This is a genomic window from Nocardia takedensis NBRC 100417 (genome assembly GCF_000308695.1).
GTDB lineage: Bacteria > Actinomycetota > Actinomycetes > Mycobacteriales > Mycobacteriaceae > Nocardia > Nocardia takedensis.
Window position 1 is genome coordinate 1 of record NZ_BAGG01000060.1, and the last position, 57671, is coordinate 57671.

The following is a 57671-nucleotide window of genomic DNA, read 5'->3' on the forward strand; positions in this document are numbered from 1 at the left end:
GCGGCCAGCGAGCGGGCGGCGGGCAGACCGAGTGCGGCGGTGTTCAGGTAGACGGTCTCGGGAGCGAATTCGCGCGGGGCCAGTGAGGTGCGAGGGGGCATGGTCCCAGCATCGTCGCGCGACCGCGACGGGTCCAGATCCGGTCGGCCGGAACTGGACCGCTCGGTCAGCTGGTGTAGGCGCCCAGGCCGGTGCCGGTCCCGGTGGCGATCGGCGCACCCGCGGGGCTGAAATCGGCGGCGGAGAACGGGATCAGCGTGCCCGGACGCGGTTCGGCGCGCAGGAAGGCGGGCAGGACCGCCTCGAAGCCGTTGGCGACCGTGGGCGTCAACGGACGCGGCTGCGGACCGAGGCTGCCCACGTACATCTTCGCGTCGTCGCCGGTGAACCCGATCGAGACCGGCGAATCCACCGCGACGGTGCGCACGACTTTGTCGGACGCGATGTCGATGACCTGCACGGCGTTCGCGCCCAGTGTGGCCACGAGCAGGTTCTCGCCGTCGGGACTGATCGCGCCCGCCACCGGCGCGCTGCCCGCCGGGAAGGAGATCGCCCCGGTGCGCCGCCAGGTCGCGGTGTCGATGAGCGAGACGTTGTCGCCGAGCACGTTCACCGAGTACAGGGTGCGCCCGTCGGGGGAGACGGCCGCCGCGTACGGGAGTGAACCGTCGATCTGGATGCGTTCGCCCAGTTGGAATCCGGACTCCGGATCGAAGGCGGCGGCGGTGGAGTCGGCGAAGACGGTGTAGAGGCGGCTGCCGTCGGGGGCGATGGCGGCGGCGAAGGGGACCGACGGCAGCGGCATCGACCGCAGCAGCGTGTCGGTGGTGGTGTCGATGACATCGATCGACGGGCGCGCGGTGAGGATGTAGACCCGGTCGCGCACGGGATCGGAGATCGGCTGGGCCAGACCGTCGGCGCCGGTGATCGGCACCCGCGTGGTGACCGCGTGGCTGGCGGTGTCGATGACCGCGATGTCGTTGCGGCCCAGCAGCGGCGGGTTGAACGACTGCACGTAGACCTTCGCGCCGTCGCGGGAGGCCGTCACGGCCGAGGCGTAGGGCCCCGCGCCGTCGACGCGCTGCACGACACGGTCGGCGGCGGTGTCGACCACCAGCACGGTGCCTTCGCCCACCACCGGCACGAAAGCGTGCGGGCCTGTCGGGTCGGCCGCCGCGTGCGGCGCGAACATCGTGAGCCCGACCGCGGTCAACGTGACCGCGATAGACCTGAGTGCCATCCCTCGACCCTTCCGTGCCTTCCGAATCCGGCGCAAGAGGTCACTATTGCCTGGAATCGTCACGGCCGCAACAGGTCGGCATATTCATGAGATATGTCGCACTGTGCCCGCGCGGGTTTCACCGCGCCGCCGCCGGGGCATCCGTGCGCGGTTCACGACGTCGGGGTCGCCCACATATTGCTCAGCAATCGATAACTGGGTGTATCGGAAAGTGCCTGTGACGATTCATATATGCGCCGGTAGCCGGTCTCGGCGATGCGCCAGGCGCCGTCGGCCTCGCGCCGGTAGCGGTCGGAGTAGTAGCCCGCGCCGCGGATGAGCACGCCGTACTCGGTGGCGATCACGGTGTCCTCGAAGGCCCACGACCCGGTCGCGGAATCCCCCTCGACGGCGATCTCGGGGTGGTGGGCGATGTGCACGGTGACGATCGCGGGGCCGAGATTGCCGCGCATGAAGTCGGTGATGGCCGCGCGCCCGTCGAATACCAGCGGTTCGCCCATCGCGTGGGTGCCGTATCGCCCGAGTGCGTCCTCGGTGAGGGTGTCGGCGAATTCGTCCCACCGCTTGAGGTCCAGTGTTTTGAAATAGCGGTATTTCAATTGACGGATGGCTTCGAGGTCGGCGAGCTCCATTCCGACAGCGTCGCACGCGCGCGCGACGCGCACAAGAACGTGTTCTAGTTTTCTCGCGGTGTGCGGGAGTGGTGAAGCCCGGGCGGGAGTGGGTACCCGGTCTGCGAGCGCGGGTCAGCCCCGCGCTCGACAGGTACGCACACACCCCGTCCGGTATGTCGAGGAGACATCGTGACCGAGAGCCCGGTCGAACCCGACCGCACCCACGCCGACCTGACCCTGGACCAGCGGGTCGCCCTCGAGGCGGCCGTCGATCGCCTCACGCGGGAATTCGCGGGCGTGGCCCGCGAGGACGTCATCAAGGACCTGCTCGAGGCCGCCTACGACCACATCGCCGATCACGCGAACTTCGACAACTTCGTGCCGTTGCTCGCCGAGCGCTACACCCGCGACTTGCTCGCGGCGGCCGCCGCCGAACCGGCGACCGACACCGAGGACAAGACCCACGCGCCGAACTGAGGCGCGGGACCGATCAGTGCGGAATCGCGTCGATGAGGGCCCGTGCCCCTTGGCGCAGCAGATCCGCTCCGACGAAGAAGCCCAGGGCCTGCGGGTCCTCGGGCACGCCCCAGTGCTGGGCGTCGAGCCACCGGGTGCCCGCGAGATCGAACACCTTGCCGTGCAGGGTGAGGCGCCCGGTGGCGTCGGTGCTCGCGTAACCGGCGATGGGGGAGTTGCAGTGGCCCTGCAACGCGTGCAGCATCGCGCGCTCGGCGTCGGCGGTGCGGTGGGTGGCCGGATCGTCCATGCGCGCGCCCAGTTCCAGCAGTTCGTCGTCGTCGCGGCGGCACTCCAACACGATCACGCCCGCGCCGATCGGCGGCAGCATCGTGTCCAGGTCCAGCGTCTCGGTGATCCGGTGCTGCTGCCCGACCCGGTGCAGACCCGACACCGCCGCGATCAGCACGTCGACGTAGCCCTCCTCGAGGCGGGCCAGACGGGTGTTGACGTTGCCGCGCAACGGTTTCACCGCCAGATGCGGGTAGTGCAACCGCAGCTGGGCGGTGCGGCGCACCGAACTGGTGCCGACCACGGTGCCCTCGGGCAGGTCCCGCAGCGGCGCGCCGGTGCGGGTGATCACCGCGTCGTGCACGTCGTCGCGGGCGAGGTAGCCGCTGAAGGCCAACCCCTCCGGCACCGGGATGTCACCGGGAATGTCCTTGAGGCAGTGCACCGCCAGGTCGGCCTCGTCGGCGAGTAGCGCGCGGTCGAGTTCCTTGACGAACGCGCCCTTGCCTCCGAGCTCGGCCAGATCGCCCATCCAGCGGTCGCCCGCGGTGGTCACCTTGACGAGCTCGCTCTCGACGCCGTGGCCGGCCAGTATCCCGGCGACCTGTTCGGCCTGGGCCACCGCCATGGGGCTGGACCGGGTGGCGATGCGAATGATCCGCGTACGCGACATGGTTCGGATGCTACCCGGCCCACGGCCTCGCGCGGCAGGGGGTCCGGTACCGACTGGGACAGCTCACACCGTACCGATCGGTTTGCCGGAAGGATGCCCGTCGCGCGCTGAATACCGTCCGCGCGCAACGGGTTTCCCGACTCCCGCGACCTACCCGGCCGCGCCCCGCGCGAGCCTGCTCGCCAGCGCCCGGCCCGCCGCGCGACCGGAGAAGATGCAGCCGCCGAGAAAGGTGCCCTCGAGCGCGTTGTAGCCGTGCACGCCGCCGCCGCCGAAACCCGCGACCTCCCCGGCCGCGTAGAGCCCGGGGAAGCGGGAACCGTCGGGGCGCACGACCTGCGAGTCCAGATCGGTCTGCAGACCGCCGAGGGTCTTGCGGGTCAAGATGTTGAGCCGCACCGCGATCAGCGGGCCGTGCGCCGGATCGAGCAGGCGGTGCGGTTTGGCCACCCGCCCCGCCTTGTCGCCGAAGTACTGGCGCGCGTTGGTGATCGCCATCATCTGGGCGTCCTTGCTGAACTTGTTGCCCACTTCGCGGTCCCTGGCGATGATCTGCCGTTCGACCTTCTCGTAGTCCAGTCGCGGACCGCGCGCGATCTCGTTCATCCCGTCGACGAGTTCGCGCAGGGTCTCGGCCACCACGAAATCCACGCCGTGGCGTTTGAAGTTCTCGACCGGTCCCGGCGCGCCCTTGGCCACCCGACTCTTGAGCGTGAGCTTGAGATCCTTGCCGGTGATGTCGGGATTCTGTTCCGACCCCGAGAGCGCGAACTCCTTCTCGATGATCGACTGGGTCAGCACGAACCAGGAGTAGTCGTGGCCGGTCGCCAGGATCGCCTTCATGGTCGTGTTCGTGTCGAAGCCGGGGAAGCACGGCGCGGGCAGCCGTCTGCCGTTCGCGTCCAGCCACAGCGAGGACGGTCCGGGAATGATGCGGATGGCGTGGTCGGGCCAGATCGGATCCCAGTTGTGGATGCCCTCGGTGTAGTGCCACATCCGGTCGCGGTTGACGAGCGCGCCGCCCGCGGCCTCGGTGATGCCCAGCATCCGGCCGTCCACGTGCGCGGGCACACCGGAGATCAGCGTGCTCGGGCAGGGGCCGAGGCGTTCGGTGGGCCAGTTGCGCCGGATCATCTCGTGGTTGTGGCCGATGCCGCCGGAGGTGACGACCACCGCTTTCGCGCGGAACTCGAAGCTCTCGCGCACCTCTCGCGAGGAGGCGACGCCGCGTTCGGCGTCGGAGTCGACCAGCACGCTGCCCGTGACGCCGACCACCGCGTCGTCCTCGACCACCAAATCGTCGACCCGGTGCCGGAAGGAGAACCGCACCAGGCCGCGCCGCTCGGCCGCCAGCACCGGTTCGGCGAACACCCGCACCACCTCCGGCCCGGTGCCCCAGGTGAGATGGAAGCGCGGCACCGAGTTGCCGTGCCCGTCGGCCAACGCGCCGCCGCGCTCGGCCCAGCCGACCAGCGGCGTGACCCGCAGGCCGAGTTCGTGCAGGTAGTCGCGTTTCTCGGTGGCCGCGAAATGGACGTAGGCGGCGGCCCACTGCCGCGCCCAGTGGTCCTCGTCGTCGCGGTCGAAGCCCGCCGAGCCCAGCCAGTCCTGCAACGCCAGTTCGTAGGAATCCTTGATCCCGAGGCGGCGCTGTTCGGGGCTGTCGACGAAGAACAGCCCGCCCAGCGACCAGAACGCCTGCCCACCGAGGTTGGCGCGGTTCTCCTGGTCCAGCACGTGCACCGTGCGGCCCGCCTTCGCCAGTTCGTGGGCCGCGACCAGGCCGGCCAGGCCCGCGCCGACGATGAGGACATCGGCCTCGGGGTGGGAGCTGCGATCGGTCATGTCCGTCCTTCGGGGGAGTGGGTGGCGCGTTCGGTGCTGTAGGCCAGCACGAGGTGGGTGAACAGATCCGTGCGTTCCCGCCGGATCGCGGGGTTCCCGGGTTCCATCAGGACCTGCGCGGTGGTGCCGTCGTGGACGGCGACCACGGCCCGGCCCAGCGCGGCGGGGTCGGCGACCTCGCGCCCGATCCGTTCCAGCGCGGCGACGACGGTCGGCATGAGCGCGGCCACGATCGCCTCCTCGCGGGCGGCCACCGCGCGGCGCAGGCCGGGGGTGCGCAGCGCGTGCGCGGTGAACTCGGCGCTGATCCGGAACCACGCCTCCTCGAGCGGGACGGCCCGCTCCAAGCGGTGCACGGCGTCGTGCACGTCGCGCACGCCGTCGGCGGCGATGTCCTCGAGCGCGGCGCGGACGTCGTCGAGCATGGCCGCCGAGCGCTGCTCCCAGAGCGCGAGGAACAGTTCGTCCAGCGAGCGGAAGTTGGAGTAGAACGCCCCGCGCGTGTAGCCGGCCCGGTCGCAGATCCGCTCGACCGAAGCGTGCCCGAACCCTTCGGCGGCGAAGACCTCGTAGGCCGCGCCCAGCAGGCGGGTGCGGGTCTCGGCGCGCCTGCGGGTGACACGGCGCGGTGCGGAGGGAACCGTGGGCGACGTCATCGCACCTCCTCGCACCGTGACCTTTCGATACAGAACTGTATCGGATACGAAAATGTATCATATCAGGGCCGGTCGTCGCCGCCGTTCGCGGAAATCTCCCCGGAAACGGCTTCGAGGCCACCCGTGGTACGGGGGCCTCGATGTCGGTGCCTCGTTTCCGGGGTTGCCGGGTCGGCGGAGGCGCGCCGGGAAGTGCCGCTGACTCAGAGAATGATCAAGCCGACCAGCGCCCACAACAAATTGACGGCGACCGCGGCCGCCGTGGAGCCGAGTCCGATGATGGCACTCATGGTGTCCCACTCCTTTCTCGCTCGAAGAAAATACCGACCTGTTTCAACTTGTACGGAAACGCGAAAGAGCGACGCGGCGTCAGCATACGACCGACAGAATCCTCGTCCGGTAGGCGGCGTCCTTGTCCTGGCGCGTCCTACCGTTTCACGGTAACACTTTCGAACGCCCTGGTCAGGACCCATTATCGCGGTCCCGCACCGCGAAAGATCTGATCACACCGATGCGATTCGGGATTACTCGGGTCCCTCGAACGACGCTACGGTATCGAGCGGAGTTATCCGGTGCGCGTCGAAATCGGAGATTCCGAACATATTTCCGTCGCGCGAATCGGGCGATTCACCGCGCTCGGCCGCGACCATTCTTCGCACGGCGCGGCCGCACCGAAAAGGGACATCGCGATGATCGGGCCGTATGCCGGTGCGGCGCAACGCGACTCGGCGCATCCCTTGCCGCACAACGATTGTGCGATGACCCGGCCTCGCTTCGGTCGCTTTCCTTGACCGGCCCCCGCGTCGTTCTTACCTTCGCGGATATGGCCGTACACGTTCCGGGCCACCGGGACCGACGGCTTCTCACAACGGCGTGAGTGGGTGATCACGATGACTGTTCGATCGATGCGTGTGTCCGAGAAGTGGCGTCCGCTGCGAGCTTTCGCGGTGGCGGTGCTGATCGCGGGAACCGCGACCCTGGGTGCGGCGGCCGCCGCGGCCGACTGCGCGACGACCGAGGTCGTCGTCGCCCGCGGCACCGGGGAACCCGGCGTGCTGGGCGCGGTGATCGGCGATCCGCTCTACGAGACGCTCACCGCCCGACTGCCGGGCGCGCTCACCGCGCACGCCGTGCGCTATCCGGCGAATCTGTTGGTGCCCACCTCGATCAGCGACGGCACCGCCGAGATGGCGCGGCACGTGATATCCGCCGCCGCGCACTGCCCGGATCAGCGGTTCGTCCTCGTCGGCTATTCCCAGGGCGCGATCGTCGTGCACGGCGTCCTCGGCACGCCCACGGTGACCGCGCTGCCCGGAACGCACACGCTGCCCGGGTCTTTCGAGTCCTCGATCGCGGCAATCCTGCTGTTCGGCGACCCGCTGGAAACCGTAGGGCCCGGCGTGCCCGCGCCTTACGCGCAACGCACCGGGCACTATTGCGCGGGCGGTGACCCGATCTGCGGCGCGGGCGTCGTCTCGGCGGCGCACACCGAGTACGGGTGGGCGATGGATTCGGCGGCCGACTTCGTCGCCGCTCGACTCTGAGCGCCCGAGACCCCCGCGTGGGAGGCCGCCTGCCGATGCCGGCGCAGGCCGGTCCGGCGATGCTGCGGGATCGGTAGGTGACCCCCGCGTGGGCAGTCGCCGGCCGCTACCGGCGCAGGCCGGGAACGATTCGGGCCATGCGGCCCGCCGGTCCCGGCATCGCCAGCAGCGGGCGCAGCATCGGCGCGAGCGCGGTGAGCGCGGAACTCTCCGGCACCACATCGGAGACCACGCCGTCACGCGGGGGCCGGAAGTCCTCGCCGTCGCGCACGAGGGTGAGCCTGCGGGTGCGCGAATGCGCGGCGGCGGGGCCGACGCCGGAGGAGGTTCCGCTGACCAAGGCCGTGCGACCGCGCGCGCCCTCGGTGCCGCGGCGGGCGCGGCGCGGGTCCAGGTGGTCGCGCCAGTAACGCCACAGCGTGGCCGCGTAGGAGTCGAAGGCGGGCGGTTCGATGCCGGTGCCGCGCAACTGGGCGCGGGTGGAATCGGAGATGAACCGCGCCGACGAACCGAGGTGCGGCGCGGCCGCGGCGGGCAGGCCGAGTCGCTCGAACACCAGGTCGCGCAGTGTGGTGACGCCCGGCAACTGGGTCAACGCGCCGAGGGTGGCGGCGCGGACCGGTAGGACGCCCGCCCCCGTGGGCGCGCCCGCCGCCGTGGCCAGCGCGCGGTAGATCGCCACGAAAGGCTGCGGTTCGGGATTGACCAGGTGGAAGGTGCGGCGCAGGAGACCGGGGCGGTGGACCAGAGCCACCACCGCTTCGGCGACGTAGTCGACCGGCACCACGTTGGTCGCGCCGAGATCGGGCAGCGGGATGGGCAGTTCGGCGGGCAGTCCGGCCAGCGCGCCGACCGCCGAGAAGAAGTGGTACGGACCGTCGATGCGATCCATCTCCCCGGTGCGTGAATCCCCGACCACGACGCCCGGTCGGTAGATCCGCCAGCGCGGCGCCCCGGATTCGCGCACCGCCCGTTCGGCGGCGAAGGTGGCGCGGTGCTGCCGGGAGGTCAGCTTCTGACCGAGGTCGAAATCCTCCTCGAAGAAGGTGCCCGCGTATTCGCCCGCGACCGCGATGGAGGACACGTGGTGCAGGAACGCGCCCGTGTTCCGGGCCAGGTCGAGCGCCGCCGCGGTGGCGCTCGCGTCGTCGGACGGGTCGTGCAGGGGGCCGAGATGGATGAGGTGGTCGACGCGCGGGGCATGGGCGCCGGTCAAGGCGAAGGCCCGCTCGCCGCCGCGCCATCCGGCGGCGAGGGCGTCGAAGTCGGATCTCTCGCGGGGATGCGTGCCGACGTGCACGATGGCGGCGGGATCGCGATCGAGCAGGCGCTGCACCACGCGCCGCCCCAGGAAGCTCGTTCCGCCCGTCACGATGTAGGAGACCATCGTCCCTCCTGCTGTTTCACTCGAACCGTGTGTCGGCGTGGGTGATCCGGCATGCGGCGGTGAATGCGGCCATCCGAGATTTCGGCACCGCGCGACGTGACAGCGGTCGGGGCCGAAAGTAGGAACACCTTCGTCCTGACTTATAGACAACTGTAATGGGCGCGCACGCGCCCGGGCAAATCCACAGGGCCTCGCTACGCTGTGGGAATGGTCACCGAGGCCCTGCGGAGAACGGTGTGTGTGACAACCGATTTCAGATAAATCGGCGGTGATCGGTCATTTCTTCTCCACCCGCGCCTTCGGCGCCCGCACCGTGGGACGGGTGGCCAGGAAGGACTCGAAGGCGTCCAGATCGGTGGGGCCGACCGTCTTGTCGGTGCCCTCGGTGAACACCGTGAACCCGTCGCCGCCCGCGGCCAGGAAGCTGTTGGTGCTCACCCGGTAGGTGGCCACCGGATTCAACGGTTGCCCGGCCACCCGCACACTGTCGGCGACCACCTTGTGTTCGGCGGGCGCGGAATCGACATAGGTGTAGCTCAGTCCGGCCGGGGACAGCACCGTCGGTTTGTTCGGGTCCTTCCACTGCTGTTCGAGCAGGCGCAGCAATTGCGCGCCGGTCAGCGTCACGGTGACCACCTGGTTGCCGAAGGGCTGCACGGTGAAGATGTCGCCGTAGGTGATCGCCCCCGGTTTCAGATCCGCGCGCACGCCACCGGGATTCATCAGCGCCGCGCCCGCGGCGGCGGGTTGGGCGGTGACGGTCAGCATCGCCTCCGCGATGACGCTGCCCAGCGGCGACTCACCCGCCGGATTAGGTTGGCGGGGCAGCGTGTCCGCGGCCGTGCCGACCACCCGCTTCGCGCGCGGGTTCGCCTGCTCGGCGTAGAAATCGATGAGCGCCTCGGTGGCGCTGTCGGGCGTGACCTCGCGGGTGACCACCCGGTTGACCGCCGACGCCCGCGCGGGACCGTCGCCGAAGCGCAGCGTGAGATCGGTGATCAGCCTGCCGTAGGAGGCCGCCTGACTGACCACTTTGCCCTCGATCGTGCAGACGTAGGACTGGTGGGAGTGCGCGGTGAAGATCGCCCGCACGGCGGGGTCGGCGCCGGTCGCCAACGTCGTGACTTCGGGACTCATGTCCGCGCAGCCGTTGTAGTCGGGGTCGGCCGCGCGCTGCGCGCCGCCGTCGTGGACCAGCGCCACGATCGCCTCGGCACCCGCCGCGCGCATCGCGGGCACGGCGGCGTTGATCGCCGCGACCTGATCGCCGAAGGAATAGCCGCGGATGCCCTCGGGCATCACGATCTGCGCGGTCTCCCTGGTGACGGTGCCGACGACGCCGATCTTGCGTCCGCCGACCCCGAGCATGGTCCACGCCCGCAGGCCGGGCGGCAGGTGTCCGGTCGTGTCGGTGACGTTGGCCGCGAGATAGGGGAACTTCGCCCCGGTGAACGGCGCGCCGGGCGAGCACCCCTCGGGTGCGCATCCGCCGCCCTGGATTCGGCTCAATTCGAGCACGCCGTCGTCGAATTCGTGATTGCCGACCGCCGAGGCCGCCACCCCGACCGAATTCAGGAACGAGATGGTCGGCTCGTCGTGGAACAGCGCCGACACCAGCGGGCTCGCGCCGATGTTGTCACCGCCCGCCACCACCGCGGAGGCGGGGTAGGCGGCCTTCAACCGGGCCAGATGGGTGGCCAGGTAGGCCGCGCCGCCCGCGTCGTGGCCCGCGATCCGGCCTGCCGAACCCTGTGGCGGTTCGAGATTGCCGTGCAGGTCGTTGAAGCCGAACAGGTGGATCTCGTCGGGGCGGGACTCGAGCAGGTCGTCGGTGGACACGAGGGGAACGTCGGCCGAACTCGCGGTCGGCGCGGCGGGATCGCTGCCTGCGGAGCAACCCGCGAGCAGTGTGAGAGTGAGGAATCCGAGGAAGATGCGGGCGATGGGGCGACTCGCGCTCATGGCACCGACTTTCCCATGTCCGGCGGCCGCGCGCAGCACCGATCGGCGCGCCGCCCGCCCACTCGGTTCCGCTGCGGTGGAACCGGGTGGGCGGGCGGCGACTCAGATCGACCAGGTCCGCCCGTAGGTGATGACGGTGTCGCCGTTGGCGCTGACGATCCGGACGAACGGACGGATGTTGGTCGGTCCGAACACGCCGGTCACCGTGCCGTGGAAACCCGCCATCCGGATGAATCCCGAGGTGCCGGAGATATCGCCCGCGGCGCACTCGAAACTCTGGATGCCGGGGCCGAAGCCCACCTCGAGTTCCACGCCCGCCTTGGGGATCAGCGAGTCGATCTCGAGCAGGCCGCCGTCGGCGCCGCCGAGGTCGACCCCGAGTCCCGGTGTGGAGTACTGGAAACGCAGTCGCCCGGTGACCGTGGCCGGGTAGCCGACCTGGTAGCCCAGGGTGATGCGGCCGTGCCAGTTCTCGGCGTCGGGGCCGGTGACCTGGAAGGCCGCCGCGCCGTCGTGGAACCATTCGCGGGTCAGCGGATTACCGTCCAGGGGCGGCACGAAGTCGATCCGGGTGTCGGCCTGCACGGCCTCGACGGTGCGTCCCGCGCTGTCGAGGATGACGGTGCTGGAGTCGACGCCCGCCGCGGCGGGTCCGGCGCTCAGGACCGGGCCGCAGACCAGGACGGCGGTCGCGGCGACGATCCGTACGCTCCGCGCGCCACGCGCGCGGAGCCGATGGGTAGCCCTCATCAGGTGTTCTCTCTGTATGTCGGCACGCGCGCCCGCAAGTGGACGTGGTGCGCGCAGGTGTGGCGGTGGTGATGTGTCCCGCAGTCCTACCAGTCGCGGCGTGCGCGGCGGGTTACCGAGGTGTTGCGGGGCGGCGAATTCGAGTGCGCGGAAGGGGACGAGGTGTCCGATTCGCGGTGGTCCGCGGGACCGGAACCGGCCCGTGGCGGGGGTGGGTTTCTCGTGGCAGGATGTCGCGGTGCGTATCGAGCAGACCGAGCTCGCCGATGTTCTCGAGCTGATTCCTCGGCCTTTCCACGACGACCGCGGCCTGTTCACCCGGACCTTCGACGCGGAGATCTTCGACGAGCACGTCGGCGTGCCCGGGGCGAGCGCGGCCTTCGTGCAGGATTCGCAGTCCCGCTCGGCGCGCGGGGTGATCCGCGGGATGCACGGGCGCTCGGGGCGCGGCGAGGCCAAACTCGTGCGCTGCGCCCACGGTGCGATCCACGACGTGCTGGTCGACATCCGTCCCGGCTCCCCGACGTTCGGCCGCACCCAGGCGTTCCGACTCGACGACGTCGACTTCCGCCACCTGTTCGTGCCGCCGGGATTCCTGCACGGGTTCCAGGCGCTCACCGCGACCGCCGACGTGTGCTACCGGATCGATCGGCCGCACGATCCCGCCGAGGATGTGGCCGTGGCCCACGACGATCCCGATCTCGCCCTGGAATGGCCGCTGCCGGTGAGTGCGATCTCCGCGCGCGACGCCGCCGCCGGGAGCTGGGAGCAACTGCTGCGCACCGTCTGGCAGGGACGCTGAAGTCTCGCGCCATCCGTGCCGCTCCCCCTCCGGAGTCTCCGCTGGGCGGTGGCCGCCCGTCTCGACGTCGTCGCCGAGAAGGCCGACGTTACACCGGTCGCGCACCGGGGGAGGACCCGACAGCCACCCCCGGGCAAATCCGTGTAATACTCTGTGGCCCTTGTCATCAGATGTGTGGATCGTGATGTTCTCTGTAACAATCGTCTCGTGGATGCCGAATGACCGAGCACCCAGGGTGATCATTTCGTGCCGGGGGGACCGATCGACGGGGATCGGGGGCGACATTTCTCTCCCAGGGGGAGGTACGTATTCATGAGCCACGAGCTCACCGACGGCGACGAGAGCGCGCCGTTCGCGGTCCCGCCCGCGCTCGCGCCGCGCACCACCCGTGAACGGTGGCAGGCCGAATTCGGCAAGCGCTTGGAGGCAACGGATTTCGTCGTCGTCACCGTCGCGGTCGGATTGGCCCAGGTGATCCGCTTCGGCGGCCCCGCCGCGCCGCCGCTGGCCTGGTCACTGCCCTACGAGGTCGGCTACACCGTGGTCTCGGCGCTGCTGGTGGTGGCCTGGATGACCTTGCTGCTGGTCGGCAGCACGCGCTCGCCGCAGGTGATCGGCGTCGGCACCGAGGAGTACCGCCGCCTGGTCTCGGCGACGCTGCGCCTGTTCGGCGCGCTGGCCATCATCGCGTTGATCTTCCAGATCGAGTTCGCCAGAGGGTATCTGGCGATCGCCCTGCCGCTGGGTCTGCTGGGCCTGATGGTCAGCCGGTTCGGGTGGCGGATGCACGCCAGGTCGCGGCGACGCATCCGCGACGACTACCTGACCGATGTCCTGGTGGTCGGCCCGCCCGAAGCCGCCCAGGCGATGGCCACCGCGTTCTCCGACGACCCGAACTCCGGCTACCGCGTCGTGGGCGTGTGCATGCCGGAGGGCATCGCGGGCACCGTGCGCCGGGGCGTGCACGCTTCGGGACGGGCCGTATCCCTGTTCGGTGACGACCGCTCGGTGCTGGAGGCGGTGCGCCGCAGCGGCGCCGACACCGTCGCGGTGAGCGCCACCGACTACCTCGGTCCCGTCGAACTGCGCCGCATGGCCTGGGAACTGGACCCGCTCGGCGTCGACCTGATCGTCGCGCCGGGTGTCGTCGACATCTCCGGAACCCGCCTGACCAACCGCCTGGTGGCGGGCATGCCGATGTTGCACATCGCCAAACCGCGGTACGACCGCGCCACCTCCACCGGCAAGGCGGTCTTCGACGTGTGCTTCGCGCTGGCCGTCCTGCTGGCCATCGCCCCGGTGCTGGTCCTGATCGCGATCGCGGTCAAGCTGACCAGTCCCGGCCCCGTCTTCTACCTGTCCGAACGCATCGGCATCGACGGCAAGCCGTTCCGGATGATCAAGTTCCGCAGCATGTACCGCGACGCCGACCGGCAGGCGGCCGCGCTCATCGAGCGCAGCGGCGTCACCCCGGTCTTCTTCAAGATGAAGGACGATCCGCGGGTCACCCCGGTCGGCCGGGTCATCCGCAAGTTCAGCCTCGACGAACTCCCGCAGTTCCTCAACGTGCTGCGCGGGGACATGTCGGTGGTCGGCCCGCGCCCGCAGGTGCAGCGCGAAGTCGACTCCTACGACGGCGACATGCGCCGCCGCCTGCTGGTCAAGCCCGGTGTGACGGGCCTGTGGCAGGTCAGCGGACGCTCGGACCTGTCGGTGGAGGATTCGGTGCGGTTGGACCTGTCCTACGTCGAGAACTGGTCGATGGTGCTGGATCTGCTGTTGATCGCCAAGACCATCGGCGCGGTGGCCCGCGGGGAAGGGGCCTACTGACCACCGCGCCCGAGGTCTCGGATGCGGCGGATCAGCGCCGGTCGTAGACGCTCGCGTCGTCGAGCAGCGCGGCCCGCAGCATCGATTCCGGCACGCCCAACGCCTCGACCAGCGTCAGGGCCTGCGGGCGCAGTCGGTCCACCAGTTCGTTGACCCCGCGCCGCACGGCCTTGGCCCGCTCCACCGACATGAACCGGTGCATGATGAACCAGGCCGAGTTCTCCTCGAGCATCGAGTAGACGAACAGGTCGCACACATCGCTGGCCAGCGCGCGCGCCTCGGGGTCCTCGATATCGCCGATGCCGTCGATGAACGCCTCGAGCACCAGACGGTCGATATGCGCGGAACCGGCGGCCAGGATGTGGTCCTGGGCGTTGTTGAACGCCTCGAACGGGCCGGTCTCCTGGGCGCGGGCGCGCAGGCGGTGCGCTGCGGTGCGGGTCAGGTAGTCCTCGCGGTCGGCGAACAACTGCAACTGCACCGACCGGCGCGACAGGTCGCCCTCGTCCACCGATTCGTCGCCCCGGTCGCGCATGGTCTGGATCATCTGGCGCACGCCCGAGCGTTTGCGGACCACGTCACCGGCCATGGTGGCGGCGAAGCGGACCCAGCCCAGCGCGTCGAGGTCGCGGACCTCGTCGGCGTAGGCGGTCAGCAACTCCTTGGCGACCAACTGGGTCAGCACCACGTTGTCACCTTCGAAGGTGGTGAACACGTCGGTGTCGGCCTTGAGGGTGACCAGGCGGTTCTCGGTCAGATAGCCCGCGCCGCCGCACGCCTCGCGGCACTCCTGGATGGCCCGGGTGGCGAAACGTGTCTGAGCCACCTTGAGACCGGCCGCCCGCTTCTCCAACGCGCGCTGGGCCTCGGGATCGAGATTCTGGCCGGTCTGGATCAGGTGCATCCGGCGGACCAGGTCGTTCTGCGCGAAGGCCAGGGCGAAGGACCGCGCGACCAACGGCAGCAGCCTGCGCTGATGGCTGCGGTAGTCCAGCAGCACGGTCTCCTCGCCGGTGTCCGGGTCCGAGAACTGCCTGCGCTTCAGCGCGTAGCGCACCGCGATGCTCAGCCCGACCCGCGCGCCCGCCGCCGCCGCGCCGCCGACGCTGACGCGCCCGCGCACCAGGGTGCCGAGGGTGACGAAGAACCGCCTGCTCGGATTCTCGATCTCGGAGGTGTAGGCGCCGTCGGGTTCGACGTCGGCGTAGCGGTTGAGCAGGTTCTCGCGCGGGATGCGGACCTGGTCGAAACTGATGCGCCCGTTGTCGACGCCGAGCAGTCCGCCTTTGAGGCCGTCGTCGGAGGTGGTGACGCCGGGCAGGTCCGAGCCCTGTTCGTCGCGGATCGGGACCAGCAGGCAGTGCACGCCCCGGTTCTCCCCGCCGGTGATCAACTGGGCGAAGACCGCCGCCATCCGGGCGTGCTCGGCCGCGCCGCCGATGTAGTCCTTGCGCGCCGAGGGCGTCGGGGAGTGGATGACGAATTCCTCGGTGGCCGGATCGTAGGTCGCGGTCGTCTCGACGTTGGCGACGTCGCTGCCGTGCCCGGATTCGGTCATCGCGAAACAGCCGAGTAGGTCCAGGCTGATCAGTTGTCTGATGTAGTCGCGGTGGCGTTCGGTGCCGAGATTCTCCACGGCTCCGCCGAACAGCCCCCACTGCACACCGGCCTTCACCCACAGCGACAGGTCGGCGTAGGCGAGCATCTCGAGTCCGGTGACGGCGGCGCCCGGTTCGCCGGTGCCCCCGTTCTCCCGGCGGAAACCGCGTTCGGGATAGCCCATCGCCGCGATCTCGCGCATCTGGTTCAGCACCCGGGCGCGGGCGGCCTTGTAGTCCAGGGCGGGATCGCCGGTGAACTGCTCACCCGCGAGTTGGGTGCGGGCCTGCTCGCGCACGTCGCGCCAGGGGCCGTCGAGTGCCGCACGAAGGTGTTCTGCCGTCGATGAGCTGCCGGTATCCATACCCCGACGATAGCCCCGTGCGCGCGGGGCAAACCGTGAGCGCGGCAACTGTGACGTAAGGCCGGCTCCCGCGCCACGGGCCTCTTGCCCCGATGCTGAACACGTGTTTAACATATTGAACATGCGTTCAAACCCCCTTCCGCCGGGCGGCTGAGATGGCCGCCCCCGATCCCGCCGACCTCAGCACCGCCGCCCGCATCCGCGACGCGGCGATCGATGTCTTCGGCGAACACGGCTTCCGGATCGGGGTGCGCGCCATCGCCGCCGCGGCGGGCGTATCGCCGGGCTTGGTCAACCACCACTTCGGCTCCAAGGACGGCCTGCGGGCGGCCTGCGACGAACGCGTGCTCGAGATCATCAGGATCGAGAAGAGCAAGGCGATCAGCACGCCCGGCCCCGCGGGCATGCTCGACGCGCTCGCCGAGATCGAGGTCTACGCGCCGGTCGTGGCCTATGTACTGCGCAGCTTCCAGGCCGGCGGCACGCTGGCCGCCGCACTGCTCGAGCACATGATCGATGACGCCGAGAATTACATGCAGGACGCGGTGGCCGCGGGCACGCTCAAACCGAGCCGCGACCCCGCCGCGCGCGCCCGCTACATCGTGTTGTGCCACGTCGGGGCCATGAACCTGTTCATCCAACTACGCGCACCGGGGGCCGGGAAGCTCGATCACCGCGCGGTGATCCGCGAATTGGCCGAGGTGACCACCTTCCCGGCGCTCGAACTCTATACCCAGGGCATGTTGACGGACTCGTCACTGCTCGACGCCTTCCTCGAGGAGAAGAAATGGCCGAAGCAACCACCGACCCCGTGATCGAGATCGCCGGTCTGGGTAAACGATTCGGGCACGTCGCGGCGCTGGACGGTCTGGACCTGACCGTCGCCGAGGGCGAGATCCACGGCTTCCTCGGCCCCAACGGGGCGGGCAAGTCCACCACCATCCGGGTCCTGCTGGGCATCCTGCGCGCCACCGAGGGGCGGGCGCGACTGTTCGGCCGCGACCCGTGGACCGACGCGGTGCGATTGCACCGCGAACTCGCCTACGTCCCGGGCGATGTCACGCTGTGGCCGTCGCTGTCGGGCGGGGAGACCATCGACCTGCTGGCCCGCATGCGCGGCGGCATCGACACCGCCCGCCGCGACGAACTGATCGAACGGTTCGACCTGGACCCGCGCAAGAAGGCGCGCACCTACTCCAAGGGCAACCGCCAGAAGGTCGCGCTGGTCTCGGCCTTCGCCTCCGACGTGCGGTTGCTGCTGCTCGACGAACCCACCTCGGGCCTGGATCCGTTGATGGAGAAGGTGTTCCGCGAGTGCACGGTGGAGGCCCAGCGGCGGGGGACCACCGTGCTGCTGTCGAGTCACATCCTGTCCGAGGTCGAGGCGCTGTGCGATCGGGTGACCATCATCCGGGCGGGCCGCACGGTGGAGAGCGGTTCGCTCGCGGACATGCGGCACCTCTCGCGCACTTCCATCACCGCCGAATTGCTCGGCGACCCCGGCGATCTGGGCCGCGTGGCCGGTGTCGAGGACATCCAGCGCGACGGCGCGACGCTGCGCTGCCAGGTCGACGGCGAACACCTGGGCGAGTTGATCCGGATCCTGGGCGACACCGGCGTGCGCAGCCTGACCAGCGCGCCGCCCACCCTCGAGGAGCTGTTCCTGCGGCACTACCACGTGGACCAGGACGCGCCCGCCGACGCCGAGAAGGTGCGGGCATGACCACCGCCACCGCCGAGAGGTTCGACAGCGCACCGGGTTTCGTTCTCGGCGCCGATTTCGCCGGCACCGGGCGGATGCTGCGGCTGTTCCTGCGCCGCGACCGCGTGGTGGGGCCGCTGTGGGTGCTGGCCTTCGGGCTGCTGCCCACCTTCTATGTGGCCAGTACCACCGGGGTGTACGACACCGACGCCGCGCGCGCCGACTACGCGGCCTCGATCATGGACAGCCCGGCACTGGTCGCCATGTACGGTCCGGTGTTCGGCACCGACATCGGCTCGATCGGCCTGTGGAAGGCCGGGCCGTTCTACGCGCTGATCGGCATCGCCACCATCCTCACCGTCATCCGGCACACCCGGGTCGAGGAGGAGACCGGTCGCGCCGAACTGCTCGGGGCGACCAGCGTCGGGCGCTACGCCGGGCTCACCGCCGCGCTTGCGCTGACCGCCGCGGGATGCGCGCTGGTCGCGATCCTGGCCGCCGCCGCGTTGGCGGCCGACGGACTGCCCGTCGCCGGGTCGGTGGCCTACGGGCTGACCCTCGGCCTGTCCGGTCTGGCGTGGGCGGGGATCGCGGCGGTCGCCGCGCAGGTGAGCACCGGCGCGCGGGTCGCGCGCGGGATCGCCTTCGGCGCGCTCGGCGCGGCCTTCGCGATCCGCGCGGTCGGCGACGCGGGCAACGGCGTGCTGTCCTGGTTCTCACCGCTGGGGTGGTGTATCAACATGCGGCCCTTCGCCGACGAGCGCTGGTGGGTGCTGCTGCCGCTGGTCGCGCTCGCGGTCCTCGCGGTCGCCGCCGCCTACCTGCTGCTCGACCGCCGTGACCTCGGTTCGGGGCTGATCGCCGAGCGTCCCGGGCCGTCGGCGGCGGGCCCCGGGCTGTCCGGTCCGCTGGGTCTGGCCTGGCGACTGCACCGCGGCTCGCTGCTGGCCTGGTCGATCGGCTTCCTGCTCTACGGCCTGCTCGTCGGCGGGGCCATCGACAGCGTCGGCGACATGCTCGAGGACAGTCAGGGCCTGGTGGACACGGTCACCCGGATGGGCGGGTCCGATGTGCTCCAGGATTCGTTCCTCACCTTCGCCGCGTCGTTCCTGGCGCTGGCGGCGGCGGCCTATTCGATCTCGGCCGTGCTGCGCCTGCACGAGGAGGAGAACAGCCACCGCGGCGAGACCGTGCTCGCGGGCGCGGTCAGTCGCGGGCGCTACGCCCTGGCCCACGTCGGGACGGCGTTACTGGGCTCCGCGCTGCTGCTGGTGGTGGCGGGCACGGCGATCGGCGTCGTGTACGGCGCGATGCACGGCGACCTGCCGGGCAAGCTCGGCGACAGCCTCGGCGCGGCCCTGGTCCAGGTGCCCGCGGTCTGGGTGGTGACCGGTGTCGCGGTGGCCCTCTACGGCCTGGCGCCTCGTTTCGCCCCGGTCGCCTGGGGCGTGCTCAGCGCCATGCTGGTGGTCTTCTTCCTCGGCGCGCTGGACGGGTTGCCGCAATGGGTGCTGGACACGGTGCCCTTCGTGCACCCGCCGAAGGTGCCGGGCGCGCCGATGACCTGGACGCCGATCCTGTGGCTGCTCGCGGTGGCGGCGCTGCTGTGCGTCGTCGGGTTCGCGGGCTTCCGCTGCCGCGACCTGCGCTGAGTCGCCGCCCCATGCCGAATCCGTGTGTGTCGTAAGCGTGTTCGCGCGCACCGACGGACCGGTCGGATCGGCGCGATGCGATTCTCGTCACAGCGTCGACACCCGTGCTGACCGGGGCCTGTGCGGGAACCCGGGGTGAGTGACTAACTTCGCGAGCATGGGTTCCGAAGTACTCTCGGTGGTGGACGAGGCGATCCCGCAGACCGAAACCGGTCGCCGCGGCAGACTGTGGCCGCGCAGACTCCTGCGCGTCCCGGTGGTGACCCAGGCGGTCGGCATGCTCGTCGCCGACCGGCAGGCCACCGCCGACAGCATCGTCTCCGCGCCGACTCCGCTGCAACCGATCGACCTGACCGACGACGCCCGCGTCGCCGAAGTGCTCGATCTGGCGGTACGCGTCGGCGAGGTGGTGCTGGCCTCGGGAACGGGCGTGATCGACACCACCGCCCAGGTCCGCTTCATCGCCGCCACCTACGGGCTGGCCCGCTGCGATATCGACGTCACCTACGACGCCATCCGCATCTGGGCCGACCGGGGGCCGCGACTACCACCGGCCAGCACCATGCGCGTCGTGCACTACCGCGCCATGGACTTCACCCGGCTGGCCGCGGTGGACCGGCTCACCCGGCGCATCCGCACCCAGGTGGTGCCGCCCGAGGACGCGCGCGAGGCGCTGGACGCCATCGTCGCCGCGCCCCACCCCTATCACCGCTGGGCCGCCACCTTCGCGTGGTCGCTGCTGGCCGCGGCCATCGGCGCGCTGCTCGGCGGCGGCTGGCTGGTCGCGCTGGTCAGCTTCGCGGCCACCGCCGCCATCGACCGCGTCAACCGGGTGCTCAACCGCTACGGGCTCCCGTTCTTCTTCCAGCACATGGCAGGCGGCGTGGTCGCGGCCAGTCCGGCGATCGTGCTGTCCACCCTGGCCGAACCGCTCGGTCTCGCGGTCGACCCGACGCTGATCATCGCGGCCGGGATCACCGTGCTGCTCAGTGGTCTGCAACTGGTCGGCGCGGTCCAGGACGCCATCACCGGCGCGCCCATCACCGCCTCGGCGCGCCTGCTCGAGGTCATGATGATGACCGGCGGCATCGTCGCGGGCATCGTGCTGGCGCTGCGGCTGGCCCAGGTCGTCGGCGCGACCGTCCCCGCGATCGACATGGTCTCCGGCCGCGACATCACCGATCTGCCCGTCAAACTCGTCGCGGGCGCGGTGGCCGCGTTCGCCTTCGCGCTGGCCTGCTACGCGGAGAAACGCGCGCTGGCCGCGGCGGCGTTCGGCGGCGCGGCGGGCATCATCGTCTACCTGCTGGTCGAACACGCCGGCTTCGGACCGGTGGTCTCCTCCGGCGTCGCGGCCACCGTCGTCGGCCTGGCGGGCGGTCTGATGGCCCGCCGCGCGCTGACGCCGCCGCTGGTCGTCGCGGTCGCGGGCATCACGCCGCTGCTGCCCGGTCTGAAGGTCTATCGCGGGCTGTACGCGCTGCTCAACGACGAAGTGTTGCTCGGCATGAACCAGTTGCTCTCGGCGTTCGGCATCGGCTGCGCGCTCGCGGCGGGCGTCACCCTCGGCGAATGGTTCGACCGCTCCCAGTTGCGTCCGCGGATCCTGCGCCGCTTCGGTTCGCTGCGCAGGCCGACCGTGCGCAGACGCAGGCGACTGTCGCTGGTGCGCGAGAACCGCCCGCCGACCCAGGGCCGCCGCACCGCCAAGCGGTCGACCGGACCGGGCGGTCGGCCCGATGCGCCGCGTGCCGACTGAACGAGGCCGGTGAACGACGGAGCGCCGCATCCCCGCTCCGGATTCCGGTATCGTTGTGCCGCTGGTCAGGGTTGCCGGCGCTCCAGGCGATGGCGAGGTGGTTCGGACGTGTCGGATACAGCAATACCGTTCTCCACGCAGATCCGCACGGCCACCGAACGCCAACATGCCGAGGCCGAGAACTCCTCGTTCATCACCGACATGCTCGGCGGCGGTCTCGGCATCGCCTCGTATCAGCGCTACACCGTGCAGTTGTGGTTCATCTACCGCGCGCTGGAATCGCGCTGGGACGCCCTGGCCCAGGATCCGGTGGCCGCGCCGTTCATCCGGCCCGAACTCGCGCGCACCGCGGAACTGGAACGCGATCTCGCGCACCTGATCGGGCCCGCCTGGCGCGAGCACCTCTCGGCGCTGCCCGCGACCGCGGCCTACGCCGCGCGCATCGAGGAGTGCGCCCGCGACTGGCCCGCCGGCTACATCGCCCACCACTACACCCGCTACCTCGGCGACCTGTCGGGCGGGCAGGTCATCCGCGGCACCGCCGAGAAGCTGTGGGATCTGCCCCGGCGCGGTGACGGCGTGCGGTTCTACGTCTTCGACGGTATCGGCAATCCGGCCGCCTTCAAACGCGAGTACCGCGCGCTGCTGGACGCCTTGCCCCTCGACGATCTCGAACGCCGCCGCGTCCTGGACGAGGGGCAGCGCGCCTTCGCGCTCAACACCGCGCTGTTCGCCGAACTCGGCGCCGAATTCCCGGCGCGCAAACCCGGCTGAACCGGCGAAGGGTTGGCCCGGCCCGTCGGCTCAGCCCGGCCCGTAGGTCAGCAGAGCCGTGACCACGAACCACAGCACCCACACGAACCCGATCACCATGCCCGCGGTGAGCAGCACGCGCATGAACCCGCGGCCCATGTTGATATCGCCCGCCTCGCGAGGGTAGAGCTTCCACGGGCTGTACCACGGGGCCTCGATGGCGTAGGCGGGCGAGCGGGCCTCGCGTTCGGCGCGCTCCATCTCCTCGGCGTAGGCCTCGGCCTGGGCCTGCTGCGGGCCGCCGTGCCACAGCGTGACATCGATCGGACCGAGGAAGCCCTCGTTGATCAGATCCTGCGGGGCGGGCAGATAGGGCAGGATGCCCAGCCCGCGGAACGCCACCGCCACGTCGTTGGCCGTCCACAGGTGCTTCTCCGATTCGGCCAGCGCCTGGAAGTAGTGGCGCAACCGATTCGGGTCGTTGCCCAGGATGACGTCGAAACTCGGATCGCTCCAGGACTGCTGGACCTTCAACTCCGAACCCGCCGCCGGGATCACCAGCGCGACGCCGTGCACCGCCCGCTGCCCGAGGCCGCGCGCGGCCAACCAGTTCTGCAACGCGAAGGTGTGGTCGCGGGATCGGTCCAGCGGCGTACGCTTGTCACTGCCCTCGAACGGCGCGGGCACGCCGTCGATGGTCCAGTCGCCGTTGAGCGGGATCTCCAGCACGCCCTCGCGACTGTCGGTCAGCGCCTCGGCCTCGATCACCACGCAACTGGTCGGCGTCCACACCACCGCGTCGAACTGGTGCAGGCGCTCCTCGTGGAACAGCCCGCAGTTGATCGTGGCCACCCCGTGCGGACTGCCGGGGTCCTTCCAGGTGCGCAACCAATCCATCAGCGCCCGTTCGGCGTTCGCGCCTGTCGGGTTCTGCACTCGCACGAGCATTCGCGACCGCCCTTCACGTCGTGTCGACAGGGCAAGGATACGAGTCGCACGGCGGTGCGCGCCCGCGGACACGCCTCATCCGCGGCGCGCGGGCCTCATTCGGGGAGTTCGGCGGTCACCTTCCCGGCCTTGACCGCGGCCACCAGTTCGGCGTGGTCGGCTTCGGTACGGTCGGCGTAGCGCACCGCGAACGCGGCCACGGCGTCGTCGAATTCCTCGGCGTCGTCGAGATAGGCGGCGGTCAGCCGCGGATCCAACGACCGGGCGTGCGCGCGAGCCAGCAGCGCGCCCGCGAGCCTGCCGTAGTCGTCCAGGTCGCCCGCCTCCAGGGCGGCCGGGTCGATGGCGCCCTTGAGATTGCGGAACTGCCGGACGATGAACGGCAGTTCCCGCTCCCCGAGGCGCACCGAGGTCCAGCCGAGCAGGATGTCGGTCTCGGCCTGAACCAGTCTGGCCCCCCGCACGATTCGCTCGCCCTCGTGCCGGGCCGGACGCGGCGGTAGATACGGCGCCAGCGCGGACGGAATGGACTGCTTGAGTTGCAACACCAGCGATTCGCCGTCGTTGCCGTGCAGCAGCGCCACGTAGCTGTGCAGGCCGACGCTGCCGGTGCCGACGATGCGGAAGGCGATGTCGGACACCGCGAACCGGGCGATCAGGTTGCGCCGCGACTCGCGCAGGGTGTCGGTGTAGTTCTCGAGTCCGTCGATGACGGCCGCGGCCACCGACTCCTCGACGGCGGTGAGAACCGGTGGGTCGCTGACGAATCGGTGTCTGCGCACACCGGTGACGTGATCGTCGATGTGCTCGGTCCACTTCGCGACGACCTTGTCACTGGTGTTCTTGCGCGCCTTCTTCGCGGCCTTCTTGAAATCGTCGAGCAGGTCCTCGGCCTGCGCCGCGCCGAGTATCGACTCGTCGGGCAGCGCGCTCCAGGACCGCAGGAACGGCATCTCGGCCAACTGCTCGGTCGCGAGTCGGTAGGAGCGGGCCGCGTCGCGTGCCGCGGCGGCGCAGGCGTCCTCGCCGACCCCCGATTCGCGTCCGGCCAGCACCAGACTCGCCGCCAACCGTTCGACGTCCCACTCCCACGGACCCACGATGGTCTCGTCGAAATCGTTGATGTCCATGACGATGCCGCCGCTCTGGGTGCCGTAGAGCCCGAAGTTGGCGGCGTGGGCGTCCCCGCAGATCTGCGCGTCCAGACCGCTGACCGGTCCGTGCGCGAGATCGGCGGCCATCAACCCCGCCGCGCCGCGGTAGAAGGTGAACGGCCCCGACATCATCCGCCCCACCCGCAGCGGCACCAGGTGCCCCAAACGGTTCGCGTGCGCGGCCGCGAGGAAATCGAGCACCTCGGGCCTGCCCGGACCGGCGGCCGCTCGGTCCCTGACACCGACGGGCACGCGCTCGCGCAACGCGCGTCCCCGCGCCCGCACCTCGTCGGCGGATACGAAGGTCCGCAGGTCGATCCCACTGTCTGACACCTGCAGAACCATAAATCTCCGCGTCCTCGCGCGCAGGCCAGGGGTGTACCGAGGCCGTGGGCGATCATGCGTCGGGCGCGCGACTGTGAGAAGTCCCGCCGGCGTGCCCGGATGGCGCGCCACCCCCGCGGTGCGGTTAGCTGGATCGGTGACAACCGAATCGGGGACCTCGGAACCGGGTGGGCGGGCCGACTCCGACGCCGTGAGCGGCGTGCGCGCGATCTTCGCCGACCGCGTCCTGACCGTCCCGAACGTGCTCAGTGTCATCAGACTCGTCGGCGTCCCGGTGTTCGTGTGGCTGCTGCTGGTCGAGCACGCCTACGGCTGGGCCTTCGCGCTGCTCGTGGCCAGCGGCGTCACCGACTTCCTGGACGGGAAGCTGGCCAGACTGCTGGACCAGTCCTCCAGGCTGGGCGCGCTGCTCGACCCGTTCGTGGACCGGCTCTACGTGGTCACCACGCTGGTCGCCTTCGTCGTCGACGGGCTGATCCCGTGGTGGATCGCGGTGGTCCTGATCGGGCGCGACCTGGTGCTGACCCTGACCCTCGGCATCTACCGGCGGCGCGATCTGGACCCGCCGGAGGTCATCTACCTGGGCAAGGCCGCCACCTTCGCGCTGATGTCGGCGCTGCCGTGGGTGCTGGCCGGGCGGATGGACTGGCCGTTGGCGGGTTTCGGGCACGCCTTCGGCTGGGCATTCCTGATCTGGGGCACGGCGGTCTACGTGTGGACCGGGCTGTTGTACCTGGGTAAGGCCGTCGCGGTGGCGCGGGCCATACCGGCTGTGCCGCAGCGCCGCCCGTAGGACCGACGTCGGGTCGGACGCGGCGGGGAGTCTCTAATAGAGTTGCCATCGACTTCGACGAGAAAGGACGGCCTCGTGACCCAGACCCCCGAGGATCTGCGCTACACGGAAGAGCACGAGTGGGTGCTGCGCGTCGACCCCACGACGGTCCGGGTCGGTATCACCGACTACGCCCAGTCACAGCTGGGTGACGTCGTGTTCGTCCAATTGCCCGAGACCGACAGCGAGGTCGTCTCGGGCGAGAGCATCGCCGAGGTGGAGTCGACCAAGAGCGTCTCCGACATCTACGCCCCGCTGACCGCGAAAGTCGTTGCCGTCAACGAGGAGTTGGCGCAGGCGCCGGAGACGCTGAACGCGGATCCCTACGGCGCGGGTTGGCTGTTCGAGTTGCGGGTCGCGGACGCCGCCGGACTCGACGCCGACCTCGGTGAACTGCTGGATGCGGCGGGTTATCAAGGAGTTATCGGGGGCTGAGCCGGCCTTCCCGGTTCTACCTGCACGGGCACGCCCCGGCAGGGTACGGTCAATGCCAACAGATGTCCGGCGGTGGATGGCCGTGTTCGCAGCGGCGCGGCACGTCGTGTCGAAGAGGACATCACCTGCTTGTATGGATAATCAGGTTCGAGGAGGAGAGAAACGGTGAGCGAGAACAAAGACCCGGGTTACCAGGAGACCGCGGCCGAGACTACGTCGGTCTTCCGCGCGGATTTCCTGAACGAGGTCGAGGCGTCGCGCTCCGGAGAGCCGACCGGCGAACAGCCGGTCCAAGGGGTCGAGGGTCTGCCCGTCGGTGCGGCCCTCTTGGTCGTCAAGCGCGGTCCGAACGCGGGATCGCGATTCCTACTCGATCAGCCGACCACGTCGGCGGGCCGCCATCCCGACAGTGACATCTTTCTCGACGACGTCACCGTCAGCCGTCGCCACGCCGAGTTCCGGCAGGACGACGACACCTTCCAGGTCGTGGATGTCGGCAGCCTGAACGGCACCTACGTCAACCGTGAGCCGGTGGACTCCTCGGAGTTGCAGAACGGCGACGAGGTGCAGATCGGCAAGTTCCGGCTGGTCTTCCTGACCGGCCCGCGCGCGCAGGTCAACGAGCCGTCGGCGGGTGCGGGCAGCCTGTGAACGAGACGGCGCTCGCGATCACGCAGGACGCGGCGCTGTGACGGGCGCGGCGCAGTGGGCGCGCGGAGGCATGTCGATCGGCTCCGTACTCGACCTGCTGCGCCCCGACTTCCCGGATGTCACCATCTCCAAGATCCGCTTCCTCGAGGCCGAGGGTCTGATCAGGCCCGAGCGCACGCCTTCGGGCTATCGCCGGTTCTCGGTCGCCGACTGCGAACGGCTGCGGTTCGTGCTGACCGCGCAACGCGATCAGTACCTGCCGCTGAAGGTGATCAAGGAGCAGCTGGAGGCCATCGACAGCGGCGCGGCGACCTTGGGGGTGCGCGAAGCGCGCGCTCGCGCGGTCTCCGGCCGCGTCGGCGGTGAGGCCGAACGGTTCGTCGAACCCGCCGCGGAGGCGGTGGGTCGCCCTGTCCGGATGCCGGGTGCGGCCGCGCCGCGTAGGCTCGGGGTCGTGCCCGGGGAGATCTCACCCGACGAACTGCGGTTCGATCACGAAATCCGGCTCACGCGTGCGGATCTGCTCCAGCAGGCCGAGATCGACGAGAAATTCCTCACCGATCTGATCCGGGCCAATCTGATCACCCCCGGTCCGGCGGGATTCTTCGACGGCGAGGCGGTCGTGCTGGCCAAGACCGCGCGGGCGATGGCCGAATTCGGTTTGGAGGCGCGGCATCTGCGCGCGTTCAAGCTGGCGGCCGACCGTGAGGCCGCGCTGTTGGCCCAGATCGCCGCGCCGATCGCCAAGAGCCGCGACGCGGGTGCGCGGGCGCGGGCCGAGGAGACGGTGCGCGAACTGGCGGCGCTGTCGCTGGCCCTGCACACCAGTCTGGTCAAGGCGTCGGTGCGCAACGCGCTGGGCGGCTGATTCCGTCGATCCGCGCCGCCGCGTCCCGCGGTCGCACCGGGGGAGCTCGGTCGCGGCGCGGCTCGTGTTCCACCGCGACAACACACAGGTTTCGGCTCCGCGCACCGATCGCAGCACCGCTGTCCGTTCGCTTAGACTCGTGGTACGGCCAAGCTCCGCAGCGGTCATGCCGGGCGGCCGGCGAGTATGGGAGGCAGTGCGATGAGTGAGATGCGCGTAATCGGCATTCGTGTCGAGCAGCCGCAGAACCAGCCCGTGCTCTTGCTGCGCGAAATGTCCGGGGACCGATATCTGCCGATCTGGATCGGGCAGGCCGAGGCGACGGCGATCGTGCTCGAGCAGGAGGGGGTGACCCCGATCCGACCGTTGACCCACGACCTGATCAAGATCCTGATCGCCGAACTCGGGCACACGCTCAAGGAAGTGCGGATCGTGGATCTGCAGGAGGGCACCTTCTACGCGGACCTGGTGTTCGAGAACGACCTGACGATCTCGGCGCGGCCCTCGGATTCGGTCGCCATCGCCTTGCGGGTCGGTTGCCCGATCTACGCCGAGGAGGCGGTTCTCGACGAGGCGGGGCTGGTGATGCCCGATGAGCGCGAGGACGAGGTGGAGAAGTTCAAGGAGTTCCTGGAGTCGGTCTCGCCGGACGATTTCAAGGCCACCGATAGCTGACAGCTCTCGACCATTCTCTCTCCCTGAAGTACAGGTCGAGACTTTTACCGCGCGTCGCGTTTGGATCGATGCGGCCGCTCCCAGGAGAATCAGGGGAGTAACCTCGATAGTTGGGCCGTGCCCGACGAGGCGACGATCTCGAGGATCGCAGTGGGAGTCGCTCAGTCGGAGGATGGTCGTCACGGAGCCGGGTCATCGTCAGTGACAAGGCGTCGGCGGAGCAAGGGAGTGGTCAGTGGCAGAGCAATCGCAGGATGTGGTACAGCCTGGCCTGTTCCCGGATGATTCGGTGCCCGACGATCTAGTGGGCTACCGCGTCCCCAGTGCGTGCCAGGTAGCGGGTATCACCTATCGCCAGCTCGATTACTGGGCGCGCACCGGCCTGGTGGTGCCCTCGATCCGCGGCGCCGCGGGATCGGGCAGTCAGCGGCTGTACTCGTTCAAGGACATCTTGGTCCTCAAGATCGTCAAACGCCTGCTCGACGCGGGGATCTCGTTGCAGAACATCCGGATAGCCGTCGATCATCTGCGTAGTCGCGGCGTCCAGGATCTGGCGGGCATCACCCTGTTCTCGGACGGCACCTCGGTCTACGAGTGTTCCTCGCCCGAAGAGGTCGTCGACTTACTGCAGGGCGGCCAGGGCGTGTTCGGGATCGCGGTGAGCGGGGCCATGCGGGAGTTGACCGGCGCGATCGCCAACTTCCCGGCGGAGCGGGCCTCCTCGGCCACCGAACGCCCGGAAGACGAACTCGCCTACCGTCGCAAGGCGCGGATGAACGCCAAGACCGGCTAGAACCGACCACGAAGGCCGCTCCGATCCACGATCGGGGCGGCCTTCGCCGTTCCCGGGATGCCGGGCGTACCGGTGCGTGGCCGGAAGTGACGAGCCCTACAGTCGGGCAAGACCCCTCATGTGTGGGCAGTCGGCATAGACTTGGCGGTACGTCACCGCCGTGCGGGAGAGTTCCGGCTCCACCAGTGAGACCGGACGCCGAAGGAGCAGCACCTCCCCGTCAATCTCTCAGGCAACCGGACCGCACGGGCTCCGACGTCTCTGGAAAGCGGTGGTCACCGTGCCGCCCGCCCATGGGGAAAGGGACGACACATCCCGAATCTCTCAGGCTCCACGACAGAGGGGGAGGGCCGGACCCCTGTCGACCGCGCGGTCGACCCGCCCGACCTTGGAGCTGCCGTGACTCGATCCTTCGCCGACCGCCACATCGGACCGGACCGCAGTGAACTCGCCCGAATCCTGCCCGTCGTCGGCGTGGACTCCCTCGACGCCCTCGCGCGCGCCGCGGTGCCCGCGAGCATCCTCGACGATGCCGAAGGACCGCTGTCCGGCCTGCCGCCCGCCGCGACCGAACACGAGGTGCTGGCCGAACTCGCCGCGCTGGCCGGCGCCAACACCGTCGCCGCCTCGATGATCGGGCTCGGTTACTACGACACTCTGACCCCGCCGGTGCTGGTACGCAATCTGCTGGAGAATCCGGCCTGGTACACCGCTTACACGCCGTACCAGCCGGAGATCAGCCAGGGCAGGCTCGAGGCGCTGCTGAACTTCCAGACCATGGTCTCCGACCTGACCGGAATGGAGGTGGCCAACGCGTCCATGCTGGACGAGGCCACCGCCGCCGCCGAGGCGATGACGCTGCTGCGGCGCGCGGGCCGCTCGAAATCGGCGCGCCTGCTCGTCGACATCGACGTGTTCCCGCAGACCAGGACGGTGCTGGGCACCCGGGCCGAACCGCTGGGCATCGAGATCGTCGACGCCGATCTTTCCGCGGTCGAGTTGCCCGACGGCGAGTTCTTCGGCGTGCTGGTGCAGACGCCGGGCGCGTCCGGTCGCGTGGTGGACTGGACCTCGGTGATCGGGGCGGCCCACGACCGCGGCGCGCTGGTGGCGGTGGGGGCCGACCTGCTCGCCGCTACCCTGCTGAGTTCGCCGGGCGAACAAGGCGCCGACGTCTGTTTCGGCACCACGCAGCGCTTCGGCGTGCCGCTGGGCTACGGCGGTCCGCACGCGGGATATCTGGCCGTCCGCCAGGGATACGCCCGCCAGTTGCCGGGGCGTCTGGTCGGCGTCTCGGTCGACGCCGACGGCGACCCGGCCTACCGCCTGGCCCTGCAGACCCGCGAACAGCACATCCGCCGGGAGAAGGCGACCTCGAACATCTGCACCGCCCAGGTGCTGCTGGCGATCGTCGCGGCCATGTACGCGAGCTATCACGGGGCCGACGGCCTGCGCGCGATCGCGCGGCGCGTACACGCGCACGCCGCGACGCTCGCGGCGGGCCTCGAAGGCGCGCTCGTACACGGCCGGTTCTTCGACACGGTGCTCGCCCGCGTCCCCGGCGGCGCGGAAGCCGTGGTGGCCAAAGCCAAGTCGCGCGGGATCAACCTGCGCCTGGTCGACGCCGACCACGTCGGCATCGCCTGCGACGAGGCGACCACCGACGCGCACGTCGCCGCCGTGCTCGAATCCTTCGGCACCGCGCTGTCCGTCGAGACCGACGGACCCGCGGTGGCCGACATCGAGACCAGGACCTCGGACTTCCTCACGCACCCCGCCTTCACCAGCCACCACACCGAGACGGCGATGCTGCGCTACCTGCGCGGACTGTCCGACAAGGACATCGCCCTCGACCGCAGCATGATCCCGCTCGGTTCGTGCACGATGAAGCTGAACGCGACCGCGGAGATGGAACCGATCACCTGGCCCGGCTTCTCCCGCGTGCACCCCTTTGCACCCGCCGAGGACGCGCCCGGTCTGCTGGCCGTGGTGGCCGACCTGGAACGCTGGCTGTGCGAGATCACCGGCTACGACTCGGTCAGCCTGCAACCGAACGCGGGCAGTCAAGGCGAGTACGCGGGCCTGCTGGCCATCCGCCGCTACCACCTCGACCGCGGCGACGACCACCGCGACACCTGCCTGATCCCGTCCAGCGCGCACGGCACCAACGCCGCCTCCGCCGCGATGGTGGGTATGCGCGTGGAGGTGGTGCGCTGCCGCGACAACGGTGACGTCGACCTGGACGACCTGCGCGCCAAGATCGCCGACCACGCCGAACGCCTGGCCTGCATCATGATCACCTACCCGTCCACGCACGGGGTGTACGAGCACGAGGTCGCCGACCTGTGCGAGTTGGTGCACGAGGCGGGCGGGCAGGTCTACGTCGATGGCGCGAACCTCAACGCGCTGGTCGGGTTGGCGCGGCCGGGCCGCTTCGGCGGCGACGTCAGCCACCTGAACCTGCACAAGACCTTCTGCATCCCGCACGGCGGCGGCGGTCCCGGCGTCGGACCGGTCGCGGTGCGCGCGCACTTGGCGAAGTACCTGCCCGGCGACCCACTGGAAGCGGGGTCGCACGCGGTGTCGGCGGCGAAGTACGGTTCGGCCTCGATCCTGCCGATCACCTGGGCCTACATCCGGATGATGGGGGCCGAGGGACTGCGCGCGGCGACGTTGACCGCGATCGCGTCCGCCAACTACGTCGCGCGCAGGCTCGACGAGTACTACCCGGTGCTCTACACGGGCGAGAACGGCATGGTCGCCCACGAGTGCATCCTGGATCTGCGTGAGATCACCAAACGAACCGGCGTCACCGTCGATGATGTCGCCAAGCGGTTGGCCGACTACGGTTTCCACGCTCCGACCATGAGTTTCCCGGTCGCGGGCACGCTGATGGTGGAACCGACCGAGAGCGAGAACCTCGCCGAGATCGACGCTTTCGTGGACGCGATGATCGCGATCCGCGGCGAGATCGACAAGGTGGCGGCCGGGGTGTGGCCGGCGGAGGACAACCCGTTGCGCGGCGCTCCGCACACCGCGGCCTGTCTGGTCGCGGAGTGGGAGCACCCCTACAGTCGCGAGATCGCGGTCTACCCGCGCGGTCGCGGGCACGCGCGCGCCAAGGTGTGGCCCGCGGTGCGCCGCATCGATGGCGCCTACGGTGACCGGAATCTGGTCTGCTCGTGCCCGCCGCTGTCGGCCTACGCCGACTGACCGGCCCTCACGGCGTCGTCAGCGCCTGCACCACAGCGCTGGCGAAAGCCAGATTGCCCGAGGCGTCGGCGGCGGTGTAGGTGCCGCCGGTGCGCTGGGCCAGATCACGCAGCGTCTGGGTGCCCGCGCCGCCGATCGCGACCACGTCGATGCGGACCGGCCGCGACGCGTCGGTCGCGGCGGTGATGTCGGCGAGCAGTTGCGCGCCGGTCACCGACGAGTCGTCGTCGGGGCCGTCGGTGATGAGCAGCAGCGAGTTGGCGCGCTCGGCGGCGTAGTCGGCGACGGCTTGCCGGTAGGCGGCCAGCAGTGTCGGATACGCCTGGTCGGTCTTGGACTCGGTGACCTTGACCGCGCTCAGCGCGGTGTCGACGGTGGAGCGCTGGCCGGTGTCGAGTCGCTCGGTGGGCACGAGCACCTTGTAGGGCTTGGCGCCGTCGAGGTTCTTGCCGAAGGTCCAGATCCCCAGCCCGAAATCGGGCGGCATCACCTGCAGGGTCGAGCGCAGCGCGCCGAGGCTGTTGGACAGGCGGGTGCCGGCGCCGTCGGTCCCCGACATGGACGCGGACACGTCGAGCAGCACGGTGGCGTGCACCCCGAGTACGGGATCGGCGATGTTCTTGGTCAGACCGGCCAGTGCTTCGCGGGTGGCGCCGGGCACGATGTCGGGCGCGGCGGCGGTGAATCCGGCCTCCTGGAACACCGCCGCGTTCTGCGGGGTGGTCAGGAAGGCGGTGAACACGCCCGCGACGAGATTCTGGGTCTGGTCGACCCAGGAACCGGACATGACCGCAGCCGGATGGTCGGCGATCGGCGCGGCCCCCACGGGTTGGTAGCCGACCACGCCCATGTGGGCGTCGAGTTGTTGGATGGTCGCGGGGACGGCGTGGATGGTGGCCGCGTCGGGGCTTTGTGCGGTCGCGATGGTGTCCAGGGCCGCGCCCGTGCCGGTGCTCTCGGGGGCGGCGGCGGCCAGTCCCGACACCGCCGAGGAGACCTGTCCGGATCTGGCGGCCTCGGTGGTCAGCGGATCGACGCCGGAGACCATCGCGCCGATCGCGGTGGCCGCCGCCAAGGAGGAATCGCCCGGCGGCAGGGCCATGCGCAGTCCGCCCCAGCCGGACAGGCCGAGGTCGGCCAGCGAGCCCTGTTGCAGATTCGGCAGATCGCTCCAGGCGATCCGCGCGGCCTCGAGGGCCTGGCGCAGCGGTTCGGCCACGCCCAGGACGACAGGGCTGCTCGCGATCGGGGTGGGTTCGCCCTCCATCAGGCCCGGCACCCGGACGGCCTCGATCGAACGGGACGAATCGGCGATCCACAGCGCGGGCTTGGGCCCCAGCGCCTCGTTCCAGGAACCGCCCGGCGCGAGACCCGCGGCGACGGCCGCCGAATCGGCGGCCCGCACCCGCACCGCCGCGCAGTGGTCGCGCACGGTCGGCTTCGTCGCGTTGTAGCGTTCGGCGAGGGTGCGGACCGGGACCGCGATGTCGGGGTCCGCGGTGACGTCGAGGACCGATTCGCCCTCGACGCATTCCGAGGCCGCGGCGCTGTCCCGGTCGGCCGCGCGATCCCGGAACTGGAACCACGCGAAAGTCGCCGCGACCAGCAGGACGAGTACCACCACCGCGATGACCGGACCCTTGCTGACGCCTCGGGATCTGATTCCGCTGCGATGTGTGCCCACGGCGCAACAGTGTATGGTCACCCGCCCCGTGACCGCGCGCCGAGGTCGGTGTCCGATGACCTGGGACACCGACCCCGGCGCACTGTGGCCGAGCTCACTCGCGGATCATCCGCCCGCGGTCGAACTCGTGTCCGCCCCAGACACCGGACTGCCCGGTGCCGGAAGCGAATTCGGCGCAGCCGGGCCGGATCGGGCACCCGGCGCAGATCTCGCGGGCGTACTCGAAATCCTGCGACGGGTACGGGAACCACGCCTCGTGGTTCGGGTCGCCCCGGCAGGCGGCGCGATGCCACTCGCGGCTGTCCGAGAGCGGCAGCAGGTCGATCAGCGTCGGCTCGGCGCCGGTCGACTCCAGATGGAGGGTCATGGTCCGCACTCCTTTCCGCGGCGGTCGGTGCTGTGGTCGTCGGGGACGTGGTGGCCGGGGGTGGACAGTTGCCGCCAGATGCGGCGCTGTCGCTTGGCGAGGGGGTCGGGGGCCTTGGGCTGCCAGAGCAGACGCATGCCCGCCTCCTCCGGCGTGCGGTCGGCCTTGGCGGAATTGCACGACGCGCAGCAGGCGACGAGGTTGCCCCAGGTGTTCGGGCCGCCCCGGCTGCGCGGCCGGATGTGGTCGACGGTGCGGGCCCAGCCCGCGCAGTAGCCGCACCGGTGCTTGTCGCGGCGCAGCACACCCGCCAAGGTGGCCCGGCTGTCCTCGTGCACCAGGTTCACGTGCTCGAGGAAGACGTAGCGCAGCAGGCGGATGGTCTCGGGCAGGGCGATCTCGAGGTGCTTGGACCGGATCGGCACGTACGGCTCGCGGTCGGCGATCGACTCCGCGACCCCGCCGACCAGCAGCACGACGGCGCGGTCGGCCCGGATCTCGGCGATGGCCTCGAACGAGGCGTTCAGCACCAGAACGCTCGAGTGTATCCAGTTGTCCGGGGGAGTGGTCACCGCGACGGTGACAGGGCGCGAGGTCATGGGGCTCACCATGTTTCGAGAAGAGAGCGGAAAGGGAGGATGCAGCGGTCGCGGTCAGCGACCGGCGTGGAGGCGGCTCGGTACTTCGCGTGCGACGGTCATGCGCGAATTCAGGGCATCGTCCCTGTGCTGTGGGTACACGGGCCACCTCCTCTCCGGATGCTCGGGTGATCGCCCGGGGGCGGGCGATCGCTCTGAATGCCATGGTGGCACACCGACTGTGCCGTTGTCGGCCTATTTTTTCGGGGCCGGACCGACCCGGTCAGCCCAGCGGGCCGTGACCCAGCGCGACGCGGCCGCCGAACAGGACCTGCTTGGCCCTCGGCAGCGGGTGGAACAGGCTGCCGTGCACGTCGCGATAGCGCATCTCGAGTTCACAGGATCGCGAATAGCCCAGTCCACCAACGGTTTCGATGGCGAGTCGGACAGCGGCGATCAGGTGTTCGGCCGCCGCGGTCTTGCGGGCCAGGGTGCGCGCGGCGTACTCGTCGGTGTTGGCGAAACTCAGATTCCGCGACCCCGTGAACATCGCCTCGACCAGGTCCTCGGCGGTGCCGTGCGCGGTGGTCAGCTCGCCGGCCAGGCAGATCACGTGCGCGTCGGTGCGTCCGGCGACGAGTTCGAGGGCCAGGCGAACGGCCTCGTCGGCGATGCCGAGGTAGGCGGCCATGACCAAGGGCATCGCGGCTCCGACCACGACGTTGAGCAGCGGCGGCCACGGCGCGGCCGGGCGGATCATCGAGATCGCGGCATCCGGGACGAAGACGTCCTCGAACACCACCGTGTGCGAACCGCTGGCGCGCAATCCCATGGTGTCCCAGGTCTTCTCGACGCGCACGCCCGGCGCGCTCGTCGGGATCGCGCAGTGCAGCACCTGCGCTCCGTCGGGGGAGGCGTCCCAACGGATGCTGGTGACCAGCACGTCGCCGATCTCGCACCCGCTGGCGGGCGCCTTGCGGGCGTGCACCCGGTAGCCGCCCTCGACGCGCTCGGCCCGGCCGGAGGAGTCGACCCAGTCCGAGGCGCCGGTGCTGACCAGGATCGCGCCGTCGACGACCTTCGCGAAGACCGCGCTCGCGTCGTTGCCGTGGTTGTGGCGCCACACCTGGGTGGCGACCAGGTGCGAGTGCATGGCGAAGGCGACCGCGACCGACGGGTCGTGGCGGCCGAGTTCGCGCAGGATCTGTCCCATCTCGTGGTGGGTCGCGCCGCCGCCGCCGAATTCGACGGGAACCAGCGCGGCGGACAGTCCGCTCGCGCGCAGCAGGTCGAAGGCGGCGGGGTCGAGTTCGCCGGTGCGGTCGCGTTCGGCGACGCCGGGGCGCAGGGTGTTGCCGATGCGCCGGGCCATGGCGAGGCGGTCGAGGTCGGGGGCGGTGGTGGGCACGGTGGAAGTCGTCATGTTTCGAAAGCTACGAACCGCCGCGATAACCGGATAGTCCAGAAAATGGACCCGCCCGGTGCAGGAAATGGACCTCACGGCGGGCCCGACGACCCGGAGGTGACCGTGAGCGGCGAACTGCCCACCCGCGACGAGCAGGGCTACGGCCAGTACTGCCCGATCTCGCGCGCGTTGGAGGTGCTCGGCGATCGTTGGTCGCTGCTGATCCTGCGCGATCTGCTGCTCGGCTCGACCCGCTACAACGATCTGGCGCGCGGCCTGCCGGGGCTCTCGCGCAGCCTGCTCACCAAGCGGTTGCGCCAGTTCGAGCGCGCGGGCCTGGTCGACCGCGTCGGCTGCGACTACCTGATGACCGAATCCGGGCGCGACCTGGAACCGATCCTGTTCGGGCTGGGCGCGTGGGGCGCGCGCTGGACCTTCGGCGAGCCCGATCCCGCCGAACTGGACGCCGACCTGCTGGTGTGGTGGATGCACACCCGCCTGGACACCGCGGACCTGCCCGGCCGACGCCAGGTGTTCGCGGTCCGCTTCACCGACGACGCCCGGCGCTACTGGATCGTGGTCGACCGGAGTGTGCCCTCGGTGTGCACGACCGACCCGGGCTACCCGGTGGACGTCACGATCACCGCCGACGTCGCCTCGCTCTACCAGGTCTGGCTGGGCCGGTTGCCGCTGGCGCAGGCCCAGCACGCGGGCCGGGTCCGCTTCAGCGGGCAGTTGGGCGTGACCCGCCGTATGCCCACGGTGCTGCGGTTGAGCCCGGCCGCGGGCCTCGCCGTACCCGCGGCCGAGGAGCCGTACTTGCGGGCCACCGCCTGACGGGGACGGGACGCGCCCATCCCGTCGACGTCGGACGCCGCGGTTTTCGACCCCGCGGTTGTCGACTCTGTGGGGGCTTACTCCGCGGTGTCGACCCTGTGCTTGGCGACCCTGTGCTTGCCGCGTCAGAGGTTACCGAATCAGAGGTTGCCGACGAGATGCTCGAGGCGGCGGGCGACGTGCTCGCGCGCCTGTTCGCGCAGCGCGGGCCGGTACCCGCTCGGATACACCTGATCGGCGGGCGCGTAGTTCTTGAGCACCTCCCGCGCGAGGGTGATCTTGTGCACCTCGGTCGGGCCATCGGCCAGGCCCATGACCTCGGCGTAGTTGAGCATGTCGACGAACGGCAGGTCGGTGCTGACGCCGATCGCGCCGTGCAGGTGCAGTGCGCGCTGGGCGATGTCGTGCATCACCTTGGGCATGGCCACCTTGATGGCGGCGATGTCCTTGCGCACGGCCAGGTAGTCCTGTTCCTTGTCGATGCGCCAGGCGGTGCGCAGCACCAGCAGTCGGAACTGCTCCATCTCGATCCAACTGTCGGCGATCTTCTCCTGCGTCATCTGCAAACCCGCCAGCGAACCCTTGCGCATCTGCCGCGACACCGCGCGCTCGCACATCATGTCGAAGGCGCGGCGCACCAGCGCGACCGTGCGCATGGCGTGGTGCACCCGGCCGCCGCCGAGGCGGGTCTGGGCCACGATGAAGCCCATGCCCTCCTCGCCGAGCAGATGGTCGGCGGGCACCCGGACATCGGTGAAGCGCAGATGCCCCTCGGACTTGCTGACGCCGGGCACCTCGAAGTTCTTGACCAGTTCGAGGCCGGGCGCGTCGGCGGGCACGATGAACATCGACATGCCTTGGTACGGGCTGACATCCGGGTTCGTGACGACCATGACGATATGGAAGGAGGCGAATTCGGCGTTGGAGTTGAACCACTTCTCGCCGTTGATGACCCAGTGGTCGCCGTCGCGCACCGCGCGCGAGGTGAACAGCGTCGGATCGGCGCCGCCCTGCGGTTCGGTCATCACGTAACAGGAGCCGATCTCACCGTCGAGCAGCGGCTTCAGGTATTTCGCCTTCTGCTCCTCGGTGCCGTAGTGCGCGAGGATCTCGGCGTTTCCCGAATCGGGGGCCTGGCAGCCGAAGACCGAGGGCGCCCAGTTCGAGGTGCCCAGCACTTCGTTGAGCAGGCCGAGTTTGAGCTGACCGTAGCCCTGCCCGCCGAGTTCCGGGCCGAGGTGGCAGGCCCACAGCTTCTGCTGCTTGACCTGCTCCTTGAGCGGGCCCATCAGCGCCATGGCCTCTTTGTCGGTGCGGTCGTACGGATTCGGGTAGATCAGGTCCAGCGGTTCGACCTCGGTGCGGACGAATTCCGCGGCCCAGTCGAGCTTGCGCTGAAAATCCGGATCGCTTTCGAAATCCCAAGCCATGGTCAACCTTTCGTGTCGGGCGTGGTGAGTATGCCGTCGAGGACGGTGGTGGCGAGCAGGTCGGCGATCTCGCCGGGGGAGCGACCGCCGTGCGGCCGGTACCAGAAGGTCACCGCGTTGAGCATGCCGAGCACGCTGTTGGTCAGCACGTGGTCGGCGGTGCGCAGCAGGCCCGCGGCATGGGCGTCGTCGAGTACGCGCTGCCAACAGAACTGGACCCGGTCGCGCAACTGTTGCAGTTGCGCGGCGCGCTCGCCGGTCAGCGCGGTCACGTCGCGCAACTGGATCGCGACCTCGCGGCGGTGTTCGATGATCAGCCGGACGTGACTGTCGAAAAGCTTGCGCAACTTGACGATCGGGTCGTCGGCGCTCTCGGCGATGGTTTCGGCGTCGACGAGCATCAGCTCGATGTAGTCGCGCAGGATCTGCCAGAGCAGTTCTTCCTTCGACCCGATGTGGTAATACAGCGCGCCCCGCTGGACATCGGCGCGGTCGCCGATCTCGGCGACCCCGGTGCCGTGGAAACCCTTCTCCGCGAACAGGTCCACCGCGGCCGCGACGATGCGGCCCCTGGTGTCGCCCGCCGTCGATTCCGAGGCGGGCGGGCGGCCGCGGCGGCGGGTGGGCGCGGCGCCGGTCATGACGACGGGTCCAGCACCACTTTGCTCACCCCGTCGGCGCGCTCGGCGAACAGTCGGTACGCCGCGTCGCCCGCCGACATCGGCATCCGGTGCGAGACGACCGTCTCCGGACGCAGCCGACCGGCGGCGGTGAGCGCGAGCAGGGCGGGCAGTTCGTACTGCACCGCGCACAGGCCGATGTGGAATTCCAGATCCTTGACCTGGGCGAGCGGCATGTGGAACGGGTAGGCGCGGTTCTGGTTGACCCCGATGACCGAGACCCGGCCGCCGTGGCCGACCACCGAGATCGCCAGCGCGATGGTGGCGTCCGCGCCGACCGCCTCGATCGCGACGTCCGCGCCGCCGCCGAGCCTCTCGCGCACGGCGGATTTCGGATCGTCGGAGTCCACGGGTTCCGCGCCCAGCGCGGCCGCGCGTTCCCGGCGTTCGGCCAGCAGGTCGACGCCGAGCACCCGCGCCGCGCCCATGGCGAAGGCGGCCTGCACCGCCATCAGCCCGACCGGGCCGAGGCCGATCACCACGACCGTGTCGCCGGGGGCGATCCGCGCGCGCCGCGCCCCGTACCAGGCGGTGGGCGCGTTGTCGGTGAGCACGATCGCGGCGGCGTCGCCGATCGACTCCGGCAGGCGCACCAGATTGCCGTCGGCATGCGGGACGGCGAGGTACTGCGCCTGCGCGCCTGCCAGCGCGCCGCCGAGTCCGTAGCAGGCGTCGGCGGGTTTCGGCTGGGACGCGCAGGCCGAGACCAACCCGACCCGGCAGTTGCCGCACCGGTCGCAGCCCGCCGAGGCCGGGACCAGGACGCGGTCGCCGACCGCGAACCCGCGCACCAGCGGCCCCGCTTCGACGATCTCGCCCACCGCTTCGTGGCCGACGCCGTAGCCCGTGCCGGGCGTGAAGCCGTGACCGGCGTAGATGTGCAGATCGCTGCCGCACACGCCCGCCGCGCGCACCCGCACGATCGCGCCGTCCGGGCCGGGCAGCGTCGGATCGGGCACCTCCGACCAGTCGATGACGCCCGGACCCGCGTAGGTCAGCGCCCTCATCGCCAGCCGCCGTCGAGGGCCAGCGTGGACCCGGTGCAGAAGGCCGAGGCGTCGGTGGCGAAGAACAGCGCGGCCCCGACCACCTCGTTCGGTTCGCCCACCCGGCGCAGCGCGTTGTGCTTGGTCAGTTCCTCGCGCAGCGCGTCGGGCCAGGCCAGGGAGATGTCGGTGGCGAACGGTCCGCACTGGATGGTGTTGACGCGCACCGTCGGGGCGAAGGTCTGGGCCAGTCCGCCGGTCAGGGCGTTGAGTCCGGCCTTGGCGGCGGAGTAGGGGACCGCGAACGGTTCCGGGCGCACCGCCTCGATGGAGGAGACGTTGATGATCGACCCGCCGCCCGCCGCGGCCATCCGCGCGCCGATCAGCGCCGACAGGCGGAACGGCCCCTTGAGGTTCACGCCGATGACCTTGTCGAACAGCGCCTCGGAGACCTGGTCCAGACTCGGGTACAGCGGCGAGAGGCCCGCGTTGTTGACCAGGACGTCGACCCGGCCGAACTCCGCGTAGACCGTCTCGACCAGCGCGTCGCACTGGTCCCACTCGCTGACGTTGCACGCCACCGGCAAGGCCCGTCGGCCGTGGGTGGCCCGCACCTCGTCCGCGAGCGCCGCGCACGCGTCGAGTTTGCGACTGGCCACCACCACGTCGGCGCCCGCGGCGGCGAAGGCCAGCACCATCTCCCGGCCCAGCCCGCGGCTTCCGCCCGTCACCACGACGACCTTGTCGGTGAGCGACACGTGTTCTCCCGTCCGATCCGGTGACGTCCCGAGGGGTCGCGTCGCCCGGATCACAGTAAATGTTCCGATCAGTACATTAATTGCGCGTGCCGATAGGATCAAGGGTGGAGTTCGGCCGATCGCCGACGACCGTGCGACTCGCCCGCGCCGGGACACCCGGTTACCGGCGGCGGCGAGGAGAGAATGTGCCGATGGCGCGTCGACCGACGCCCCGGCCTCGAACACCCGTCGCGCGGTGCGAGAACTACCGACGGGTAACATCGAGCCCGTCTTTTTCACAGCGGCTTTCTCAGAAGTGAGGCAGTAGATGACAGAGCGGATTCAGGTCGGCGGGCTCCAGGTTGCCAGCGTTCTCCACGAGTTCATCGAGAACGAGGCGCTCCCCGGAACCGGCGTGGATTCCGCCGCGTTCTGGGCAGGCGCCGAACGGATCATCGAGGATCTGGCCCCGCGCAACCGCGCCCTGCTCGCCGAACGCGACGAGATCCAGGGCAAGCTGGACGCCTGGCACGCCGAACACCCGGGCGCGAACTACGACCGCGCGGCCTACAAGAACTACCTGACCGAGATCGGCTACCTACGTCCCGAACCCGCGGACTCCGCCATCTCCACGCAGAACGTCGACGACGAGATCGCCGTCACCGCGGGTCCGCAGTTGGTGGTGCCGGTGATGAACGCGCGCTTCGCGATCAACGCCGCCAACGCGCGCTGGGGCTCGCTCTACGACGCGCTCTACGGCACCGACGCGATCCCGGAGACCGGCGGCGCGGACAAGGGCAAGGGCTACAACAAGGTTCGCGGCGACAAGGTCATCGAATGGGCCCGTAACTTCCTCGACGACTCGGTCACCCTGATCACCGGCTCGCACATCGGCTCCACCTCGTACACGATCGTCGACGGCGAACTCGAGGTCGGCCTCGAGGACGGCACCAGCATCGGCCTGGCCGAAGCCGACCAGCTCGTCGGCTACCTGGGCTCGCCCGACGCGCCCACCTCGATCCTGCTCAAGCACAACGGGCTGCACATCGAGATCCAGATCGACAAGGACTCGCCGATCGGCAGCACCGACACCGCGGGCGTCAAGGATGTCGTGCTCGAATCCGCGGTCACCACGATCATGGACTTCGAGGATTCGGTCGCGGCGGTCGACGCCGAGGACAAGGTCCTGTGCTACCACAACTGGCTGGGCCTGATGAAGGGCGATCTGGCCGAGAAGGTCGACAAGGGCGGCCAGAGCTTCACCCGCACCATGAACCCCGACCGCGTCTACACCGCCCTCGACGGCGGCGAGGTCGTGCTGCACGGCCGCTCGCTGCTGTTCGTGCGCAACGTCGGTCACCTGATGACCTCCGACGCGATCCTCGACGGCCAGGGCAACGAGGTTCCCGAAGGCATCCTCGACGGGCTGATCACTTCGCTGATCGCCATCCACTCCCTCAAGGACGAGACCGAGCTGAAGAACAGCCGCACCGGCTCGGTCTACATCGTCAAGCCGAAGATGCACGGCCCCGACGAGGTCGCCTTCACCGACGAGTTGTTCGCCCGCGTCGAGGACGTGCTCGGGCTGACCCGCAACACCCTCAAGGTCGGCATCATGGACGAGGAGCGCCGCACCACGGTCAACCTCGCCGCCTGCATCGCCGCCGCCGCCGAACGCGTCGTCTTCATCAACACCGGCTTCCTCGACCGCACCGGCGACGAGATCCACACCTCCATGGAGGCGGGTCCGATGGTGCGCAAGGCCGACATGAAATCCCAGCAGTGGATCCTGTCCTACGAGGACTGGAACGTCGACACCGGTCTGGCCGCGGGCCTGCCCGGCAAGGCGCAGATCGGCAAGGGCATGTGGGCCATGCCGGATCTCATGGCGGACATGCTCGTCCAGAAGATCGGCCACCCCAAGTCCGGCGCCAACACCGCCTGGGTGCCCTCGCCGACCGCCGCCACCCTGCACGCCACCCACTACCACCTGGTGGACGTGTTCAAGCGGCAGCGCGAAATCGCCAAGGGCGGCCGCCGCGCCACCGTCGACCAGATCCTCGACATCCCGTTGGCCGCCGAGCCGAACTGGAGCGAAGAGGACAAGCGCCAAGAGCTGGACAACAACTCCCAGAGCATCCTCGGCTACGTGGTGCGCTGGATCGACCAGGGCGTCGGCTGCTCCAAGGTCCCCGACATCCGCGACGTCGCCCTCATGGAGGACCGCGCGACCCTGCGCATCTCCAGCCAGCTGATGGCCAACTGGCTGCGCCACGGCGTCGTCACCGCCGACCAGGTCCAGGCCAGCCTCGAACGAATGGCCCCCATCGTCGACGAACAGAACGCGGGCGACCCGAACTACCGCCCGCTGGCCCCCGACTTCGCGGGCAGCATCGCCTTCCAGGCCGCGCGCGAACTCATCTTCGAAGGCGCCGCGCAGCCCAACGGTTACACCGAGCCGATTCTGCACCGGCGGCGTCGTGAGGCCAAGGCGCTGAACTGCTTGTGAGTTGCGGTGCTTGAAAAGTAGCTTCTAACAGCACTTTTCGACTCAAGGCCCCTCACCTGGAACACCAGGTGAGGGGCCTCTGTCGTTACTGGAGATCAGCCCGAATACCGGCCACTCACGGTCGATACGGTCACAAGAACGGTCACCCGCGGGATGGCTGCCGTCGTCGAGAAGTGATGGCGTGTCAGCGCCGATAGCGGCCGCCGTCCTCGGTGAGTACGCCCTCGGTGAAGGTCCCGAAGGGACGGCCGATGGTCCTTCGCACGGATGCAGTGATCGGCCGAACAGCAGTCCGCTCTGGAAATGGTTCGCGGTCTCGATCCTCCGGGGTCGGGGCTGTCGACTCGAGTCTCCATCAGGGGGAGACGTCAAGCTTGGTGCATGAACGAGGAGATGCTCTTCACGATCGGGGCCTTGACCGAGCGGACCGGTCTGACGGTCAAGACGATTCGGTTCTACTCCGACGGCACCGCAACATTCACGACTTCATCGACGACACCTTCAGCGGCGTCGACGCCGATCCGGCAATGGTGGAGTTGCTGCGCTTTAGCATGCCGGACCTGCCCGAGGATCCCGCCGCCGCACAGGTGGAGGCGTGGATGGAACTTGTATAACTGTTGCAGGACAACGACTTTCGGAATGTGACCAGGCCCGGGCCGCACCGCATCGGCGCAGTGACGACACGGTCGGCGTGTTCGTAGTGGTGTGTCAGTTGAATGCAGGACTGACAGGGTGTGGGTTCTCGGTCAGAATTGCTCCTCGCGGCGCGTTGTCGATGGACCACGTCCGCGGGTCGGCGGCGCGTGGCGAACGACGTCGGTGCGGCGACGTTCGAGGGAGTATCGGGAGGGAGCACGATAACCGTGGACGAAGGAGAGTCGGAAGACAGGCCACACCCTCGGTTCGCGCGCGGGCGTTTGCTACTCGATAACGGGCGCTTCGCCGATGCGGCGGCCGCCCTGTCGGATGCCGCCGAACTGACCGAGACGTCGGGGGCGCGGGGCGAGTGCTGGTATTGGGCAGGTGTCGCCTACGCCCAGTCGGGTGATCGGGCGCGTGCCGTCATCGCGTTCGAATCGGCCGAACGAGGATTCGTCTCGGCTGGTCGCGTCAACGATGCGGCGCGAACACATTCGTATCGTGGTGATCTCGCCGCCTCGGTAGGCGAGCTCGTGCCGGCGCACGTACATTTCGATCGCGCGAGCGAACTGTACGGTGCCGAGGAGGTCGACGCCCGGTTCCGCTGTTGGTACATGATGGGCCGTCTCCACAACGACCTCGGTAACGCCGCGGCCGCCGAGCGGGAATTGAAGGTCGCCCTCGGTCTGGTCGTGACCATCGGCGACCCCGAGCGGATCGGCGAATGCGAGGACGCGCTGGCCACGGCGCTCACCGGCGCGGGGCGCTTGGACGAGGCGCTGCGAATGCTCGAAGCCGCCGTCAGCCACTATCCCGCCGAACGAGCACAGCATCGCGCCGATTGTCTGAACCGGGCGGGGCTGATCTTGGCTGGGCAGGGCAAAGGCGCTGCCGCCGAGGCCATGTGGGGACGCGCCCAGGGCGAATATGCGGCGGCCGGGCGTGCGGACTCCGGCTTCGTCATCGCGCTCGAGCGTGGCCGCACGCTCTTCGATCTCGCGCGGTTGGATGATGCGCTGGTGCAGTACCGAGCCGCGTACGCGGCGGCCCAGAAGGCCGGACATCCCGACGAGATGGCCTGGTGCGAGGCGCATATCGCGGCTGTTCACCTCAACCGCGGTGAGCTGGAGGCGGCCCGCGGGCTCTTGGTCCGGGCCAATGCGGTACTCGCCGAGGGCAATCGCGAGCACTATCTCACCGGCCGCTACTTCCTGGCCCGGGTGCACCTGGAGCACGGCGACACCCGCGGCGCACGGGGCCTGCTCGGCGAGACGTTGAGCGAGGCGCGAGCCCGAGGGTTGGCGGAGTTGGCGGTGGACTGCTCGATGACGCTGGCGCAGGCGATGATTCGCGAGGGGGATTACCGTGGTGTGCTGGAGCTTCTCGATGAGCCTCGCCGGATTCTGAAACAGCTGGGTCGATGGCCGAAGATCGCTGTCTGCCAGAGTCTGCGTGGCATGTGCCACGTCGGGCTCGGGGAGTTCCGCGCCGCGGAGGAGACCTTGCTCGACGCCCGCGCGACGCTGCTGCGCCACGGGAATCCTCGCCAACTCGCCGAGACCGAATGCGCGCTCGGCATGGTGTATCTGCACACGGGACGGTTCCCCGAGGCCGAGACAATGCTCGACCGCGCCATCGCGAGTCTGCGTGCTCTCGGCGCTGCCGCTGTCTCTCTCGCTGTCGTCGAGTTCAATCTCGCCAACGTCTACCTCCGGCAGACCCGCTACACCGAAGCGGTGCGGATGCTCACCGCCGCCGAAGCGGTGTTCCGCGCGGCGGGGCAGAACGATCACGCCACGGCGTGTAGGCACACGTTGGGCATGATCCGGATGAACAGCGGTGTCGGCGACGGCGTGATCGAGACGCTCGAATCCACCCTCGACGGTTCCAGGCCCGGCCCGGTTTCGCCGCGCGCGGTCGCGACCAAGACTTTCAATCTCGCTGTCGCGCACGCGAACCGCGGCGACACCGGGCAAGCACTCACCTGCACCGCTCGCGCTCGGGGGCTCTACAGCGACCTGAATGACCTGATGGGACTGGCCACCTGCGATCTGTTCGCCGCCGTCTGCCTGGCCGACCGGGCTCCACACGACCAGCGTCGACTCCTCGATCTGGCCTTGCCCGCCGCGATATACATCGACCATCAGCGCCTGCAATTCCTCCACGCCGACGCACGCGTGGCGTGGAGCGGCAGCCATCCCGCCCGCCGATCGAACCTGTTCGAGTGGCTACACGCACTGCGTGATCCGACCCTCATGGCCGAATTCATCGAAGTGGCCATCAATTCCGGAACCCATGTCGCGCACCACGAGGATTCCCCGGCGCGCCTGGACTTCCTCGACGCCCTCGCCTCCGACCCCGCCGCATCGGACGCCACCGACCTGTACGCGGCTGCCGAGCTGCCGAGTTCCGCCGGAGCGGGCATCCTCCTCGCCGGTACGGCGCTGCCGATGCGTCCTCCTCCGCGATTGCGTCTGCCCGACGGGCGCGTGGCCCTGGCAGCTCACATCGACGGCGCGATCAGCCGCTACGGGCCGATCGGCCGCGCCGGGGAAGTCCGCACCTGGTGATCGGGTATCTGGCGGGTCGGCGTCGGGGACCAGGCAGAACGGTCGGGTTCAGGATTCCGGGGCGGGGGAGGTGGGGGTCGGGGGTTGGTGGGAGGCGAGGAATTCGTCGACGATGCGGACGTGGTCGGCGTGGGTGGTGCGGGCGGCGCCGACGAGGCGTCCGTGGGCGACCGGGCCGATCAGTTGGGCGACCGCGGCGGGGACGTTGTCCGTGCCGAGTACCGCGCGTCCTTCGTCGGTGGCGAACAGTTGCTCGAACGGCTGACGGTAGTGGTAGTTCACGCCCATGCGGAACATGGCGGCCTTGGTCAGCGTCTCGTTCGCTTCGGCGGGTGCGCCCGCCGCCAACCAGGTCAGCGCCACTCTGCTCAGCGGGGCCGTCTGGATGACTGTCGCGTGCCGCTCGACGAGTTCGATCAGCTTGTCGCGCAACGTTCCTTCGGTGGGTGCGGTGACCGCGGGCAGCAGGACCCGGTACAGCGCGGCCGTCCCCGCGACGACGCCTTTGCCGAGGTACTTGTACATGGCGTTCTTCGTGGCGGTCTTCTGCTGACCGTAGGTGTAGACGGCGAGCGGCTTGAGGCCGCCCGACTTGATCAGTGTCGCGACCGCGCGCAGTTGCTCGGCCCGCGTGGGCGGCGTCGGCGGGTGCTCCGACTTCGGGGTGTCCTCGGTGATCCCAGTCGACATCGGGTCTCCTCCAGAATATTTGCCGCATCGGCCCCGGCGGGCACGCTTCTGCCGATCCTACTGTCGCCTTCTCGATATCTCCGGCGCACCGAAATGCGCTGGGATGTGAGCAGCGCCACGGCTATTGAGAGACCATCCGGTCGCCGCGTGACTCGTCGGTCCGGATCGCTTGTGAGGTTCGTCGGATCGGGTGGATTCTTCGAGTCGAACGGGTAATGGTGGACGACCCCCGCCGGATGTGATCGGTGGGGTTGTCCCCTTTCACCGGGGTGCGCCGGTCCGAGACCGGTCCGTTACCCTGGTCGCTGCACTGGAGATCGTCGGAGGTCAGGAAAAGTATGGGAAGTGTTGTTCTCGACATCGTCGCGCTGGTCACCAACCGGGCCGCCGCTTTGTGGAATTGGATCGCGACCGGTTCGGCGGGGTTCCCTCCGCTCTGAGTCGCATCGACCGGGAAGCCCCCGTCCGCCCTTTCGAGGAGCGTGGCGGGGGTTTCTCCGTCTCCGGGGACCTGTCGAGAGACGCTGCGGCGTGACGAGATACGGACCACGGCGCGCGGGCCGGTGCGGGCGCGGCTATCTTCGTGTGCATGAGCGTCGATGAGCGGACCCGCAGGCGCACCCCGATCTGGTTCGCGTGGTGGATGATCGTGGTCATCGGCGTGACGGCGATCCTGTGCCTGGTGCAGTTCTGGGTGATCGCCTCGCGGGGGACCGAGACCGCCGAGGTGGTCCTGTGGGCACTGCTCGGCGTGGCCGGGGTCCTGGCGCTGCTGTTCGGCCTGATCGGCCTGTTCCGCTATCGCGCGTTCCGGCTGAGCCTGGCCGCGCCGTTGCTGCTGGGCCTGCTCGGCGCGGCGGTCTATTACGACATCCCCGAGCGGGCCGCCTGGAAACTGTCGCGCGGCATCCTCGAGGAGCAGGCCGCGGACTGCGTGAACCCCGGTCAGCGCACCCGTCTCGGCGTCTACAGCATCCGCTACATCGACCGCAAGGACGGCGGCTGCCTGTTCTACTTCGAGGGCGAGGAGAAGAACGCCGAAGGTTTCGGCTACTTCCCCGACACTCCGCCGCCCGCGCTCGGCGCGCCCGCCGAACGCGGGATCGGCTACGAGGCGTATCACATCCCCTGGTACCGCTTCGTCGACAATTCCTGACCCGCGCTCACGAACCTGGCAACGCTCCGGCCTGATCAGCGCTCAGGCCGTGCTGCGCGGGTGCACCCACAGCGCCTCGGCCACCGCGCACAGCGCGCCGTCGGCGTCGGCGACGGCCACGCCCACCGTGAACTTGCGGCCCTGCGCCGCGATCGGCCACGCCACCGACAGGTGCGGTGCGCCCGCCCGGACCGGGGCGATGTTCGTCGCGGTGAGCGCGGCTGTCAACGCGCCGCCGTGGCGCATCCCCAGATATTCGATGCCCGCCCAGCCGCCGGGGCAATCCAGTGCGGCCCAGAGGTTCTCGGGCAGCAGCACGCCGTCGGGGCCCGCCAGCACCGGGTCGGGCGTCCACGCCGCCACGATGAGATCGTCGAGCGGGCTCGGGTAGAGGTGCAGTCCTTCACCGGGCGCGCACCCCGATCCGCAGCCGTAGCAGTCGGTGACCCGTCGCCCGGGCAGCGCGGCCTCGGTGTGCGCCCGCGCGCGGTCCAGTGACGGGAATGGCGGCACCCGCACCGACAAGGTCGCGGGGATCGATTCCGCCAGGACCGCGTCCGCGGCGTCGACCAGTGCGTGCCCGCCGTCGCCGAGGTCGATGATCCGCAGCGGCACGCCGACGGCGACACGGCGGCGGAAGTCGACGCGCACCGTGGGCTCGGCCGGTGCGCGGGCCGCCAGCAGACCGGCGACATACCCGCCGAAGGCGATGTCGGGATAGCCGGTGACGTGGTCGGGGATCAGCACCTGGTCCACTTCGATCATGATCGTCCACGGCCTCTCCCGGCCGCGCGGCCGTCGCCGACGACGATACCGAGGACGCGCTCGTGACCGCTATCCGCCCAGTTGGGTGAGCAGTAGGCTCATGATCCCGATCTCCTGGGGCTGGCTCTGGAGCATCCCGCGCGCGGCCTCCTTCACCGGGCCCGAGGCCAGCAGCAGATCCGCGGCCCGCGCCATCTGCATCCCGCCCTGGTGGTGGGTGATCATCAGGCGCAGGTAGCGGATCTCGGCGTCGCGTCCGGTCGCGGCGGCCAACGCGTCGAGGTCGGCGGTGGTGGCCATGCCCGGCATGGTCGTCGCGGGCGTGGTCGGGGTGGTCGACCTGTGCCCGTGGGCGACCGGGAGGTCGGTGCTCATCCACTCCATCGGACGGGTGGGCAGCGGCGAGGCCCCGGCCAGGCGCAACCACCCCAGCATGGCGCCGATCTCGAGCCGCTGGGCGTCGGACAACTGCTGGGCCAGGCGACGCACGGCGGGTTCGGCGTTCGGGTCGAGTCGCTGGGTCATGAGCAGCGCCTGCTGGTGGTGGGCCGTCATGTCCTGGGCGAAGCCGATCTCCACCTCGCTGAGCACCGGCGCGGCGACGGGTGTCTCGGGCAGCAGCACCGGCCGCAGCGCCGCGCCCAGCACCACCAGGAACACCGCGAGCAGGCCGACGCCTGCGACCAGCACGGGCGAGCGGCGGTCCGCGCTCATGACCCGACCGTGGAGCGCTGGTCGGCGGGCACGTCGTAGACGCCGTTCTCCAGTCGCAACACCATGAATCCGTTGTCCGAGCAGGCGACGTAGAGTTGGTCGCCGCGCCACTCCGGCGGCGAGAAACACCAGTCGGTGGACATGTCGCCGAACGCGATCCGGCCGGTGCGGCTGGTCAGCGCCTGCCACGGATCGAACTGCCCCTCGAGCACCGCGCGGGCGACCGGGATCGCCGAGAGCAGCGGCACGCCGATCAACGAGGCCAGCGCGTGCGGCGAATTCCACAGTTCCAGGTTGCGGCCGGTGCGCGCGGGCGGATTGAAGTAGGCGATCTCGTGGATGTTCCCCGGATCGCTGACGTCGAAGACCCGGATGCCCGAGGAGATCCAGCCGCAGGCCAGCGCGGTGGGGTTCTCGGGGCGGTCGGCCGCGCAGTAGTGCGATTCGTAGGCGAAGGCCGAACCACCCATGGACGAGCCGATATTGGCGTCGAGGTTGGCGGGCAGGTTGATCTCGAGTTTGATCTTGGCGACGATCTCGGGGGAGGCGTCGTCGGAGACATCGATGAGTTTGACGCCGCCCGAACCGCCTTCGTCCACGGTGAACAGGTAGGGCCTGCCGTCGTAGCTGACGGGCACGCTGTGCTGGGTGGCCTGCCCGTCGCTCCAGAACACCCGGCCGAGGTGATGGACCTGCGGCGCGGGTTCGCGGCGCTGGATCGCGCCGACGTCGAGGACGGTGAATCCGCTCAGCGCGGAGATGTACATGCGGGTGCCGTCGGGGCTGAAACCCATACCGTGCGATTCGATCCCGGTCAGCCCCTGCCAGATGACCCGCGGCGCGGCCGGATTCGAGATGTCCACGGCGCTGACCAGCCCCGGTGTCAGACCGGAGGCCCAGTAGGTGTTGCCGTCGGGGGAGAAGCCGCCCTCGTGCGTCGTGATCGGCAGGGGCATACCGAGATTCGTGCCGGGACCGGGGTTGAGCAGGCGGGGATGCGCGCAGTCGGACACGTCGTAGATCGACAGGTACCCCGCGCCGGTCAGCAGGGGCACGCCGGTGCCGACCAGCAGCGCGCGGTCGGCGTTGACCTTCAGGCTCTCCCAGGTGCCCGCGAGCATGGCGGGTTCGGCGAGCACGGCGGTCGGGCGGGGGTTGGCCGGATCGGAGACGTCGAGCACCTGGACGCCGCGTCCCTCGCTGATCAGGTCGCCGGGGAAGAAGGTGCCCAGGTAGGCGCAGTGGTCGTAGCTGGTGGAGGTGATGCCCGCGCCGCGTCCGGCGAAATTGCCGACCATCGACATGTTGCAGGAGTAGCCGGCCGTGCTGCGGCCACTGTCCCGGTCAGCGGCCGGGACATCGCCTTGCAGACCGGTCTCCGGGCGTGAGCCGGGGCCGCAGTCGGCGCGGGGGACCGAGGTGGTGCCCACCTCGAGGAATTCCTGGACGGAGTTCGCGATATCGGAGCGCAGATCCGCCGACGCGCTGCCCGGCAGCATCATGGCGGTGATCACGCTCGCGGTGGCCAGGGCAAGGAATCGGGCACGACGAAGGGTCGGCAGTGAACGCATCGTTGCGCTCCTCGAACATCGGTGTGGGCGACAGAGATCAGCTGACTGGGACAGCTGACCCACCTACCGAATGGTAACCACAAGTGACAACGCCGGGGACCGGATCGGGCGAATTCACCGCGCCGTTCGGGAAACCGCCGACTCGTCGGTGATCTCCGCAGGGGCGACCTTCGCGGTGTCGACCGCCGTCGTCTAGTACGCCGTGGTGTCGACCGTCGTGGTGTCGACCTCGAGCAGCGCCGTGCAGGCCGCGAGCAATTCCCGGCGCAGCCCGGCGGCCCGCTCGGCCAACGCCGCCTGGGCGCGGGCGTACTCGGCGCGTCCGGCGGGCGTCTCGATCCGGACCGGTTCGTAGCCGAAGTCGACCAGATCGTACGGGCTGGCCCGCATGTCGAGTTCCCGCGCGGCGCAGGCCAACTCGAAACAGGCCAGCACCAGATCCGCGGACACCAGCGGGGTCAGTTTGAAGCCCCACTTGTACAGGTCCATATTCGCGTGCAGGCAGCCCGGCTGCTCACTGCCGACCTGGTCGGCGCGGGTCAGCGGGACCGCGTTGCGGCCCACCGCCTCCGGGGTGAAGAACCGGAACGCGTCGAAATGCGTGCAGCGCAACGACATCGACTCCACCACCGCGTCGGTGCCCGCCCCGCCCAGTCGCAGCGGGACCTGCCGGTGCCGGACCTCGTCGGTCCGGTACACCATGGCCCACTCGTGCAGCCCGAAGCACGACAACTGGGCGGGCCGGGCGGCGGTGGCGCGCAACAACTCCGCGACGAACTCCACCGTGTCGCGCCGCCGCGCCAGGTGCGCGGGATCGGCGGTGACCGCGTCACCCGCGGGCAGCGTCCGGTATCCGCGCGCGCCGACGTAGTCGCGCGCATCCGCCAGCGCGACCCCGAACCCGGGATGCCAGCGCCGCAACTGCGACGGCTTGTGGCAGTAGTAGGTGAAGAGGAAATCGATGACAGGGTGGGCTGCCCCCTCCGCCCGCCGTTTGAGGTATGGGCCGACGAGGTCGTCCACGCGGGCGGCGTGTGCCCGCGCCCGCGAACGCCACTCGACAGCGGGAAATACCCGCAGGTCGAGAGCGTTGTCCGGGCGGTCGTGCGCGCTCACCCCGCTATTCTCCCGCATCGGATCCGGGTCGCTGGATCCGCCTGAACCAGGTGCCTCGATCATGGTTCGGTCCGGCTCCGTCGACGCTGATTTTCGACTTCTGACACGCTTTCGACACGAGTTGAGCGCGTTCGGTTGAGCAGGCCGGTGAAGTCGGCGACCTCGTGTGGTGTGTCGATGTAGTGACGCTTGGCGGTGGTGCCGTCGTCGGCGTGGCCGAGTTGGTGTGCGGCGTGACCGGGCCCGTATTCGTGCGCGATTAGCGTGGCGACGGTTTTCCTGAAGGTTTTCGGGGTGACCCAGTCGAACTTGGTGCCTCGGGCGGAGCGCCAGCTGCGGCGGAAGTTGTGTGGGTCGTAGATGGTCCCGCTGCGGGTGGTGAACACCAGGTCGAGCGCGTTGTCCACAGCCACGGTTTCACGGCGTCGGAGTGCCTCGACGACGAACCGGGGGAGTACGACGGAGCGGTAGCCTGCTTGCGTCTTCGTCCACTCTTGGCGGATCGGCCTCAGTACCCCATCCTGATTTGTTATTCGGACGATGGTCCCGCGGATCGTTACGCGGGGCACGTCTGCCTCCAGGTCGAGGTCCTGCCATCGAATCGCGAGAGCTTCGCCGATTCGGGCGCCCGTGCCCAGAAGAACGTCGGCGACATCGAGAACGATCCGGGACCGGGGGCGACCGCGGGTGCGCGCGAGAGTCCCCGGAGTGTCACTGCCAGACACCCAGGTCTCGAGCTGCTCCCGCAGGGCGTGGAGGGTCGGGAGGTCGGCGGCTCGTGGTCGCTGAGTGTTGCGCGGAAGACGGGCTACGTTCAGTACCGGGTTGTGACGGATGACGTCGTGGCGAACGGCCAACCCCATCATGCCGGTGAGGACAACCCGGTGTGCCCGCGCCTTCGAAGGCCATGTGCGTGCCACTTCCTTGAGGTAGGCGTCCAGGCGCTGCGTTGTGGCCTCGCGGATGTGTAGTCCGCCCAGGGATGTGTTGATCTTGACGGTGTCCTCCCGGCCCCGTTTGCGCGCAACGTGGATATGACTCCGGTAGTAGTCGATCGTTTGTGGTGTGGCGCGGTTCTCGAACTCGAGTTCGGCGAGCCACAGATCGGCCAGGTCGGAGAGTTTGGTGTCCAGAGTGAGGTCCGCACCTGGCCTGGAAGCGTGACGACGCTCCGTGAGACGCTTCTTCAGCGCGGCAACAGCACGGGGTTTCGTCGGTCCCATCGCCTGCACGGGCCGTGTGATGCCGTCGCCGTCGCGAAAGCGAGTGCTCGCCCGCCAACTGCCGTTCTTCTGTCTCTTGGTGTTGATCGAGCCGTAGGTGCCGATGGCAAGTGGTGGATGCGGCATCAATACTCCCAGGTAGGCGGGCTTCAACCCGTTCGGTCGGATTTGGGTGCACGGGCGCTGCCTGCTGACGCGCGTCGCCGATCAGGGGTGGTCTGCAGGCACGGCTACGACGGGTCGGTCGCGTCCCGCGTTGCGAGGGACCCGTTCGACGGCGTGGATAGGTCGACGTGCGGGGTCCAGGTGCCAGGACAGCGACGCCGACCGAGGCGGGCGTCGGTCAGCGTGTGCCGCCGCCGTCGTCGAGTTGCTGTTGTTCCCAAACGAGCAGATCGCTGAGTCGGTAGCGGCGATGGCGGCCCATTCGCGCGAAGCGTGGGCCGCGCCCGGCTGCGGCCCAGGCGGTCAAGGTCTTCGCGGGAATCTGCAGCCGTTCGGCGACCTGGCCGGTGCTGAGCCAGAGCTCGTGCCGACTCGCGTCCGCGCTGGGATCGGCGGCCGGGACGGAGTTCGCGCGGGGTGCTCGCGACGGCGGGGGTGTCGGAGAATATCCGGACATGACGGGCTACCTCGTCTCTTCCGATCCTCTCCGGAAGTCGACGTACCCGTCCGCTATTCAACCCCACCAACGGGTCGGCTACCAGCAACGATTCGGTAAGCATCTGAGCGCTGTCAGAAAATGCAGGCAGAGGACATCAATCGCTCGTGGCCTGGCAACCGCGTTCATTACCCGTGGCCCTGGTGCTTGACCGCGTATGAGCGCAGCCACGCCCGCGGGGCGGCGTCGGGATCCGCTGGGGTCTGCGCGGCGGGAAGCCGACGATAGGTCGACCGGTTGAGCCCAATGACCCTGCACGCGAACCGTTCCGACATACCCATCACTTCTTTGAGCATGTCCACGACGCGGCGGCTGGCCGCTGGGCTCACCATTTTCCAGTCATGATCAGTGCGGGTTGTACTACCGGCTGAGCCGAGATCTGACTCACCATTTTCCTGATCACCCCAGTGGTCGAGAAGATTCCGGAGTGTCACCGGGGCCGGACGGACCTGACTCGGAAGTTTTCCTGACCGCGCGAGATGTGTGTCTTTCGCAGGACCCGTCGATCCGTCCGCGCCGGTGATGCAACCCGCTCCCCGCGCAACCACCTGGCCGAGTGGGGGTTGTGACCTGATAGGAGCATGCCGCGCCGAGCGCGCCGTCCCGTGACTGGCCTGGCCAACCCCGGTTCGTCCGACACGCACCACGACCGAAAAGGACGATCTCACGTTGGACACATCCATCCCCGAACGACCGATCTTCGTCGGCGTCGACACCCACGCCGACACCCACCACGTCGCAGTCGTCAACGAACACGGCAAGAAACTGACGGACCGCGAATTCCCCACCACCGCAACCGGCTATGCGCAGATCGAGCAGTGGCTGCAAACGATCGGCACGGTGGTCCGGATCGGCATCGAGGGAACCGGATCCGACGGCGTCGACCTGGCCCCGGCACCTACGACGACACGGCCACGACATCGCCGAGGTCCCCCGCCCGAACCGGCGACTACGCCGAGCCCAGGGCAAAACCGACACCATCGACGCCTACGCCGCCGCCCGCCAACTCCTGGACGGCTCCCAGACAACCGCACCCAAGAACCGCGACGGCGCCATCGAAGCCGTCCGCGCGCTGCGCGTCGCCCGCAACAGCGCCATCAAAGCCATCACCGCCTCACTCAACGCCCTGCGATCCCTGATCACCACCAGCCCCGAAGAGCTGCGCTCACGACTGCGTTCGCTCACACGAGCACGACTGCTCGCCACCTGCGCCGGCTTCGACCCCGCTCCCGGCAGGCTCACCGACCCGACCGCGGCAACCGAACTCGCCCTGCGTTCACTGGCCCGACGCGTCCTGGACTCGCAGATCCACGCCGCCGAACTGAAAAAGCAGCTCGACGATCTACTCGCCCACGTCGCGCCTAGCACGATGGCGGTATTCGGGCTCGGACCCGATACCGGTGCGGCACTGCTGATTTCGATCGGTGACAATCCCGACAGGCTCACCACCGAAGCCGCGTTCGCTCGCCTGTGTGGTGTCGCCCCGATCCCGGCGTCCTCGGGCAAGACCACCCGCCACCGACTTCACCGCGGCGGAGACCGCCAGGCCGACCAGGCACTACACACCGTGGTCGTCGTTCGACTGCGTATCACGAGGACACCAAAACCTATGCCGCGCGCCGCAAACACGACGGCAAGACCACTCCTGAGATCCTGCGCTGCCTCAAACGCTATCTCGCGCGAGGGATTTCCGGCACCGCTGGGTGGGCGACGCGGGGGCCCAGGACACGTTCGATGGCGGGATGGACACTGGTCAGCAAGCCGCGGATGCGGTTGCTGGTGCGGGTGGCCTCGCCGGCGAGGTCGTCATGGAACCCGACCAGGACACCGAACTCGGTCAGGGTTTCGTCTCCGAGGTCGACTCGGCGCAGGGTGTGGGGCATGATGCGGGCCGCGTCGGCGATGATGTGGGCGTCGCGGGCATCGGTTTTGGCTCGGCCGGGGTAGAGATCGGCGATGTGGCGCACGGTTTCCTCGGCCTCGCGGCCGCACTCAACCGCTGGCGACGGCTGAGCAACCGAACCTGAGGGTGCTCTCAACGCATTTCCTCGGCAAGAACCCGCAGACTTCTGGCGAGCTTGGCGGCGAGATGCTCCAGCTGGTCTGAAGTGATGGTTTTTCTGAAGGCTGCTGTGTCGAGGAGTTGACGCCGTACGTCGTCGATCTGTGTCAATGCAAGCGACGTGCGGGAGAATTCTGAGACTGTGGAATCTTGCCTCATCGGGACATCCTTGTTTCGTTCGGATCGGCCACAACCGGGGGTTGGGGGATGGCGGGTGTCGTTGTTGGACAACAAGGTACGAGATCGAGTCCAATCATCCGGTCAACCCTGCTCGAACCGATGACGGAAGGTTGTGTGGTGACATCGACCGAGGATGAGGAAGTCGGCGAAATTCTGTGTCATCGGTGTGCAGATTCCTTGATGTTGTCGGTGCGGGTACCGCGGTCGTTCCATCGTGCGGACGGTGTCGAGGTTCTGGGATTTCGAACGGTAGGACTGTGCGCTCGTTGTGATGCGGCGAATCCGGCCGCGTCGGCGCTTCTCGACTTCTTCGGTTCCGAACATGTGGGAAGTGAACCGGAGTTTTCTGTGCTGGCGCGGCTGCTCGGACAGTGGTTGATGGAGATCCTGTTCGCGCAGCTCGAGGAGGGGATTCTGGCGGGACTGTCAGAAGAGTCGCGGGAATCATGAACAACAGAAACGGCGCCTACTGGGACGATATCTTGACACCCCGGATGGCTCGCAACTCGCCGAGTATGGCCGAGTTGAGGGTGACCGGGTAGTCGTTCACGGCGAGATCGGTGCGCCGGTCCCGGTAGCACAGAACAAGTCGGACCGGCGTTGCCCCTGGATGGGAGGCCAGCGCGGCTTTGAGTTCGAGAACGCTGTCGCGATCGGTGTTCTGAGCGTTGATTTCCAGTATCAACGGCGGTGTTTCACCGTGTTCGGCGGAACCCACATCCAACGTGGCGAGATGGGAGCCGAAAATGGCCATCTTCTCTTCGCGCCAATTGACGCGTCCTTCGACGGCGACCGCGGCATCCACCACCAGTTCCGTGGCGAACATGGCGTAGCTCTTGGGAAAGAAGAGAACCTCGACCGAAGCGTCCAGATCCTCGATCACCGTGATGGCCCAGCTTTCGCCCTTCTTGTTCACTCGACGTTCCAGGGACGCGATCATGCCGGCGATGACGATATTCCCCTCGCGCGGAGGATTGGCCAACAGGGCTGCGATCGGTGTGGGCGCCGCCTTGCGCAGAATATGGCTGGTCCCGTCGAGGGGATGTCCGGAGACGTAGAGTCCGAGCATTTCTCGTTCGAGTCCGAGCAATTCCTTGCGAGGCCACTCCTGTCCGTCGAAACTCAGATGACTCAGCGGCGAGCTTTCACTCGGTGATTCGTCCGCGGTATTGCCGAACCCGAACAGGTCGAACTGCCCGATCGCCTCCTGGCGTTTCAGGCTGGTGACGGCGTCGACTGCTTGCTCGTGAATGCCGATCAGAACCCTGCGTGGATGACCGAAGGAGTCGAATGCGCCCGCCTTGACGAGCGATTCGAG

At 69.3% G+C, this 57671-nt stretch carries 51 protein-coding genes, 3 pseudogenes and 1 riboswitch (1 of these 55 running past the window's edge); of the genes and pseudogenes, 25 read left to right on the forward strand and 29 right to left on the reverse strand.

Annotated features, from left to right (window positions below; all coding sequences use genetic code 11):
* Positions 1-166: 166 nt before the first annotated feature.
* Positions 167-1240: a YncE family protein gene (locus ON30_RS12045; protein WP_040706679.1), complete on the reverse strand. Its 1074-nt coding sequence runs from the start codon at positions 1238-1240 to the stop codon at positions 167-169.
* A 152-nt stretch (positions 1241-1392) separates the two neighbouring features.
* Entirely contained in the window at positions 1393-1872 is a 480-nt protein-coding gene (locus ON30_RS12050) for a nuclear transport factor 2 family protein (RefSeq protein WP_040706681.1), read from the reverse strand.
* Between the two features lie 171 nt (positions 1873-2043).
* On the opposite strand from ON30_RS12050, the gene ON30_RS12055 reads away from it, so the two are divergent.
* On the forward strand, positions 2044-2331 hold the full coding sequence (locus ON30_RS12055; protein WP_051029218.1) for a three-helix bundle dimerization domain-containing protein: 288 nt from the start codon (positions 2044-2046) through the stop codon (positions 2329-2331).
* Positions 2332-2344: 13 nt separating this feature from the next.
* Here the strand turns inward: ON30_RS12055 and hemC are convergent, their stop codons facing one another.
* From hemC to ON30_RS12070, 3 genes are all read right to left on the reverse strand, one after another.
* Complete coding sequence (hemC, locus tag ON30_RS12060; protein WP_040706683.1) at positions 2345-3274, reverse strand: hydroxymethylbilane synthase; 930 nt, start codon at positions 3272-3274, stop codon at positions 2345-2347.
* 150 nt (positions 3275-3424) lie between these two features.
* Complete coding sequence (locus ON30_RS12065) at positions 3425-5119, reverse strand: FAD-binding dehydrogenase (RefSeq protein WP_040706685.1); 1695 nt, start codon at positions 5117-5119, stop codon at positions 3425-3427.
* A complete protein-coding gene (locus tag ON30_RS12070) occupies positions 5116-5775 on the reverse strand; it encodes a TetR/AcrR family transcriptional regulator (protein WP_040706687.1) in 660 nt (219 codons plus the stop codon). The genes ON30_RS12065 and ON30_RS12070 overlap by 4 nt, the downstream gene beginning before the upstream one ends.
* A gap of 572 nt (positions 5776-6347) precedes the next feature.
* On the opposite strand from ON30_RS12070, the gene ON30_RS39050 reads away from it, so the two are divergent.
* Positions 6348-6566: a hypothetical protein gene (locus ON30_RS39050; protein WP_157183706.1), complete on the forward strand. Its 219-nt coding sequence runs from the start codon at positions 6348-6350 to the stop codon at positions 6564-6566.
* Between the two features lie 114 nt (positions 6567-6680).
* Positions 6681-7319, forward strand: coding sequence for a cutinase family protein (locus ON30_RS12075; protein ID WP_051029219.1), 639 nt, complete (start codon positions 6681-6683; stop codon positions 7317-7319).
* A 106-nt stretch (positions 7320-7425) separates the two neighbouring features.
* Here ON30_RS12075 and ON30_RS12080 read toward each other — a convergent pair whose 3' ends face one another.
* From ON30_RS12080 to ON30_RS12090, 3 genes are all read right to left on the reverse strand, one after another.
* Entirely contained in the window at positions 7426-8706 is a 1281-nt protein-coding gene (locus ON30_RS12080; RefSeq protein ID WP_051029220.1) for an SDR family oxidoreductase, read from the reverse strand.
* A gap of 276 nt (positions 8707-8982) precedes the next feature.
* Positions 8983-10668: a bifunctional metallophosphatase/5'-nucleotidase gene (locus tag ON30_RS12085; RefSeq protein WP_051029221.1), complete on the reverse strand. Its 1686-nt coding sequence runs from the start codon at positions 10666-10668 to the stop codon at positions 8983-8985.
* A gap of 102 nt (positions 10669-10770) precedes the next feature.
* Positions 10771-11418 (reverse strand): MspA family porin, encoded by a 648-nt coding sequence (locus ON30_RS12090; protein WP_051029222.1) that lies wholly within the window; start codon positions 11416-11418, stop codon positions 10771-10773.
* Between the two features lie 238 nt (positions 11419-11656).
* On the opposite strand from ON30_RS12090, the gene ON30_RS12095 reads away from it, so the two are divergent.
* Both ON30_RS12095 and ON30_RS12100 read left to right on the forward strand, forming a co-directional pair.
* Positions 11657-12220, forward strand: coding sequence for a dTDP-4-dehydrorhamnose 3,5-epimerase family protein (locus ON30_RS12095; protein ID WP_040706754.1), 564 nt, complete (start codon positions 11657-11659; stop codon positions 12218-12220).
* A gap of 312 nt (positions 12221-12532) precedes the next feature.
* On the forward strand, positions 12533-14050 hold the full coding sequence (locus ON30_RS12100) for a sugar transferase (RefSeq protein ID WP_040706689.1): 1518 nt from the start codon (positions 12533-12535) through the stop codon (positions 14048-14050).
* A gap of 31 nt (positions 14051-14081) precedes the next feature.
* On the opposite strand, the gene ON30_RS12105 is transcribed toward ON30_RS12100, so the two are convergent.
* Positions 14082-16013: an acyl-CoA dehydrogenase family protein gene (locus ON30_RS12105; RefSeq protein ID WP_040706690.1), complete on the reverse strand. Its 1932-nt coding sequence runs from the start codon at positions 16011-16013 to the stop codon at positions 14082-14084.
* A 155-nt stretch (positions 16014-16168) separates the two neighbouring features.
* Here ON30_RS12105 and ON30_RS12110 point away from each other — a divergent pair, with 155 nt between their 5' ends.
* The 5 genes from ON30_RS12110 (at position 16169) to ON30_RS12130 (ending at position 21900) form a co-directional block, all read left to right on the forward strand.
* Positions 16169-16828 carry a TetR/AcrR family transcriptional regulator gene (locus ON30_RS12110; RefSeq protein WP_040706692.1) on the forward strand — a complete coding sequence of 220 codons (660 nt, stop codon included), beginning with the start codon at positions 16169-16171 and terminating at the stop codon, positions 16826-16828.
* Entirely contained in the window at positions 16801-17736 is a 936-nt protein-coding gene (locus tag ON30_RS12115; protein WP_040706694.1) for an ABC transporter ATP-binding protein, read from the forward strand. Before ON30_RS12110 ends, ON30_RS12115 begins: the two co-directional genes overlap by 28 nt.
* Complete coding sequence (locus ON30_RS12120; RefSeq protein ID WP_040706696.1) at positions 17733-19367, forward strand: ABC transporter permease; 1635 nt, start codon at positions 17733-17735, stop codon at positions 19365-19367. The genes ON30_RS12115 and ON30_RS12120 overlap by 4 nt, the downstream gene beginning before the upstream one ends.
* 277 nt (positions 19368-19644) lie before the next feature.
* Positions 19645-21126 carry a threonine/serine exporter family protein gene (locus ON30_RS12125; protein ID WP_040706756.1) on the forward strand — a complete coding sequence of 494 codons (1482 nt, stop codon included), beginning with the start codon at positions 19645-19647 and terminating at the stop codon, positions 21124-21126.
* Positions 21127-21234: 108 nt separating this feature from the next.
* Positions 21235-21900: a biliverdin-producing heme oxygenase gene (locus ON30_RS12130; protein WP_040706699.1), complete on the forward strand. Its 666-nt coding sequence runs from the start codon at positions 21235-21237 to the stop codon at positions 21898-21900.
* Between the two features lie 30 nt (positions 21901-21930).
* Here the strand turns inward: ON30_RS12130 and ON30_RS12135 are convergent, their stop codons facing one another.
* Together ON30_RS12135 and ON30_RS12140 are read right to left on the reverse strand one after the other, a co-directional pair.
* Positions 21931-22815, reverse strand: a complete 885-nt coding sequence (locus tag ON30_RS12135; RefSeq protein WP_245554009.1) for a nuclease-related domain-containing protein — start codon at positions 22813-22815, stop codon at positions 21931-21933.
* 107 nt (positions 22816-22922) lie between these two features.
* A complete protein-coding gene (locus ON30_RS12140; RefSeq protein ID WP_040706701.1) occupies positions 22923-24326 on the reverse strand; it encodes a DUF2252 domain-containing protein in 1404 nt (467 codons plus the stop codon).
* A 190-nt stretch (positions 24327-24516) separates the two neighbouring features.
* Between ON30_RS12140 and ON30_RS12145 the strand changes: the two genes are divergently transcribed.
* From ON30_RS12145 to gcvP, 7 genes are all read left to right on the forward strand, one after another.
* The gene (locus tag ON30_RS12145; RefSeq protein WP_040706702.1) at positions 24517-25119 is read left to right on the forward strand and encodes a CDP-alcohol phosphatidyltransferase family protein; all 603 of its coding nucleotides are present in this window, start codon (positions 24517-24519) and stop codon (positions 25117-25119) included.
* Positions 25120-25194: 75 nt separating this feature from the next.
* The gene (gene gcvH / locus ON30_RS12150) at positions 25195-25593 is read left to right on the forward strand and encodes a glycine cleavage system protein GcvH (RefSeq protein WP_040706703.1); all 399 of its coding nucleotides are present in this window, start codon (positions 25195-25197) and stop codon (positions 25591-25593) included.
* Positions 25594-25758: 165 nt separating this feature from the next.
* The gene (odhI, locus tag ON30_RS12155; RefSeq protein ID WP_040706704.1) at positions 25759-26244 is read left to right on the forward strand and encodes an oxoglutarate dehydrogenase inhibitor Odhl; all 486 of its coding nucleotides are present in this window, start codon (positions 25759-25761) and stop codon (positions 26242-26244) included.
* Positions 26245-26314: 70 nt separating this feature from the next.
* A complete protein-coding gene (gene ftsR / locus ON30_RS12160) occupies positions 26315-27112 on the forward strand; it encodes a transcriptional regulator FtsR (RefSeq protein ID WP_051029231.1) in 798 nt (265 codons plus the stop codon).
* 201 nt (positions 27113-27313) lie between these two features.
* Positions 27314-27787, forward strand: a complete 474-nt coding sequence (locus ON30_RS12165) for a bifunctional nuclease family protein (RefSeq protein ID WP_040706706.1) — start codon at positions 27314-27316, stop codon at positions 27785-27787.
* A 235-nt stretch (positions 27788-28022) separates the two neighbouring features.
* Positions 28023-28580 carry a MerR family transcriptional regulator gene (locus ON30_RS12170; protein WP_040706707.1) on the forward strand — a complete coding sequence of 186 codons (558 nt, stop codon included), beginning with the start codon at positions 28023-28025 and terminating at the stop codon, positions 28578-28580.
* A 153-nt stretch (positions 28581-28733) separates the two neighbouring features.
* Positions 28734-28834: riboswitch (glycine riboswitch) on the forward strand.
* A 145-nt stretch (positions 28835-28979) separates the two neighbouring features.
* Entirely contained in the window at positions 28980-31793 is a 2814-nt protein-coding gene (gene gcvP / locus ON30_RS12175; RefSeq protein WP_040706708.1) for an aminomethyl-transferring glycine dehydrogenase, read from the forward strand.
* A 7-nt stretch (positions 31794-31800) separates the two neighbouring features.
* On the opposite strand, the gene ON30_RS12180 is transcribed toward gcvP, so the two are convergent.
* The 4 genes from ON30_RS12180 to ON30_RS12195 form a co-directional block, all read right to left on the reverse strand.
* Positions 31801-33477 (reverse strand): vWA domain-containing protein, encoded by a 1677-nt coding sequence (locus ON30_RS12180; RefSeq protein ID WP_040706758.1) that lies wholly within the window; start codon positions 33475-33477, stop codon positions 31801-31803.
* Positions 33478-33571: 94 nt separating this feature from the next.
* Positions 33572-33844, reverse strand: a complete 273-nt coding sequence (locus tag ON30_RS12185) for a WhiB family transcriptional regulator (protein ID WP_040706709.1) — start codon at positions 33842-33844, stop codon at positions 33572-33574.
* Complete coding sequence (locus ON30_RS12190) at positions 33841-34443, reverse strand: HNH endonuclease (RefSeq protein WP_083911332.1); 603 nt, start codon at positions 34441-34443, stop codon at positions 33841-33843. The genes ON30_RS12185 and ON30_RS12190 overlap by 4 nt, the downstream gene beginning before the upstream one ends.
* 262 nt (positions 34444-34705) lie before the next feature.
* Positions 34706-35845, reverse strand: coding sequence for an acyl-CoA dehydrogenase family protein (locus ON30_RS12195; protein WP_040706710.1), 1140 nt, complete (start codon positions 35843-35845; stop codon positions 34706-34708).
* A gap of 105 nt (positions 35846-35950) precedes the next feature.
* Between ON30_RS12195 and ON30_RS12200 the strand changes: the two genes are divergently transcribed.
* Positions 35951-36664: a winged helix-turn-helix transcriptional regulator gene (locus ON30_RS12200; RefSeq protein WP_245554011.1), complete on the forward strand. Its 714-nt coding sequence runs from the start codon at positions 35951-35953 to the stop codon at positions 36662-36664.
* A gap of 140 nt (positions 36665-36804) precedes the next feature.
* Here the strand turns inward: ON30_RS12200 and ON30_RS12205 are convergent, their stop codons facing one another.
* The 4 genes from ON30_RS12205 to ON30_RS12220 are packed head-to-tail and all read right to left on the reverse strand — an operon-like array spanning position 36805 to position 40518.
* Complete coding sequence (locus ON30_RS12205) at positions 36805-38094, reverse strand: acyl-CoA dehydrogenase family protein (protein ID WP_040706711.1); 1290 nt, start codon at positions 38092-38094, stop codon at positions 36805-36807.
* A 2-nt stretch (positions 38095-38096) separates the two neighbouring features.
* Positions 38097-38735 (reverse strand): TetR/AcrR family transcriptional regulator, encoded by a 639-nt coding sequence (locus tag ON30_RS12210; RefSeq protein ID WP_040706712.1) that lies wholly within the window; start codon positions 38733-38735, stop codon positions 38097-38099.
* The gene (locus tag ON30_RS12215; protein WP_040706713.1) at positions 38732-39781 is read right to left on the reverse strand and encodes a zinc-binding dehydrogenase; all 1050 of its coding nucleotides are present in this window, start codon (positions 39779-39781) and stop codon (positions 38732-38734) included. Before ON30_RS12215 ends, ON30_RS12210 begins: the two co-directional genes overlap by 4 nt.
* Entirely contained in the window at positions 39778-40518 is a 741-nt protein-coding gene (locus tag ON30_RS12220) for an SDR family NAD(P)-dependent oxidoreductase (RefSeq protein WP_040706714.1), read from the reverse strand. Before ON30_RS12220 ends, ON30_RS12215 begins: the two co-directional genes overlap by 4 nt.
* A 307-nt stretch (positions 40519-40825) precedes the next feature.
* On the opposite strand from ON30_RS12220, the gene ON30_RS12225 reads away from it, so the two are divergent.
* The 3 genes from ON30_RS12225 to ON30_RS12230 all read left to right on the forward strand — a co-directional run bounded on the left by ON30_RS12225 (position 40826) and on the right by ON30_RS12230 (position 46215).
* Positions 40826-43006, forward strand: a complete 2181-nt coding sequence (locus ON30_RS12225) for a malate synthase G (protein ID WP_040706716.1) — start codon at positions 40826-40828, stop codon at positions 43004-43006.
* Between the two features lie 374 nt (positions 43007-43380).
* The gene (locus ON30_RS40590) at positions 43381-43620 is read left to right on the forward strand and encodes a hypothetical protein (RefSeq protein WP_218006253.1); all 240 of its coding nucleotides are present in this window, start codon (positions 43381-43383) and stop codon (positions 43618-43620) included.
* 138 nt (positions 43621-43758) lie between these two features.
* Positions 43759-46215, forward strand: a complete 2457-nt coding sequence (locus ON30_RS12230) for a tetratricopeptide repeat protein (RefSeq protein WP_169334905.1) — start codon at positions 43759-43761, stop codon at positions 46213-46215.
* 48 nt (positions 46216-46263) lie between these two features.
* Here the strand turns inward: ON30_RS12230 and ON30_RS36065 are convergent, their stop codons facing one another.
* Complete coding sequence (locus ON30_RS36065; RefSeq protein WP_051029223.1) at positions 46264-46905, reverse strand: hypothetical protein; 642 nt, start codon at positions 46903-46905, stop codon at positions 46264-46266.
* A 589-nt stretch (positions 46906-47494) separates the two neighbouring features.
* Between ON30_RS36065 and ON30_RS12240 the strand changes: the two genes are divergently transcribed.
* Positions 47495-48061 (forward strand): hypothetical protein, encoded by a 567-nt coding sequence (locus ON30_RS12240; RefSeq protein ID WP_051029224.1) that lies wholly within the window; start codon positions 47495-47497, stop codon positions 48059-48061.
* A 42-nt stretch (positions 48062-48103) separates the two neighbouring features.
* On the opposite strand, the gene ON30_RS12245 is transcribed toward ON30_RS12240, so the two are convergent.
* From ON30_RS12245 to ON30_RS12270, 6 genes are all read right to left on the reverse strand, one after another.
* Positions 48104-48826: a hotdog fold domain-containing protein gene (locus ON30_RS12245; RefSeq protein ID WP_040706720.1), complete on the reverse strand. Its 723-nt coding sequence runs from the start codon at positions 48824-48826 to the stop codon at positions 48104-48106.
* Positions 48827-48895: 69 nt separating this feature from the next.
* Positions 48896-49540, reverse strand: coding sequence for a DUF305 domain-containing protein (locus ON30_RS12250; protein ID WP_040706721.1), 645 nt, complete (start codon positions 49538-49540; stop codon positions 48896-48898).
* Positions 49537-51111, reverse strand: coding sequence for an LVIVD repeat-containing protein (locus ON30_RS12255; RefSeq protein WP_040706723.1), 1575 nt, complete (start codon positions 51109-51111; stop codon positions 49537-49539). The genes ON30_RS12250 and ON30_RS12255 overlap by 4 nt, the downstream gene beginning before the upstream one ends.
* A 192-nt stretch (positions 51112-51303) precedes the next feature.
* A complete protein-coding gene (locus ON30_RS12260; RefSeq protein WP_245554012.1) occupies positions 51304-52245 on the reverse strand; it encodes a 3-methyladenine DNA glycosylase in 942 nt (313 codons plus the stop codon).
* Positions 52246-52286: 41 nt separating this feature from the next.
* The gene (locus ON30_RS12265; protein WP_040706724.1) at positions 52287-53576 is read right to left on the reverse strand and encodes a tyrosine-type recombinase/integrase; all 1290 of its coding nucleotides are present in this window, start codon (positions 53574-53576) and stop codon (positions 52287-52289) included.
* Between the two features lie 217 nt (positions 53577-53793).
* Positions 53794-54072 carry a helix-turn-helix domain-containing protein gene (locus tag ON30_RS12270; protein ID WP_051029225.1) on the reverse strand — a complete coding sequence of 93 codons (279 nt, stop codon included), beginning with the start codon at positions 54070-54072 and terminating at the stop codon, positions 53794-53796.
* Positions 54073-54780: 708 nt separating this feature from the next.
* On the opposite strand from ON30_RS12270, the pseudogene ON30_RS41705 reads away from it, so the two are divergent.
* Positions 54781-54933, forward strand: a pseudogene (locus ON30_RS41705) (IS110 family transposase); the annotation flags it as partial.
* Positions 54914-55645, forward strand: a pseudogene (locus ON30_RS37325) (transposase); the annotation flags it as partial. The pseudogenes ON30_RS41705 and ON30_RS37325, both read left to right, overlap by 20 nt.
* A 151-nt stretch (positions 55646-55796) precedes the next feature.
* Here ON30_RS37325 and ON30_RS12285 read toward each other — a convergent pair.
* Together ON30_RS12285 and ON30_RS40095 are read right to left on the reverse strand one after the other, a co-directional pair.
* A pseudogene (locus ON30_RS12285) lies at positions 55797-56078 on the reverse strand (IS110 family transposase); the annotation flags it as partial.
* A 68-nt stretch (positions 56079-56146) separates the two neighbouring features.
* Positions 56147-56332 carry a DUF6374 family protein gene (locus ON30_RS40095; protein WP_169334904.1) on the reverse strand — a complete coding sequence of 62 codons (186 nt, stop codon included), beginning with the start codon at positions 56330-56332 and terminating at the stop codon, positions 56147-56149.
* A gap of 138 nt (positions 56333-56470) precedes the next feature.
* Here ON30_RS40095 and ON30_RS39060 point away from each other — a divergent pair, with 138 nt between their 5' ends.
* Positions 56471-56803 (forward strand): DUF6300 family protein, encoded by a 333-nt coding sequence (locus ON30_RS39060; RefSeq protein WP_157183707.1) that lies wholly within the window; start codon positions 56471-56473, stop codon positions 56801-56803.
* 16 nt (positions 56804-56819) lie between these two features.
* Here the strand turns inward: ON30_RS39060 and dnaE are convergent, their stop codons facing one another.
* Positions 56820-57671, reverse strand: partial view of a DNA polymerase III subunit alpha gene (dnaE, locus tag ON30_RS12295; protein ID WP_040706730.1) — the 3' portion only. 2709 nt of this gene lie beyond the right edge of the window; only the last 852 of its 3561 coding nucleotides appear in the window; its start codon lies beyond the right edge, outside the window; the stop codon is at positions 56820-56822.

Coding starts and splice junctions, on each gene's coding strand:
- ON30_RS12260 (WP_245554012.1), bottom strand. CDS start 52,245: ATGCGGGAGAATAGCGGGGTGAGCGCGCACGACCGCCCGGACAACGCT.
- ON30_RS12185 (WP_040706709.1), bottom strand. CDS start 33,844: ATGACCCTCCATCTGGAGTCGACCGGCGCCGAGCCGACGCTGATCGAC.
- ON30_RS12050 (WP_040706681.1), bottom strand. CDS start 1,872: ATGGAGCTCGCCGACCTCGAAGCCATCCGTCAATTGAAATACCGCTAT.
- ON30_RS12070 (WP_040706687.1), bottom strand. CDS start 5,775: ATGACGTCGCCCACGGTTCCCTCCGCACCGCGCCGTGTCACCCGCAGG.
- ON30_RS12100 (WP_040706689.1), top strand. CDS start 12,533: ATGAGCCACGAGCTCACCGACGGCGACGAGAGCGCGCCGTTCGCGGTC.
- ON30_RS12195 (WP_040706710.1), bottom strand. CDS start 35,845: ATGACGACTTCCACCGTGCCCACCACCGCCCCCGACCTCGACCGCCTC.
- ON30_RS12125 (WP_040706756.1), top strand. CDS start 19,645: ATGCTCGTCGCCGACCGGCAGGCCACCGCCGACAGCATCGTCTCCGCG.
- ON30_RS12115 (WP_040706694.1), top strand. CDS start 16,801: ATGGCCGAAGCAACCACCGACCCCGTGATCGAGATCGCCGGTCTGGGT.
- ON30_RS12190 (WP_083911332.1), bottom strand. CDS start 34,443: ATGACCTCGCGCCCTGTCACCGTCGCGGTGACCACTCCCCCGGACAAC.
- ON30_RS12250 (WP_040706721.1), bottom strand. CDS start 49,540: ATGAGCGCGGACCGCCGCTCGCCCGTGCTGGTCGCAGGCGTCGGCCTG.
- ON30_RS12090 (WP_051029222.1), bottom strand. CDS start 11,418: ATGAGGGCTACCCATCGGCTCCGCGCGCGTGGCGCGCGGAGCGTACGG.
- ON30_RS12105 (WP_040706690.1), bottom strand. CDS start 16,013: ATGGATACCGGCAGCTCATCGACGGCAGAACACCTTCGTGCGGCACTC.
- ON30_RS12075 (WP_051029219.1), top strand. CDS start 6,681: ATGCGTGTGTCCGAGAAGTGGCGTCCGCTGCGAGCTTTCGCGGTGGCG.
- ON30_RS12215 (WP_040706713.1), bottom strand. CDS start 39,781: ATGAGGGCGCTGACCTACGCGGGTCCGGGCGTCATCGACTGGTCGGAG.
- ON30_RS12080 (WP_051029220.1), bottom strand. CDS start 8,706: ATGGTCTCCTACATCGTGACGGGCGGAACGAGCTTCCTGGGGCGGCGC.
- ON30_RS12110 (WP_040706692.1), top strand. CDS start 16,169: ATGGCCGCCCCCGATCCCGCCGACCTCAGCACCGCCGCCCGCATCCGC.
- ON30_RS12140 (WP_040706701.1), bottom strand. CDS start 24,326: ATGGTTCTGCAGGTGTCAGACAGTGGGATCGACCTGCGGACCTTCGTA.
- ON30_RS40095 (WP_169334904.1), bottom strand. CDS start 56,332: ATGAGGCAAGATTCCACAGTCTCAGAATTCTCCCGCACGTCGCTTGCA.
- ON30_RS12240 (WP_051029224.1), top strand. CDS start 47,495: ATGAGCGTCGATGAGCGGACCCGCAGGCGCACCCCGATCTGGTTCGCG.
- hemC (WP_040706683.1), bottom strand. CDS start 3,274: ATGTCGCGTACGCGGATCATTCGCATCGCCACCCGGTCCAGCCCCATG.
- ON30_RS12270 (WP_051029225.1), bottom strand. CDS start 54,072: ATGTCCGGATATTCTCCGACACCCCCGCCGTCGCGAGCACCCCGCGCG.
- ON30_RS12225 (WP_040706716.1), top strand. CDS start 40,826: ATGACAGAGCGGATTCAGGTCGGCGGGCTCCAGGTTGCCAGCGTTCTC.
- ON30_RS36065 (WP_051029223.1), bottom strand. CDS start 46,905: ATGTCGACTGGGATCACCGAGGACACCCCGAAGTCGGAGCACCCGCCG.
- ON30_RS12085 (WP_051029221.1), bottom strand. CDS start 10,668: ATGAGCGCGAGTCGCCCCATCGCCCGCATCTTCCTCGGATTCCTCACT.
- ON30_RS12205 (WP_040706711.1), bottom strand. CDS start 38,094: ATGGCTTGGGATTTCGAAAGCGATCCGGATTTTCAGCGCAAGCTCGAC.
- ON30_RS12045 (WP_040706679.1), bottom strand. CDS start 1,240: ATGGCACTCAGGTCTATCGCGGTCACGTTGACCGCGGTCGGGCTCACG.
- ON30_RS12255 (WP_040706723.1), bottom strand. CDS start 51,111: ATGCGTTCACTGCCGACCCTTCGTCGTGCCCGATTCCTTGCCCTGGCC.
- ON30_RS12165 (WP_040706706.1), top strand. CDS start 27,314: ATGAGTGAGATGCGCGTAATCGGCATTCGTGTCGAGCAGCCGCAGAAC.
- ftsR (WP_051029231.1), top strand. CDS start 26,315: ATGTCGATCGGCTCCGTACTCGACCTGCTGCGCCCCGACTTCCCGGAT.
- ON30_RS12245 (WP_040706720.1), bottom strand. CDS start 48,826: ATGATCGAAGTGGACCAGGTGCTGATCCCCGACCACGTCACCGGCTAT.
- ON30_RS12265 (WP_040706724.1), bottom strand. CDS start 53,576: ATGCCGCATCCACCACTTGCCATCGGCACCTACGGCTCGATCAACACC.
- ON30_RS12210 (WP_040706712.1), bottom strand. CDS start 38,735: ATGACCGGCGCCGCGCCCACCCGCCGCCGCGGCCGCCCGCCCGCCTCG.
- ON30_RS12065 (WP_040706685.1), bottom strand. CDS start 5,119: ATGACCGATCGCAGCTCCCACCCCGAGGCCGATGTCCTCATCGTCGGC.
- ON30_RS12120 (WP_040706696.1), top strand. CDS start 17,733: ATGACCACCGCCACCGCCGAGAGGTTCGACAGCGCACCGGGTTTCGTT.